This window comes from Bacterioplanes sanyensis, from assembly GCF_014652515.1.
Classification (GTDB): Bacteria; Pseudomonadota; Gammaproteobacteria; order Pseudomonadales; family Oceanobacteraceae; genus Bacterioplanes; species Bacterioplanes sanyensis.
Genome location: NZ_BMYY01000003.1, coordinates 287,747 through 345,417 on the forward strand (window position 1 = coordinate 287,747; position 57,671 = coordinate 345,417).

The following is a 57,671-nucleotide window of genomic DNA, read 5'->3' on the forward strand; positions in this document are numbered from 1 at the left end:
CTGACTGCAGAAGTCATCTTCCTCGTCACCATGAAATTGAAGCAAATCGATTCTAACGCTATTCAGAACCGTCTGCACCTCTTCTCGCGAAGGGTTAACAAACAAAGCCGTGACCGTGACAAACGCCGGCACTGCCAGCGCAATTTCACGTGCCTGCTCAACACTGACAGCGCGCGGACTGGGCGCATAAAACACCAGCCCAATCGCATCGGCTCCCGCCTCAACCGCAGCCACAGCATCTTCGGGGCGGGTAATACCGCAGATTTTTACTCGGGTCCTGACCATACACACCTCTAGGAAATCAGAGGCGCCAGAATAGCAGGTCCGGCCGGCTGACAGGGAATAGAGAACTCCTGCGGATAATCCACACCGACAAAATACAAGCCTTCGGCTGGCGCCGTCACACCACCTTTTCTGCGATCACAGCTGGCCAACACCTCCGCCATCCAATTTACCGGCGCACGGGACTGCCCAATCGGCAGCAGCACCCCAACAATGTTGCGCACCATATGATACAAAAATGCACTGCCGTGCAGCTCCAACACAATCAACTGTCCGAAGCGCCTGACTTGTGCCCGATACATGGTCTTCACCGGCGAATGCGCCTGACAATCACGGGCACGAAACGCGCTGAAGTCATGCTCTCCGATCAAGGCCTGCACCGCCTCATGCATCAGCTCAGCATCCAGCGGATAGCGCCACCAAGTGAGCTGGTCATGCATCAATGCCGGCTTTACTGGAGCATTATTAATGATGTAGCGATAGTGGCGGCCCGATGCTCGAAAGCGCGCGTGGAACTCAGCATCCACCGGCCCCAACCATTGCACAGCAACGCCCGCCGGGAGATTGGTATTAATCCCCATCAGCCAGCCATAGTCACTGCGTTTGGCGGACGTATCGAAATGAATAACTTGCTGACAGGCATGCACACCGGCATCGGTACGTCCGGCACAGACGACCTCCACTGGGTGATTGGCAACAAATGAAATGGCCGCTTCAAGAGCGGCCTGTACGGTAGGTTCGTTGTGATGTTTTTGACGCTGCCAGCCGTGGAAATAACTACCGTTATACTCCACCACGGCGGCATAGCGTTGTGTATCTGACATTTAACTCATGCTGTCCATCATACTGCGGGCTTCTTGTTTTTGCTGGTCACTGCCTTCTTGCAGCACCTCTTGCAACAATTCTTTGGCACCATCGGCATCTTCCATGTCGATGTAGGCGCGAGCAAGATCCAGCTTAGTGGCACACTCATCGGTACCGGCCAAGAAGTCAAACTCATCGTCTGCGGCTGCCAGCTCATCAAGATCGATGTCATCCGTCGCGCGACCACCAGTTTGCGGCGCCTCACTGGCCATAGGAGCAGGCTCTTCAGCGACAGGAGCAGGAGCAGGAGCTTCCGGCTCTTCCTCCGGTGCGGCAAAGTCTTCCAACTCAGAGTCCAGATCGGCCATATCCGCAGACAGATCGAAGTCACCCGGGTCATCATCTTGTTGGTCGGCAGAAGCTTCAGACAAGCTCTCCAACTCCGACATAAAGTCATCGGCATTGGTTACTTCTTCTTTACCATCGGCTGTTGTGCGCGGCTCAACTTCATCCGGCACAAAGGATGATTGCTCCAGCTCGGCTTCCAGCTCCTGCAACGCACTGCTTTCTTCTTCACTGATTTCAGCGACGGAATCATCATCGCCCAAGTCAAAATCGAGCACGTTATCAGCGTCGGCAGCTGCGACTTCTGGCTCTTCTGCTTTCGGCTCCTCGGGCTCTTGCAGCGAACTGAGATCAAACTCAAGGGCATTATCACCATTGTCGCTGTCTAAAACATCCTCCAAGGCATCCGCTGCGCTAACTTCATCTGCACCCGCGTCATCGCCAGTGGAGAAGTCAGACAAGTCAAAGTCAAGACCGTTGCTGTCAGACTCTGGCTGCTCCTCAGCAGGCAATTCCAAGCCATCGTCCATGCTAGATTCAGCGGCACTATCGCCCAAATCAAAGTCCAACGACTCATCCAAATCTGCATCGAGATCTAACGTTGGCACATCTTCTAGGCCGCCGTCGTCGCCTACTGAGTCATCACCCAGTTCAAGTGCAGATTCGAAGTCAAGAGAAGAGCTGTCGCTAGCATCCGCTGAAGCTGCGAAGATATCTTCAACGTTATCACCACCTTTGTCATCCGACAGGTCTAATGCATCGGAGAAGTCGAGACCACTGTCGAACTCTTCAGACAAGGACTCGTCCAGCTCGGGAATGTCGCTATCCAAACTCATACCTAGCTGCTCATCGCCACCGACAGTGGCAGGAGCCTGAGGCGCAGACAAACGCGAACGCATTTGCTGAGCTTGTTCATTGGCCTGATGATCGCCCAGCATATTGAGAGCACCTTCAGCCTCCGCAAATGCTTGGCCATCGTCCATTTCCACCAAGACTTCTAGCAGTTTAAGGCGCAAATCAGTACGACTTGGCTCATCTTCGATGGCGCCTGTTAGCAAATCCACGGCCTGGTCAAATTTACCGTAAGCGATGTAAATATCAGACTCACTGATAACATCTTCTGTTTGCGCCACTGGCGTGAAGTCGTCGTTCACCTCTTCTGCGGCGGCGACATTAGACTCTGGCGCATCCAAGTCGGCGCCCAGATCTAAGGTTTCCTTCTCTAAGTCTGCCTCGGCATCAAAGTCAAAATCATCCAGTTTACCGGCATCAGTGGGGGCATCGAACTCCGCAGCAGGCACTTCAACAGCCTCTTCGGCTTGCTCTTGCGATTCTTTGCGTTTTCTAACAACGCGATATCCCACCAGACCCAACAACGCCAATACCAAGGCGCTGCCGCCCAGTAGAATTGGCTGCATCAGGGTATCCATCATGGACGGTTGCGCTTGCTGTGATTCGCGCGCGATGCGCTCAGCCAGCTGGCGGCGACGCTCTTCGGCAGCAGCTAATTCCTCTGCCGATGGTGTTGGCTCAGTTTCTACAGCCGGCTCAGCTGGAGCCTCATAGGGCTCTTGGTTCGAGCCACTGTCTTCTGGCTGGCTGTAGTTAAAATCCACATTATCAGAGTCCTCTGGCATGGCCTCTGGCGAGTCATTCATATCTGACTCAGCGTATGGATCTTCTGGCTGCGACAAAGGCTCCTCGGACTCTTCATCGCTCAGCTGCATATTGGCAAGCTGATCATCTTTCAGCGTAATCAAACGCTCCAGATTGCCGATTTGTTCTTCTAGAGCTTGCAGGCGCTCACGTAACTCTTCGTTTTCACGGCGGCTGCGATCCAGCTCTTCCAACGTCATTGCCAGATCATTTTCTAGCTGCTGCTGACTGCCACTGGCCATGTCACTGTCAACCTGACCGCTGCTGCCAGCCACATCTTCTTGCTGCTCTGAAGGCGATAGCAAGCGCACTTCACCATCACCTTGCTGGGCTGTTTCAGGCTCAGCTGCAGTAGAGCGACCAGTGGCACTTAATTGAGCGCCTGATGCGTTGATGTCTTTATTTTGGCGTGAAACTTCTGCCAATGCTTGCTGTTCAGATACGCCACTGAGCTCATCAGCACCCGGAATTCTCAAAACCTTGTGCGTTTTTAAGCGATTGATATTGCCACCAATAAAAGCATCTGGGTTCGCTTGTTGAATAGCGACCATCATACGCTGCGGCGACACATTGGAATCAGGGCGGGTATTGAGCGCGATATTCCACAAGGTGTCGTTGGGTTTGACCTTGTAGGTGCCTGGCTCAGTTGGCTCTTGCGTCCAATCCTGACGATCAGCGCTGCTGCCCGTGGTCACGATTTGCGTTTCTACCTGATCCGCCGTACCCGGTTGCTCTACATATACGGTTTCAACCGTTGCTGGCGTGGTCACTGATAAGGGCGCTACTGCGCCATCATCTGCAAACACCGGCGGATCCAGCAGCACTGTATACTCTCTCAGCACACGACCGGCCGGCCAGTTCAGTTCCACTAAAAAGTTCAAAAAGGGTTCAGTGACGGGCTCACGGGTCGACAAAATAATTTTGTCGCCCTCGACTTTGAAATCGATCTTGGTCAGGAAAAACACTCGGTCAACACCAGCGTTTTCAAAATCCCGTGGAGAAGCCAGCTTGGGTTTTATTTCCCACTGCGACAAGTCTTCCACTTCAACCAAGGCGATCTCGGCTTTAAGAGGCTGATTAAGGGCGGAATCCAGCTCCAGTTCCCCTAGCCCTAGCGCCAGAGAATGACCTGAAAGTGTCAAGCCACCGGCCAGCATTAAAGTGTTCGCAAGTAGGCGCTTCATTCATTGCTTCCTTGTTTTTTCTCACGGCAATGCAATCACTGTAGATGATTGCGGCATGCATTCGATATCTATGTTTCGACAATCCTAACCCAGCTTACCCTTTGGATTCCGTGATCTGGTACGGCTTGTCGCATATTGCCCAGCAATTTATCAACATGACCCTACCGTAGAAACAACACGGATTCCTTATATATTCCCTTAATAAGCGAGGCCAAGTATCAAATATAAAACAGCATAGCGCAATGTTTTGGCTTTGCCCGATGACATAAAAGCGAGAAAGAAGAAGAACTTAGGCAAGAAATGAGAAGAAGTTCATGAAAAGCGGGGCAAGCCCCGCTCCAATTATGCGGCCTGTAACAGAATGCGAAGGGTACGACGCAGCGGCTCAGCGGCACCCCACAGCAGCTGATCACCGACGGTAAACGCTGAAATATATTCAGGCCCCATGGCCAGTTTGCGGATGCGCCCAACAGGTATCGACAAAGTGCCTGTAACTTTGGCAGGCGTTAGCTCCGTCATGCTGACATCACGATCATTGGCAATGACTTTGACCCACTCGTTGTGCTGATCCAGCAAACGCTCGATTTCAGCCACGGGCAGGTCTTTTTTCAGTTTCATGGTCATCGCCTGACTGTGACAGCGCATGGCACCGACGCGCACACAAATGCCATCTATGGGCACGGGCGCCTCTGTCAGCCCAAGGATTTTGTTGGCTTCAACTTGCGCTTTCCATTCTTCACGCGACTGACCACTGTCGAGCTGCGAGTCGATGTAGGGAATTAAACTGCCCGCCAGCGGCACACCAAATTGATCGGCTGGGTAGTCATCGCTGCGAATATGTTCAGCGACTTGGCGATCAATATCGAGAATGGCAGCCGCAGGATCGTCCAGTTTGTCCTTCACATTGGCGTGAATTGAACCCATTTGACTGATCAGCTCGCGCATGTGCTTAGCACCAGAGCCGGAAGCCGCTTGATAGGTCATGGGCGCTACCCACTCGACCAAGTCAGCCTCAAACAAACCGCCCAGTGCCAACAACATCAGTGACACAGTGCAGTTACCGCCCACAAAGGTATTGCCACCGTCACTGATTGCTTGACGAATTTGCTGGCCGTTTACTGGGTCCAGTACGATCACTGCCTGATCATCCATGCGCAGCGCAGAGGCCGCATCAATCCAGTAACCCTGCCAACCTGAATCGCGCAGCTTGCTGTAAACCGCCTTGGTATAGTCTCCGCCCTGGCAGGTGATAATGACCTCTTGTGCCGACAGCGCGTCTATATCAAAAGCGTCCTGCAAACTACCGCAATCGCGACCGGCATAATCGGGAGCCGGTTGACCGGCTTGCGAGGTGGTAAAAAAGGTAGGCTCGATCAGCTCAAAATCTTGCTCTTGCTGCATACGGTCCATCAACACCGAACCGACCATGCCGCGCCAGCCTACTAACCCTACTTTCTTTAAAGCCATAATCGTATTTACACCGTTTGCAAAGCAGCAACCACTGCTTCACCCATTTGCTGAGTGCCGACTTTTTGCGTGCCCTCAGAATAAATGTCTGCCGTGCGCAGGCCCTGATCCAGAACCTTGCTGACGGCTCGCTCAATTGCATCGGCGGCGTCGCCGTGACCCAGAGAATAACGCAGCATCATGGCCGCTGACAAAATCGTCGCTAATGGGTTGGCAATTCCCTGGCCAGCAATATCCGGCGCCGAACCATGACAAGGTTCGTACATACCCTTGTTGTTTTTATCCAGTGATGCCGATGGCAGCATGCCAATGGAGCCTGTCAACATGGCTGCGGCATCGGACAAAATATCGCCAAACATATTGCCCGTCACCATTACATCAAACTGTTTAGGTGCGCGCACCAGCTGCATCGCCGCGTTATCGACGTACATATGCGACAGCTCGACGTCCGGATACTCGGGTGCCATTTCTTCCAGCACTTCACGCCACAGCACCGTTACTTCAAGTACGTTGGCCTTGTCGACCGAGCACAGCTTTTTATTACGCTTTTGCGCCGACTCAAACGCGACGCGAGCGATGCGACGAATTTCAGATTCACTGTAAACGTAGGTGTTGTACCCTTCTCGCTCGCCATTTTCTAACGTGCGAATGCCTCTTGGCTGACCAAAATAAATGCCGCCGGTTAACTCACGCACGATTAAAATATCAAGACCTGACGCCACTTCAGGTTTTAGCGATGACGCCTCCGCCAGCTGCGGGTATAAAATCGCTGGGCGCAAGTTGCCGAACAACTCCAGCCCTGAACGCAAACCCAGCAAGCCTTTTTCTGGGCGCAGCTCACGATCTTCTAATTTATCCCATTTAGGGCCACCCACGGCACCGAGCAAAATGGCGTCCGCCGCCTTGGCTTTATCCAGGGTATCTTGCGGTAGCGGCGTGCCCGCTTCATCGTATGCAGCCCCGCCCACCAGCGCCTGTTCAAACGCCAGGCCCAATGCGTATTTTGCGTTGACCGCATCGAGCACTTTCTGCGCTTCGGCAACAATTTCCGGGCCAATGCCGTCACCCGGCAACATCAATATTGTTTGTGACATGTTCAATCCTTACTCGGTCAACTTAACGAAATAACCAGGGTGCTTGTTGGCGACGCTGCTGCTCATAGTGGCGAATGGCGTCGGCATCCTGCAGCGTCAGACCAATGTCATCCAAGCCATTTAGCAGACAATGACGACGAAACTCATCGACCTCAAAACCTAACACCTCACCCTCTGGCGTGGTCACGGTTTGCTGATGCAGATCAATGGTTAGCTGATAGCCTTCATTGGCCTCACATTGCTGAAATAAGCGATCCACAGCGGCTTCATTTAATACAATGGGCAGCAAGCCATTTTTAAAGCAATTGTTGTAAAAAATATCGGCAAAGCTGGGGGCAATCACTGCACGAAAGCCAAAATCGTCCAGCGCCCAGGGCGCATGTTCACGACTCGAGCCGCAGCCAAAGTTCTCGCGCGCCAATAATACCGAGGCACCCTGATAGCGTGGCTGGTTTAACACAAAATCCGGATTTAACGGCCGCTGGCTGTTGTCGGCATCGGGCTGGCCTTCATCCAAGTAACGCAATTCATCAAATAAATTCGGGCCAAAGCCGCTGCGTTTAATGGACTTTAAAAACTGCTTGGGAATGATCATGTCGGTATCGACATTGGCACGATCCATCGGCGCAACCAGGCCGGAATGCACAGTAAACTCTTTCATCACATCACTCCTTAAAATTCGCGCACATCAACAAAATGACCGGCAATCGCTGCTGCTGCCGCCATCGCTGGGCTGACCAAATGGGTGCGCCCGCCATACCCCTGACGCCCTTCAAAATTACGATTCGACGTCGACGCACAATGCTCACCGGCGCCGAGTTTGTCAGCATTCATAGCCAAGCACATAGAGCAACCCGGCTCACGCCATTCAAAACCCGCCGCGATAAAGACTTTGTCCAAGCCCTCGGCTTCTGCCTGTTGCTTCACTAAACCCGAGCCTGGCACCACCAACGCCTGCTTGACCGTGGCAGCCACTTGGCGACCTTCAGCAATGGCAGCCGCGGCGCGCAAGTCTTCGATACGACTGTTGGTGCAAGAGCCGATAAATACTCGATCGAGATGAATGTCGGTAATTTTTTGTCCGCCTTTTAGCCCCATGTATTCATGGGCTCGGCGAATGGCCAAGCGGGCGCTTTCATCACTGGCGTCGTCTTCACTCGGCACCACACCATCGACGGTAGTGACCATTTCTGGTGAAGTTCCCCAGGTGACTTGCGGCTTGATGTCGGCAGCATTGACCTCGACAACTTTGTCGAACTGCGCGTCGTCATCGGAGCGCAAATCCTGCCAAACCGCCACCGCTTGCTCCCACATTTCACCTTGAGGCGCGTACGGACGACCTTTAATGTAAGCCGCGGTAATGTCATCGAATGCCACCATGCCAACGCGCGCGCCCGCTTCGATGGCCATGTTGCACATGGTCATGCGCCCTTCCATGCTCATGGCACGCACTGCGCTGCCGCCAAACTCCATGGCGTAACCGTTACCTCCAGCCGTACCTATGACACCGATCACATGCAGCACCACATCTTTGCCGGTGATACCCGCACCCAGTTCACCATCGATGCGAACCAACAGGTTTTTCATCTTGCGCTGAATCAGGCACTGGGTCGCCAGCACGTGCTCGACTTCCGATGTACCAATGCCATGCGCCAACGCTGCAAAAGCGCCATGGGTGGCGGTGTGAGAGTCACCACACACCACTGTCATACCCGGCAAGGTCGCACCCTGCTCTGGACCAACCACATGCACAATGCCCTGGCGCACGTCGCCCATGGCAAATTCTTCGATACCAAAGCTATCGCAGTTGTCATTCAGGGTTTTCACCTGGATGCGCGACACCGGATCTTGAATGCCATCAATGCCACTCAAGCGCTCCTCCGCCGTGGTGGGCACATTGTGATCGGGCGTGGCCAGATTGGCATCCAAGCGCCAAGGCTGGCGTCCGGCCAGACGCAACCCCTCGAAGGCTTGAGGTGACGTCACCTCGTGCAATAAGTGTCGGTCGATGTACAGCAAGGCGGTGCCATCATCGCGCTGCTTAACCACATGTTGCTGCCATAATTTGTCGTACAGAGTCTGTCCAGCCATGGTTGCTCCCAATGTCTCTCGTCATCACAGTGAAGGGACTATACGCCAGCTAAAAAACAACATAAATTCATATTTCTCCTTCATTGGATTCCCAAGAGGAATAATATGGACACTCAAGCCCTGCGCGCCTTTGTTGCCGTCGCCGAGCAGCACTCGTTTTCGTTGGCAGCGGAAGCGTTGCACCTGACGCAATCCGCCGTCAGCAAACGCGTGCAGCAACTGGAGCAACAGCTCGACTGCACACTGTTCGACCGACATAACCGCACCATCAGCCTGACTGAGAGCGGACACACCCTGCTGCCCAAAGCACAGAACATATTGGCGCTGATGGAGGACACGCGCATTGCCGTCGCTAACTTGTCGACAGGGGTCAGCGGCCGCTTGGCTCTGGCCACCAGCCATCACATCGGCTTGCATCGATTGCCACCTTTTTTGCGAGAACTCAGCCACCAGTACCCGCAAGTCGATACACAGCTCGCGTTCATGGGCTCCGAGCACGCCTACCAAGCCGTACAACAACGTCAAGTAGAGCTGGCATTAACCACGTTGGCGCAAACACCGCCCACCGGCATCAGCCAACAACCGATATGGCAGGACCCGCTGCTGTGCGTCTGCAGCCCGCAGCATCCGCTGGCCAAGCAAAGCATTACTGGCCTTAAGCAGCTAAGCCAGCACCCAGCCATTTTGCCTGAACCCAACACCACCACCTTCGAGTTAGTGGCTCAGGTGTTTCGTCAGCAGGGCTTAACCGTGCAAGCCCCGATGCCCACTAACTACTTGGAAACCATCAAAATGATGGTATCTGTTGGCTTGGGGTGGAGTTTGTTGCCAGCGACCATGGTCGACGAGCAACTGCACGTACTGCCCTGGCCGGCACAGCCGTTGGAGCGTCAGCTGGGGCTGGTGTATTTGCAGCAACGCACATTGAGCAATGCCGCCCGAGCTTTTGTGACTTTACTGACAAATGCAAATTGACACACAACAATGTCACCATGGGCCAGTCACGCTAGGCTGAGCATTAACACACAGTGACGTCGATCACGCTCTCTTATTGACGCAGCAGCCGCTAAGACGGCACCTAGGAGATACCATGCTGGATATCAATCATATTTTGGTGGTCATGGATAATGAGCACTTACAGCAACACGCCCTCGATCGGGCTCTTTGGTTGGCAAAGGCACTGCAAGCCGATCTCACTCTACTGACCGCCACTTACGAATCTTATTGTGAAGATGAGTCGTCAATTGATATTGAAACTCGCCAACGCATTCGCGAAGCCTTAATCAATAAATCCACTGCCTGGATCGAGAGCTTTATTGACGAGGACATCGAAGTGCAGGTTCGCACCGAAGTGCACTGGCAAAAACACCTGCACGATGCAGTGATTGACTCCATGCGCCACCAAGAATACGACTTGGTCATCAAGGGCACTCAGCCACACTCCATTGTCGACCGTTTGTTTACTCATACCGACTGGAACCTACTGCGTCATTGCCCCGCACCTGTATTGCTGGTGAAAAATAGCCAGCCTTGGAAGCACAACCGCGTGCTCGCCTCCATTGACGCCACTTCCACCGACGACGGTCACGTCATTATTAATGACAATATTTTGTCCTACGCCGAGCATTTGGCCGATCATTTTGAAACCGACCTCCACCTTGCCAACGCTTACCCACTGGTGTCTGTCGCCTTTGCCATGGTGCCTGAAGTCACCGCACCGGATGACATTCAGCGCTACATTCTGGAGCAGCACCAAGAGGCGTGTGGTGATTGGGCGCGCAAATTCAACATCAATGACGACCATGTGCACATTGACGAAGGCGATGCCGACGATGTGATTGCGCGTTTCGCCCATGAACTAGAAGCCGACTTGGTCGTGGTGGGCACCGTTGGCCGCGAAGGGTTGGCCGGTGTGTTACTGGGCAACACCGCCGAGCAATTGGTCGACAAGGTCAATTGCGATGTATTGGTGATTAAGCCAGACGATGGCGTCAAGCCAGACGCCGACTGATGCGTAACCTAACCTTACTGGCTCACACGCCGTCGCCTAACCTGCAACGTCTGGCGACGGCAATACTCGATGCCGCCGGCGAGGCAGACATCCATGTCAGCCAGCTGGCCCCCTTGCAAGCCGGCCCAGAAGCCGCCTTAAACGCCGATGCAATCATAGTGTTAACGCCAGAAAACCTCGGCTACATGAGCGGCGCTCTAAAAGACTGGTTTGATCGCTGTTACTACGCCTGCTTAGATCACACCCAAGGCACACCCATCGCCGCCGTAGTGCGTGCAGGCCATGACGGTACTGGCACTTGCCGTGCTCTGGAAACCATGGCGACCGGATTACGATGGCGCTGGGTGCAAGCACCACTGGTGTTAAAAGGTAATTGGCAGGAAGGGTTCGTCACCCAAGCAAGTGAGCTGGGCCAAGCCATGGGCTTGGCCCTAGAGCAAGGCATTATTTAAGCGGCCGCAGCACCTCTTCGATCTCTTGCAGGCAAGTCGGATCATCAATGGTGGAAGGCGGCTGATATTCCTCACCGTTGGCAATGTTGCGCAATACCTTGCGCAAAATCTTGCCGGAACGCGTTTTCGGCAAACGCGACACCACCACGGCCTGTTTAAAGCTGGCCACCGCACCAATGCTTTGCCGCACACGATCGACCAGCTGCTGGCGCAGCTCATCTTCTTCAATGTGAACGCCGTCTTTGAGCAGGATTAACCCTAACGGCTCTTCGCCTTTTAACTCACTGTGACGGCCAATCACGGCACATTCAGCCACAGCATCATGGCCGGCCACCACCTCTTCCATTTCACCGGTCGACAAGCGATGACCGGCCACATTGATGATGTCGTCGGTGCGCCCAAGCACGAACAAATAGTTGTCTTCATCCAACATACCGCCGTCACCGCTGACGTAGTAACCCGGATACGTGTTGAGATAGCCATTTATAAAGCGCTCATGATTGCCCCAAATGGTGGGCAAGCAACCCGGAGGCAAGGGAAGGCGAAGAGCAATGCTGCCTTGCTCGCCCCGCGCTACTGGCAAACCCTGGGCATCCAATATTTGCACGTCAAAGCCGGGCGACGGCCGAGTGACGGAACCCGCTTTAGGCTGCGCCGGCTCCAAACCCATATGATTGCCAGCAATGGCCCAGCCGGTCTCGGTTTGCCACCAATGATCGACAATCGGCTTTTGCAAATGCTGTTTGACCCAATCGTAAGTCGGCGGGTCAAGGCGCTCACCGGCCATAAAAACAGTCGCCAACGCAGATAAATCGTACTGTTTGGCCAGCAGGCAATCAGGGTCCTCTTTGCGAATCGCGCGAAAGGCCGTGGGAGCGGCAAAAATGCCCTTCACACCGTAATCCGCACATACGCGCCAGAAGGCGCCGGCATCCGGAGTCTTAACCGGCTTGCCTTCATACACCAAGGTGGTGCACCCGCGAATAAGCGGGGCATACACAATGTAGGAGTGGCCCACCACCCAGCCCACATCCGACGCCGCCCAAAACACATCGCCCGGATGCATGTCGTACACCGTCGCCATGCTGTAGTTCATTGCCACGGCATGACCGCCGTTATCACGCACCACGCCTTTGGGCTTGCCGGTAGTGCCCGAGGTGTAAAGCACATACAAAGGATCGGTTGCCATCACAGGAGTACAATCGGCGGGCTGTGATTGCTTGACCAAACGCTGCCAGTCTAAATCACGCTGAGGCAACAGCTCACACTCACATTCAGGTCTTTGCAGGATCAAGCAGCGATTGGGCTTGTGCCGTGCCAGCTGTATGGCGTCATCTAAAATCGGCTTGTATGCGATGACTCGATCCACCTCAATACCGCAAGACGCCGACAGCACCACTTTCGGCTCGGCATCATCAATGCGAATTGCTAACTCGTGCGCGGCAAAACCACCAAATACCACCGAATGCACCGCCCCTAAACGCGCACAGGCCAGCATCGCCATCACCGCCTCGGGAATCATCGGCATATAAATGACCACCCGATCGCCCTTGTCCACTCCCATATCGCGTAAGGCCCCAGCCAACACCGCAACCCGCTCGGTCAGCTCGCTGTAGCTAAAGCGCGCCGTTTGCTGCGTTACCGGCGAATCGTAAATCAGCGCCGTTTGCTCACCACGACCATTGAGCACGTGATGATCAAGGGCCAAATAGGCGGTATTAAGCTCGCCATCGACGAACCAGCGATCAATGCCATGTTCGTCTTTGGCGAGGATCTTGGTAGGCGGCTTAAACCAATGAATGGCATCGGCCTGCTGCTGCCAAAACAGCTCAGGGGTATCGATCGATGCCTGGTACTCACTCTGGTATGTCATCATTATTCTCCCAGCGAAATCAGCTACCGCTCAGCGGCCGGCGTAAGTACGCCAATAGCTCCACCATAGAGCAGCCGCTTTCGGCAGTTCTATTCGACCAAGGGTGATGCCACTATGGTCGCAAGGCAGCGATTATGGCTAGGGCGACTCATCGGCAAAAAAACCGCATAAACTGACCAATCAGAGGCAAAGATGACGTTTTGTTAACTGTTCGACGGCTACTGACTACTTTCTTTCCTAGACTGCAACTAATCCCCTTACATGGACATCAATATGGCTACTCACAGCGCTCACACCACCGTTGCCGAAGCACTCTACGACCCAGAGCTTACTGCCATCATTGAGCATGCGGTTGAGCGTCAATGGCTGTTTCCGGCAGCTTTACACATTGAGGGGCTTAGCAGCCAGAAGTCTGGCCAGCAGCGTTTTTATCGGGTGCAAACACAAGCCGGGGCGTTTTTTATCAAACGCCACCGTGCCAGCAACCTAGCGGTGTACCAAGCCGAAGCCCAAGCCCTAGAAACCATTCGCCGCAGCCAAACACTGGCCACCTGCGCCCCACTGGCCTGCGCCACATTGGGCGATCACAGCTATCTCATTCTGGAGTTCTTACCCATGGTCATGGGCGGCGATTGGCTGAGTGCGGGCCAGCAGCTGGCGCAAATGCATCGTCACACCGATGAGCAAGGCTACGGCTTTGACGTTACCACCTACTGTGGCTCTACCCCGCAAGACAATCGCTGGCAAAGCAGCTGGGCCGATTTTTTTATTGAGCAGCGCTTGCAGCCCTTACTGGCCACCCTAGCTCGTCAAGGCATTCATTTTGCCGAGCAAGACCTTGCACTTAGCCGCGCAGCGGAGCTGTTAAAAAACCATCAGCCTAAGCCAAGCCTACTGCATGGCGATTTGTGGTCTGGCAACATAGGGTTCAACCCAGACAAAGACATGGCTTATGCCGTGGTATTCGACCCCTCCAGCTACTACGGCGATTTGGAAACCGACCTCGCCATGACCGAACTGTTTGGCCGCTTCCCGCAGCGCTTTTATGACGGCTACGCCTCGATGGCGGAGGTGGATGCCGGCTACGAGCAGCGCCGACCGCTGTACCAGCTGTATCACACTTTGAATCACAGCGTGCTGTTTGGCGGTGCCTACATAGAACACAGCCGTGAACTTATGACCTTGCTGTAACCTAAACCGCAGGCACTCGCTTTCTTATGCGAGAAAACCAACTCCGCAATAGATAACGGTATAAAACCTTGGTGCAAAGAAAGCGGCGCTCGGCCGCTTTGGGGAACCTCTACAAACTCGAAGGCGAGCTTCTTGCAGGCAAAGGCTCACCTTGCTTCTTTGCTATGGGTTTAAACGCTGCTTAACCCACTGCTCGCCGTTTTGAACGTACTCCAACCGATCATGTAAGCGATGCGCACCGCCTTGCCAGAACTCCATGCGCTGTGGACGCACGCGATAACCGCCCCAGTAATCCGGCAGCGGCACTTGTTGGCCTTCAAAGCGCTCCCGCACCGCCTCAAACGATTGCTCCAGTGCTGCGCGGTCGGCAATCGGTCGGCTTTGCTGCGACGCCCAAGCACCCAGTTGGCTGTCGCGTGGGCGCGAGTGAAAATACTGCTCCGAGTCACTGCGCGGCAGTTTTTCAACCCGCCCTTGTATTTGCACCTGACGCTCTTTTTCCAGCCAGAAAAAATGCAAGCACGCCAAACCATCATCGCCCAGGTGCTGACCTTTATGGCTGTCGTAGTTAGTAAAAAAGACGAAGCCTTGTGGGTCATAGGCTTTTAACAACAACACTCGCTGCCAGGGCTGCCCCTGAGCATCTACGGTCGCCACCGTCATAATGTTCGGCTCCAGCGGATCACTGGCGCGATAATCTTCGAACCAAGCATGAAATTGCGTCAGCGGGTCCGCCGCCGCCGTAGCTTCGTCCAAACGGCCTTGGGTGTACTCACGGCGCACATCCCATAAATCGACCATAACCTTCTCCTCTCAATGATATTGGCAATAGAGTAACAACCTGCATTGCGCGCCCGCTGATGCAAATCAGGAAGCGTGACGCACAACCAGCTCAACCGCCGCCGCAACAGCAAACGCCAACGTCAGTGCCGCCGTCTGCGCCAACTGCGTATTTAGACTGACACCGCGGCGCACAGCAATCAGGTAACTGAGCCTCACCGCCTGAGCCACCACCCACACCCACAGCCCAGTCGATAACAGCCTCTGCGCCAGGGTTAAATCGCCATCCGGCAGTGTCCACTCCACCACCAGCCACTGCAGCGCCACTGGCACCAGCAGCAACCAGCGATACAAGCCCTCAGCCCGCAGTTCACCCAGCCGAACCGCCAGCGTATGCTTTCCAGCGGCCGCGTCTGAAGTTAAATCGCGAACATTATTGACCAGCATAATGGCAGCCGTCAGCAGTCCCATTTGCGTTGCCGCTACCCAGACAACGGCGGGCAGCTGCCCTTGCTGCAGATGATAACCACCGGCCACCGCCACCAAGCCAAAAAAGACAAACACTGTTGCCTCACCCAAAGCGTGAGATGCCAGCGGCCAAGGCCCTGCACTGTAAGCCAGCAGTGCCAACAAACTGGCCACACCCAAACCCAAATACAGCCAGCCGCCGTACCACACCAAATAGCTGCCGCACACCAGCGCCAGCGCCAGCACCACCACCAACCCCAGCTTGAGCTGCCAGGGCTTGAGCCAGCCCTGCGCCACCACACGCTTGGGGCCTAGGCGGCCAGCGCCATCGACCCCCGCCTGATAATCGAACACATCGTTAGCGAAGTTCACCGCCACTTGCAGCAGCACGGCACACAGCAGAATCATCCCCGCCAATGGCCAGTCAAACCAGCCTTGCCCAGCATGAGCATGCGCCCAGGCCAACGTCTGACCCAACAACACCGGCGCCAACGCCGCCGGCAGGGTTTTGGGTCGCATGGCGCGCCACCAGACCTTCCACCCCTGTGGCGGTCTTGATGTTTCTGTGCCATTTGCCTGGCTCACTCTGGCTGTCTCCTTTGCTAAGATAGCGCCCTCCGATTTTTGCTAAAGGCGCATTCATGTCTGTACGAAATTACCCCACTGCCACACTGAGTCGGCGCTTGGCCGCCATGCTGTATGACAGTCTGGTATTGATTTCACTGTATATTATGGCGGGCTTTATCGTCGTCGCATTGTTAAAACTGATTAACGATGGCGAGTTCCCCGGCGCTCTGCCTTGGTCAATTTCAGTGTCGATCTTTTTCTGCGTTGCTTTTCTTTACTACACCCATTCCTGGCTGCGCGGCGGCCAAACCATCGGCATGAAAGCGTGGCGCATCGCCTTGGTAAACAACAATGAAAAACACGGCCAAGTGCTGCCACTGCAATTAAGCCAATGCATGCTGCGCTGCGGTTGTGGTTTTTTCTCATTGCTGGCCGGCGGGCTTGGCTTTTGGTGGATGCTGTTCGATCGCCAACAGCGCACTTGGCACGACATGGCGTCCGTTACTCGGATCATTCATCGCCCCGTCGGCATGGACTAATAAACCTTTCACGCCAGCGCTGCGCGCAAGGAGGCAGGCCTTCTTGCGCAAGGTCACGCACAGTGCGCCTGAAACCACCAGCCCTAAGACGCCCGTCGCAATAACAACACGGCCGCCAGCGAACATAAGATAATGGGCACCACACTGGCCCACAGCGGTGCAAAACCGAACACAATACTGGCGGGCGCCAGCAGCTCTTCGGCGTACTTGTACACCAGCCCGACCAAGATGCCGGTAAAAATGCGATACCCCGGCGTAACCGAACGCAATGGCCCAAAAATAAAAGAAACGCCCAGCAACACCAGCGCCAGCGTACTCAGAGGCTGCGTTACTTTGCGCCAGAACGACAACAAATAATTATCGGCATTCAGCCCCTGTTGCTCGACGTAGCGGGTGTAGCGATAGAGGTTGGAAATCGACATGTCGCGCGGCTCGACCATCACCACACTCAAACTCTGCGGCGTCAGGCCAGTTTCCCAACGCAAACTGTCGTGCTGGCGGCGTTCTACTTGTGACTCACTCAGCAGCACATCCGTCACCTGCTCCATTTGCCAATACTGACGCTGGTAAATCGCCCGCGAGGCCGTGCGCACCTGCTGCAAATGCCCTTGCTCATCGAATCGGTACAGCGTCAGACCATGCAACACGCCATTGGGCTCGACGGCGGTAAAGCGCATAAAGGTGTCGCCCTCGCGATGCCAAAAGCCCTTGCCACTGTTCGACAGCGTGTCACCTTTGCCTTGCGCCACGGCTTTTTGCGATTGCGCCATGCGCTCTAAGGTGGGAATGGCATACTCTGCCGTTGCCATGCTGATCAACATCAGCACCAACACGGGCTTCATGACCGCCACACTGATGCGACGAATCGACATACCGGCGGCGCGCATCACCGTTAGTTCACTGCTGGCGGCCATGCTGCCAAGGCCAGCCAGACAACCAATCAAACACGCCAACGGCATGTACTCATAAGCACGACGCGGCAGGCGCATAAAAATAAACTGCAACGCTTCGAGCAGCTGGTAATCACCTTTGAGCCGCTTGAGTTCATCCACTAACGCAAATACGGCGTCCAGGCCAATAATCACCAGCACCACCACCAAGGTGGCGTTTAGTACATGGCGGGCAACGTAGCGATCCAGATGCGACATCATAACTGGCGCACCTTATGCCGACGCTGCAGCTCCGGCCACCACCAAAGCGCCGCCGCAATCAAGCCGTACACCGCGTGCAGCGACCACAAGCCAACGCTGGGGTCGAGACGCCCTTTTTCGATCATGCCGGTCATGGCAATCATCAACGAGATATACACCATGAATAAAATAATGGCGGGAAACAGGCGCGCAAAGCGGCCCTGACGTGGATTCACCCGTGCCAATGGCAACGCAATCAAGGTCACAATGGGCACCATAATGATCAGCGACAAACGCCACTGCAGTTGTGCCTGCGATTTTAAATTAGGGTCGCCAAACAAAGCCGGGGTGGGAATCGCCTCTTGGCGCAGCTTACGCCGCTCATCCGGCTCATCCGCAATTTTGACGCCATAGCGCTCGAATTCGAGAGTTTGCAGACTCAGCGCTTCGCCGCTTAAATCGTAGCGCCGCCCTTGATGCAGCTCTAAATAGCGTGAACCAGTGTCATCGCTGACATACTGAGTACCGCGTCCCGCCACCAATAAGGTGTCGCCATCGGCAATAAACACCTGACGCATTTCGGTTTTATCCTCTGACAGCGACTCTGCGTAAGTGACGCGCGAGCCGCTCTTCATGCTTTGAAAGCGGCCGGGAATTAACAGCTCAAATTCCGTTAGCTGCGCCTGTTTTTGATACAGACTTTCCATTTTTTGTGCGCCCCAAGGGCTTAAAAACAGCGACAGCGACGCCACCACCGCCATCATGGTGCCCGCCGGCACCAGGGTATAAGCCAATAATCGTCGATGCGAAACACCGGTGGCCGTCAGCACCGTCATTTCACTGTCGGCGTACAAACGCCCATAGGCCAGCAAAATGGCAATAAACAACGCCAGCGGCAGCACCATTTCGAGAAATGACGGCAACCGCAACAGCAAGGTAAAAAACACGATTTCCAGCGACACCTGACCCGCCGCTGCCTCCGCCAGTTGGCGAATCAAACGCCCACTCATCAGAATCAGTAGCAGAACTAGAGTCACCGCAAAAATGGAGCCGGTCAGCTCCCGGACGAGATAACGAAAAAGAATCAAACAACCAGACCTTGTATTTCGATCATGTGACAGCATATATGCAAATGGAATAAGTCATTCACAACTGACTCAGGAGTTCTCATGGAATACCAGACGTCCCAAAGCAGCGCTGCCGAGGTAGAAGCGAGCTGTATTGTGGTCACTATTGACACCGCAGGCAAGCTGTCTGACGCCGCTCAGCAATTGGATGCTGCCAGCCAGCATTTTCTGCAACAACGCTTTGAAAGCAAAGACATTAAAGGCAAATTGGCCGAAACACTGTTGTTACCCGCTGTGAACGGTGTTGCTGCGCAACGCGTTTTGCTGGTCGGCCGTGGCGACAGCGACAAGCCATTGAAGCGCGGACAAGCCATTAAGCTGCTGCAAGCCATCGCCTCTGCGACTAGCAAGTTCAGCGGCAGCATTGCCCTGGCGATTGAAGAGCTGGCCAATGACGAGATCGATGCCCACTGGTTTGCCGAGCAAAGTGCCATTGCCTTTGGCCGCGAAGCCTATCAATACACCACCACCAAGCCGCAGCCAGAAGGCGAGCAGCCAACTCAGCCAGACACTTTGGTTTGGGTAGGTAGCGACACCACCGCCAGCCTGAAAAAAGGCGATGCCGTGGCACAAGGCCTGAACTACGCGCGCGAGCTGGGCAACCTGCCAGGCAATATCTGTACGCCAACCTACCTGGCCGAGCAAGCCTTGGCCCTGGCCAGTGATGAAAAACTGACCACCGACATTCTCGACGAAGAACAACTGGCCGAGATGGGCGCGGGTGCGTTTGTGTCCGTATCCAAAGCCTCAACTGAGCCTGGCAAAATCATCGTCATGCACTACAAAGGCGCCAGCGATGACGCCCCTGTGCACATGATTTTGGGCAAAGGCATTACTTTTGACACCGGCGGCATCAGCCTCAAGCCAGGTGCAAAAATGGATGAGATGAAGTACGACATGTGTGGTGCAGCGTCGGTTTTAGGCACCATGAAGTCACTGCTGGAGCTGCGCCCTAACGTCAATGTGATCGGCATGATCACCGCGGCTGAAAACATGCCAGGCGGCAATGCCAGCAAGCCAGGCGATGTGGTCACCAGCTTGTCGGGCAAAACCATCGAAATCCTCAATACCGATGCCGAAGGCCGCTTGGTATTGTGTGATGCCCTGACTTACGGCATCGACAAGTTCAAGCCAGCATCGGTAGTTGATATCGCCACGCTGACAGGGGCCTGCATGGCCGCTCTGGGTGAAGTCAACAGCGGTATTTTCACCACCGATGAGAGCATGGCGGAGCAACTGCAAACCGCAGCCACCTACTCTCACGACAAAGTGTGGCGCTTGCCGCTAGAAGACGACTACCAAGAGCTGTTGGATTCCAACTTTGCTGATATGGCCAACATTGGTGGCCCATTAGCCGGTGCAACCACCGCTGCTTGCTTCTTGTCACGCTTCACCGAAGGCACCCCTTGGGCGCACATTGACATCGCCGGTACAGGCTGGACAGGCGGCGCGAAAAAAGGTGCTTCCGGTCGTCCGGTACCCCTGCTGGTGAACTACCTACTCAACAAAGCCTGATCTCAGCATCAGCAACAGAGGCCGCGCAATGCGGCCTCTTTTTTGTCACCTTTGAACATCTCATCTATCGGTATCGACTGCTAGCATCGTCCGCCTAACTAACAGCATTCATCGCCAGCAGGAGACCCCATGTCACTCAGCGAACTACTGCAACAACGCTATTCCGTGCGCGCATTTAAACCGGAGCCCGTTGCCCCTCAAGTGCTAGAGGAAGTTTTTTCACTGGCCCAGCACGCCCCGTCAAACTGCAATGTACAGCCCTGGCAAACCTATGTCGTCTCCGGCGAGACTAAAAATCAGCTGAAAAATACCCTCATCGCTCATGTCATGAAGCAACAAACACCTGAGCCAGAATTTAATTGGAAGGTGGCCTACCAAGGCATTCACCGTGAGCGCCAATTCGGTTCAGCCAACGCACTGTATGGCGCCATGGGCATTGAGCGTGAAGATAAAATGAAACGCAACATGGCCATGCTGCGTAACTGGAACTTTTTTGATGCGCCGCACGCCGTCTTTTTTGCCATGGAAAAATACCTCGACATTATGGGCGCCGTTGACGTGGGTATTTACGCGCAAAGTGTCGCGCTCTTGCTGCAAGAACGCGGCATCGCCTGTTGCATGCAAGGTGCCTTAGGGCAGTTCCCTGGGCCGATTAAAGAGCAGCTTGGCATTCCTGAGGAGCAAGGCATTTTATTTGGCATGTCGATTGGTTACGAAGATCCGCAAGCCGACGCCAATAAAGCACGCACCGATCGCGCCGAGCTGGAACAGGCCGTCACATTTTTTGATTAACGCGAGCAGGCCAAAGCCTGCTCACTTGCAAACTCTTTTCTTATCAGTAAGGTATAGCCGCCGGCCACACAGGCCCGAATTTTAGGAGCAAATGCTATCGATCGAGTCAGTTAATCAAGGAGATTTTTCATGCAGGATTTTTATCCGACACGAACATCCTCCCCCCAGCCCATGATCAAACGCCGCGAGCCGATCATTCACGGCGGCGCTGGCTTTCTTAGCCAGCAACAATTACAGCGCTATGAGCGCGATGGTTTTCTGGTAATTGAAGACTTTTTACCACCCTCTGAAACACAGCAATTTTTGCGCGACCTTGATGCGTACCAGCAAGACAGCACGTTTATTCAACGTCCAGAAGTCATAGCTGAGCCCAATGAGCAATCCATTCGCTCAATTTTCGCCATTCATACACTCTCTGAACGCTTTAAAACATTGGTGCGTGATCAGCGGCTATTAAGCTTGGCACGGCAAATTACGGGCGATGATGTTTACGTGCACCAGTCACGCTTAAACGACAAGCCGGCGTTTGTAGGCAAAGGGTTTAATTGGCACTCGGATTTTGAAACCTGGCACGCCGAAGATGGCATGCCCGCCATGCGCGCGTTCAGTGTGTCCATCATGCTCACCGATAATCAGCCTCATAACGGCCCACTCATGCTGATCCCGGGCTCGCACCGCTGGTTCGTTCCAACGATGGGTAAAACACCTGCCAACAACTGGCAAACATCGCTTAAAAACCAACAAATCGGTGTACCGGATGCCGAGAGCTTGCGCGAGCTGACTGCCGGCGTCGACAGCGAGCAAGCCGTGCCGGGCGTGCACGTTCCCAGCAGTAAGGCAGGTTCCTTGCTGATTTTTGATTGCAATGTGCTGCACGCATCGAGCGATAATTTATCGCCCTGGCCTAGGCGTAATTTATTTTTTGTTTACAACAGCATTCACAACCGACTGCAAGCGCCCTTCGCTGCTGACCGTCCACGGCCAGAATACTTGGCAACTCGCGAACCAGTAGCCTTGCGAGCGGCAGACGCGCGGTCAGTAACAAAAGCTTGAGCACATAAAAAACGCCGACACTGGAAACCAGTGCCGGCGTTGCTAACGACCTGAAACCTGAACGTTTAAGCTTGCCCCCTTACCTGCAATTTCAAACGCTACAGTCACCCATTCCAGGCCGATTCATCCGCTATCAACTGCAGGCGTGGGCTATGCCTTACAGTATCAAGCGGCGAATATCGCTGATCAATGCGACCAGAGTGGTAAAGAAGCGGCCACAGTCGGCGCCGTTAATGGCACGATGATCGTAAGACACCGCCAGCGGCAGCATATTACGTGGCTCAAACTCTTTACCATTCCAAACCGGTTTTATCTGCGCTTTTGAGACGCCCATAATGGCGACTTCCGGCGCATTCACGATCGGCGTAAAGCCAGTACCGCCCATGGCACCCAAGCTAGAAATGGTAAAGCATGCGCCTTTCATTTCATTCGGCTTGAGCTTGCCGGCCCGTGCTTTTTCAACCAACTCGTTACTTTCTCGCGCCAGCTCCCAAATGCCTTTTTTATCTGCATCACGAATCACTGGCACCATCAATCCGGCCGGCGTATCAACGGCAATGCCAATGTGGACATAGTGCTTATGCACTAAGTGCTCACCATCGGCGTGCAGTGACACATTAAAACTCGGCTCCAACTTCAGCGCTTGCGCAGCGGCCTTAATCAAGAAAGGCAACGGAGTAATTTTAACACCCTGCTTTTCTGCTTCCGGCTTCATTTGCTGGCGGAAAGCATCCAAGTCTGTGATGTCCGCTTCATCAAACTGGGTAACATGCGGCACATTTAACCAATTACGCTGCATGTTGGCCGCCGTGAGCTTTTTAATTTTGCTCATCGGCTGCAGTTCGATGTCACCAAACTGGCTGAAGTCAACTTCTGGAATCGGTGGAATGCCGGCCCCAGACGCGGCGCTAATACTACCCGACTCTGCCTGTTTGAGCATCTTTTTCACGTAGGTACGAATGTCATCTTTCGTAATGCGACCACGTACGCCACTGCCGTTGACCTTAGTCAAGTCAACCCCCAGTTGACGTGCCAGCCGCCGTGATGACGGCCCAGCATAGACATCGGACGAGCGATTCGCCGGTTCAGGCTTGGCTTCAGGCGCCGACTCAGGTGCCGCCGGCTGAGGTGCCGCCGACTCAGCTGGAGGCTGCTTGGCAGCAGGCGCTGCCGGTTGCTCTGCAGCAGCGCTCTCAACTGGCTGCGCCGCCGCTGTGGTTTTCAGCACCGCGTACACGTCGCCTTCGTTAACCTTATCGCCGACCTGAATGCGAAACTCGACCAAGGTACCGGCTTTGGGTGCTGGCACGTCCATACTGGCTTTATCCGTTTCCAGTACCAACAGCGATTCTTCTTCAGCCACTTCAGCACCCGGCTCGACGCTGAGCTCGATCACATCGACATCGGTGGCACCACCCAAGTCAGGAATGGTCAGCTCAATCGTTTGCTCAGTAGCTGGCACCTCTTGAGTAGGCGCTTCCGTCTTGGTTTCTGGGCTGGCTGCAGGCTCGGCTTCTGCGCTCTCCTGCTCAGCTTCCGCAGCTGGTTCGGTGGCCGCCTCAGCTGCGACTTCAACGACCATGATGTCGTCGCCTTCAGATACTTTGTCACCGGCAGCCACTAGTATTTCCACCACCGTACCAACGACCGGACTGGGGATTTCCATACTGGCCTTATCGGTTTCCAGCACAATTAAATCTTGCTCCAGCTCTACCGCGTCACCCACGGCCACTGAAATTTCAATCACATCGACGTTATCAGCACCGCCAAGATCGGGCACAGAAACAGTTGTTTTACTCATCAGTGTCCTCCTTAGCTGTGTGCTGGGTCGATTTTGTCGGCTTCAATACCCAGCTCAGCACGCGCTTTTAACAGCGCCTCGTCACTGAACTGACCTTCGCGGTTTAACTGCACCAGCGCGGTGTAAGCAACAAACTCGCGGCTGACTTCAAAGAAGTGGCGGAGTTTTTTGCGGGTATCACTGCGACCAAAGCCGTCGGTGCCCAACACCGCAAAGCGACCCGGCACAAAGGCACGTAACTGCTCGCCATACGCTTTGATGTAGTCGGTCGCCAAAATAAATGGCCCTTCTTGACTCTGCAGCTGCTGCGTCAGATACGACTGCTGCGGCTCTTGCTCAGGGTGCATGCGGTTCCGACGTTCAACTGCCAAACCATCACGGGTCAGCTCGTTTACCGAAGTCACACTCCAGATATCCGACTGCACGCCGTATTTTTCTTGCAGAATATCCGCCGCGGCTTCCACTTCACGCAAAATCGAACCGGCGCCCATCAACTGCACCTTGGGTCCTTTTTTGCCGACCGACTTCAATCGATAAATGCCTTTGATGATGCCCTCTTCGGCACCGACGGGCATTTCTGGGTGTGGATAGTTTTCGTTCATGGTGGTGATGTAGTAGAAGCAGTTTTCCTGCTCGTCGTACATGCGACGCAAACCATCCTGGATAATGACCGCCAGCTCATGACCGTAAGTCGGATCGTAGGAGCGGCAATTAGGAATCGTTTGTGCCATTAAATGACTGTGACCATCCTGGTGCTGCAAGCCTTCGCCGTTCAATGTGGTGCGACCTGAGGTGGCACCAATTAAAAAGCCGCGCGCCTGAATGTCGCCCGCCGCCCAAGCAAGGTCGCCAATGCGTTGGAAACCAAACATGGAATAGAACACGTAAAACGGGATCATCGGACAGTTGCTGTTACTGTAGGCCGTGGCCGCAGCAATCCACGCAGACATCGCCCCTGCTTCGTTGATGCCTTCTTCGAGGATCTGGCCTTTTTTGTCCTCTTTGTAGTACATAATCTGACCAGAGTCATGGGGCGTGTACTTCTGGCCGGCCGAGGAATAGATCCCCAATTGGCGGAACATGCCTTCCATACCAAAGGTACGCGCTTCATCCGGCACGATGGGCACAACCCGCTTGCCGATGGTTTTGTCTTTTACCAGTTGCGACAAAATGCGCACGAACGCCATGGTCGATGACATTTCACGCTCACCGCTGCCGCCGAGCTGAGTTTTAAAAGTATCCAGAGCTGGCGCAGGCAGTTTCTCACTGTCGGTGTTGCGAGCCGGCAGGAAACCATTCAACGCTTCGCGACGCTCGCGCATGTATTTCATTTCCGGGCTATCAGGCGCCGGACGGTAGTAAGGCACACTCTCTAGCTCTGAATCGCTCAGCGGAATAGCAAAGCGGTCACGGAAGTGTTTTAGCGCGTCCAGATCCAGTTTTTTCACTGAGTGGGTATCGTTCGCAGCTTCGCCAGCATCGCCCAGACCATAACCTTTTACAGTTTGCGCCAGAATCACCGTTGGCTGACCTTTATGCGCCACCGCCTCAGCGTAGGCGGCATACACCTTAAATGGGTCATGGCCACCGCGATTTAACTTGAAGATGTCTTCATCGGTGAGTTCCTCCGCCAGCTTGGCCAGCTCAGGGTAAGCCCCAAAGAAATGCTCGCGAGTGTATGCAGCGCCATTAGCTTTGTAGTTTTGCAAATCACCGTCACAGACTTCGTCCATGCGTTTTTGCAACATGCCACTGGTGTCTTTCTCCAGCAGCACGTCCCAGTGGCGACCCCAAACAACTTTGATGACGTTCCAACCAGCACCGCGGAACACGCCTTCCAGCTCTTGCATGATTTTACCATTACCGCGCACCGGGCCATCGAGGCGTTGCAGATTGCAGTTAACGACAAAAATCAGGTTTTCGAGACGTTCACGCCCCGCCAGCGAGATGGCGCCTAAGCTTTCTGGTTCATCACACTCACCATCGCCTAAGAAGGCCCACACTTTGCGATCACCACGAGGGGCTAGATCACGCGCCGACAAATAACGCATAACGTGTGCTTGATAAATCGCCTGAATTGGGCCTAAGCCCATGGACACGGTGGGGAACTGCCAGTAATCCGGCATCAGCCAAGGGTGCGGATACGAAGACAAGCCATTGCCATCGACTTCGCGACGGAAGTTATCCAGCTGCTCTTCATCGAACCGCCCTTCCAAGTAGGACCGCGCATAAATGCCAGGCGCCGAGTGCCCTTGAAAATACACCAAATCCCCTGGATGCTCGCCGTCATTGCCGCGGAAGAAGTAGTTAAAACCCACGTCATACAAGGTAGCCGCCGAGGAAAACGACGCGATATGGCCGCCCAAACCTTCATTGTTGCTGTTGGCGCGCATCACCATGGCCAGAGCATTCCAACGAATCAGCGAGCGAATTCGGCGCTCCATAAACAAGTCGCCTGGCATGCGCTTTTCTTTTTCTGGGGCAATGGTGTTGCGATATGGGGTGGTGATGGCCTGAGGCAAAGCCACGCCTTTGTCCATGGCGTTGGTGAACAGTTTTTTCAGAATAAACGCTGCCCGTTCAGGCCCGGCGTGACGAATCGTGGCGTGTAAAGAATCTAGCCATTCCTGGGTTTCGTAAACGTCGGTATCTTCGGTCATTGATAACTCCGGTTATGCAGGCGGTACACCGCCATCGATAAGTGGGCAGCCTGACTGCAGAAATGGTCTTACCTATTGCCCTTTGAAAATCCCACACCACACAAAGGGCGATAAATAATGCCACTTCCCGAGCACCAGCTGGCACCATTGGAAATCTGACTACACATTAATTTTTTCAGTAAAACAGGGGCTTGCCCTGATTTTCGGCATCAGTCTGACGCCTTTATCGGAGGCTGACAATCCCTTCTTGTAGTTTTTTTACAAGCAAACCAATAGGCCTCGACCAAAGTCGTAAGCGCTGACCGCAAAAGCACCGACAGCGCTACGTACTTCGACCAATCAACCCTAAATCCAGGCACAACAGTTATGCAATCAATGCCCCAATTGCACCAAGATGCTGAGCTTATCAGCGCACATGCGCCCTTGACTGCTGGCCACATCCAGATTGCACAATTGACCCGCCGCCACATTTAAACCATTGAGCAAATGCTCGTCTTCGTGCATTGCTTTGCGCGGGCCTCGCCCAGCCAGCGCGCGCACGAAGGGCAACGTGGCATTGTTGAGCGCTTGGGCAGCAGTGCGGGCCACAGCGCCTGGCATATTGGCAACGCAGTAATGCACCACACCTTGCTCAACGTAAGTGGGGTCGTCATGGGTGGTTGGCCGCGAGGTCTCAACACAACCGCCTTGATCAATGGCAACATCAACAATCACCGCACCGCTTTGCATGCTTTGCAGCTGCTCGCGTGTGATTAGCTTTGGCGCCGCCGCCCCGGGAATTAACACTGCGCCGATCACCAAATCGGTATGCGGTAAGCATTCATCCAAAGCGGTACGAGTGGATAAGCGAGTATGAATGCGATTGCCGTATTGCTGATCCAAGGCTCGCAGGGTGTGCAGCGAGGTGTCCAGCACCGTCACCTGCGCCCCCATCCCCACTGCGATGCGAATGGCGTTAGAACCGACCACACCACCACCGATCACCAGCACCTCACCCGCAGGCACCCCAGGAGCGCCCGACAGCAACACGCCGCGGCCACCGGCTTCCATTTCAAGGCTGCGAGCCCCAGCCTGCACAGCAATGCGCCCCGCAATTTCCGACATCGGCGCCAATAATGGCAAGCGCCCTTGAGCATCGGTAACGGTTTCATAGGCGATACAGGTCGCGCCGGATTTAATCAGCGCATCGGTCAATGCAACATCAGGGGCGAGGTGCAAATAGGTAAATAACGTATGGCGAGGCTCTAATAAAGCCACCTCACTGGCTTGTGGCTCTTTGACTTTAACAATGAGCTCAGCCTCGGCAAAAACGCTAGCCGCATCATCCAACATGGTGGCACCACAGTCGGTGTAATCAGCGTCATGGAAGCCGATGGCGGTACCCGCCTGGGTTTCTATAAATACTTCGTGTCCATCCGCCACCAGCTCGCGCACGCTCAGTGGCGTCAACCCGACCCGATATTCGTGATTTTTAATTTCCTTTGGCACACCAATACGCATAACACCTCCTGATTGACTCATCGCCAGGTGCGAGCAATCCAACACGCCCTAGCATTGCTGGCTCCAGTCTAGCAGCCAAAACACGCGCCTCTCACCACGGACTGCGCCAACCCGAACGTCTAGGCCCATCGCCGCTCACCAACATGCCCAGCACTGCAATAGTGTGCACAAAGCAGCAGACCTTCCTAAGCTTAAGATTGAACCTTTTCACCCCATCGACGATAGGTTTACGCATGTGGCTACGGCTGAGAAGGACAGAGAAAATGACGGTTTCCGTATTGACGGCCGCCTACGCTGTTGCCGCTCTGCTTGCTGTCAACGCCGTCGCCGATTTAGCCCAAGAAAAGGCACTGCAAGAGCGGCGCAGCCAGCTACAAACCGAGGTATCACTGGTGCGCTCGCGCTTGGAAGCAGCCATTTTTATGGACACTTACTTGGCCGATAGCTTAGCCACGGTGGTCACCATTGACCCAAACTTTGCCATCGAAAACTGGGATGCCATTGCCAAAAAGCTGCTCGACAAATCGCGCTATGTGCGCAACGTTGGCCTAGCGCCCAACAACATCATCAGCCACACCTATCCGTTGGCGGGCAACGAGACGTCCATTGGCTTCGACTTTCGCACCCGCCCAGAACAGCTAGCGACGGTCGAAAAAGCCAGAGAGATGCAACAGGTCTTTATCGCCGGACCGCTGGAGCTGGTACAAGGCGGACAAGCCATCATTGCCCGTTACCCAATTTTTTCTGACCCTCCCAACAATCAACAGTACTGGGGTGGCGTCAGCGTCGTAATACGCTATCAGCTACTGCTCGACAGCACGGGTGTGACTGGGTTTGAGTCAGGCGTATTGGCACTGAGAAAGAAAACCCTCGACGGCCGCCGGTGGAGTGTCTTTTATGGGCCAAGCGAGGTATTCGACCAGCCTGACACCCAGTTTCTGATCCAGCTGCCCAGCGGAGAATGGGAAATTGCAGCCCAGCTGGCGCAGCAGGCTGTGATCAAGAGCCAACACACCCGCCAAACCATTTTGCTGGCGGGCAGTGGGGTGAGCGCTGTGATTTATTTATTGGTGCTCTTGCTGTACTCAAACTACCAATATGCGCATCGCGAATCGTTACAAGATGAGTTAACGCTGCTGCCAAACCGGCGTTTCATTTTAAAACTGTTACAACAGCGGCAAAGGCGCACGAATTCAGCCCCTTGCTTTGCCATTGTTAACCTGGATGTTGACGACTTTAAACAAGTCAACGACCGCCTGGGCCACGAAGCCGGCGATGCCTTATTGAAACACATCGCCAACCAGCTGCTCGACGCCGTCAGGCACAGCGATTATGTGTGCCGCTTTGGTGGCGATGAATTTTTACTGCTGCTGCCGGACATCAGCAACGAAGCCGAAGCCAGCAACGTCATTGACAAACTACAGCACGCCATTCAAGCGCACCCATTGCGCTGGAAGCAGCATGTCATTACGCCTTCGGTCAGCGTCGGCTACGCCATTGCCGGCCAACAAAGCGTTAACGAGCTATTGGCAGCGGCCGATCATGCCATGTATCGACATAAACGCCGCGCCGACAAAGGCACCCTGATTCTGCAAGCACAAGACGCTGAACTGCAATCGAGTTAAGCGCCGCTTGGCTCAGCGCTTTACTTTGTTGCCGCGAGCTGTGCCGCGCCCAGCGGCTCTACGCCCACCCATTGGTGCCTTAAACCCTGGCCGTTTCGTTCGTGGCCTTGGCGCATCTTCCGCCGGAATCAAGGCGTTTGGCCCCTGCCCAATCAAATCATGGCGTCCCATGTTTTTTAGCTCTTGGCGCAGCAGCGGCCAGTGTTTTTCGTCGTGATAGCGCAAAAACGCTTTGTGTAGGCGTCGCTCTTTAATATCCCGCGCAATGGGCATTTTTTTGCTTTTATAGCTCATGCGCTGCAATGGATTACGGCCCGAATGGTACATGGCTGTGGCCAGTGCCATGGGCGACGGATAAAACGTTTGCACCTGATCCACTCGAAACTTGTTGCGCTTCAGCCACAGCGCCAAGTTCATCATATCTTCGTTTTCGGTGCCTGGGTGCGCAGCAATAAAGTAAGGAATTAAATACTGCTCTTTGCCCGCCTCGCGCGAGAACTTATCAAACATTTTTTTGAAAGCGTCATAGGTGCCCATGCCCGGCTTCATCATTTTACTCAGCACATTTTGCTCGGTGTGCTCAGGGGCAATTTTTAAATAGCCGCCCACGTGGTGGGTCACCAGTTCGCGTACATACTCCGGATCTTTCACCGCCAAGTCGTAGCGCAAGCCCGAGGCGATGGCAATGCGTTTAATCCCTGGCAAAGCGCGCGCAGCACGATACAACTCGGTGGTGGCTTTGTGGCTGGTCTCTAGGTTTTTACAGATGCCCGGGTACACACACGATAAGCGCCGACAATTTTTTAAAATCTCATCGCTTTTACACTTAAGGTGATACATGTTGGCCGTCGGCCCACCCAAATCGGAAATGGTGCCAGTAAAGCCGGGAACCTTATCGCGTATTTCTTCGATTTCGTTCAGCACCGATTCCTGCGAGCGACTCTGAATGATGCGCCCTTCGTGCTCGGTAATGGAGCAAAAGGTACAACCGCCAAAACAGCCACGCATGATGTTCACGGAAAAGCGAATCATTTCATAAGCAGGAATGCGAGCGTCGCCATAGCTCGGGTGCGGCACCCGCTGATACGGCAGCCCAAACACGCTGTCCATCTCGTCGGTTTCCAATGGAATCGGCGGTGGATTCACCCACACTTCTTGCTGATCGTGACGCTGCACCAAAGGCCTGGCGTTGTACGGGTTGGCCTCCTGGTGCAAGACCCGTGAAGCATGCGCATACAGCGCGCTGTCATTGCGCACTTTTTCAAACGAAGGCAAGCGCACGACGGTTTTTTCCGGATCGTGATCAACTTTGCGCTGCAACGGCATCGGCACGATTTTAACCGGCATGACATCGTCGTCTGTGTCGTCATCAGCGTCGGCATTCTTTTTCTGCTCGCAGCTGGTGCCGTCGGTTTCTTTCATTTCATACGGGTTAGGAATGGCATCAATTTGCCCCGGCCAGTCGATGCGCGTTGAATCAATTTCTGTCCAACCCGCTGGCGTCGCCTTGCACACCACGGTGGTGCCCCGTAGGTGACGCAAATCTTCAACGCTCCGCCCTTGCGCCAGACCGTGACTGAGCTCGACGATCGCGCGCTCGGCATTGCCGTACAGCAAAATATCGGCACCCGAGTCGATCAGCACGGAACGACGCACCTGATCGCTCCAGTAATCGTATTGGGCGATGCGGCGCAGGCTGGCTTCGATGCCGCCGATAACAATGGGCACATCTTTATAAACCTGACGACACTTCTGTGAATACACAATCACGGCACGATCCGGGCGCTTGCCAGGCTCGCCATGCGGCGTATAGGCATCGTCATTGCGCACTTTTAAATCGGCGGTGTACTTGTTAATCAAAGAATCCATGTTGCCGGCGGTGACGCCGAAATACAGATTGGGCTTGCCCAACGCCTTGAAGGCTTCGACGTCATTCCAATCTGGTTGAGCAATGATGCCAACGCGAAAACCTTGCGCTTCCAATACGCGCCCCATCACCGCCATACCAAAGCTGGGGTGATCGACGTAGGCGTCGCCCGTCACCAGGATGATGTCACAGCTGTCCCATCCGAGTTCGTCCATTTCAGCGCGCGACATGGGTAAAAATGGCGCTGTGCCGTAACACTCAGCCCAATATGGGTAATAGGAATTCAGGTGCGGTGCGGTTTTCATGAGCAAAACTAATCATCAGGTTGAAAGCCGCTCATTGTCCCAGAATTGCTGGGCAGTGCCTACCACGGCGCGCCTGCCCTCTTGTATTTGCCGCCTGACTGACGAAACATGGGGCACCTGGATCCAATAATAATGAGAACACGCTATGTCCAGCCCAACCGAACTGCTGCTCGCCACCTTTGCTGCCGGGCTCACTTTGCCACTGCTGCTCATTCTGTGGCGCGATTATCGTGCCGCTGCATCCGCTCGGGCACTCAGCTTGCTGCTATTAATCGCCATCGTACACCTGTTTCATAACCAGCTACCGAGCGCCTGGCATGAATGGGCCTTCGTTGCCCAAAGCGCGGCTCCGGCCTGTTTTTGGGCCGCCTGTTATTACGCCTTCAGCGACAATCAGGGCGAGCGCCGACTGCAGTGGCTGCTAGCACTTCACAGCTGGATGGGCCCGCTGCTGTTTTTGCTACTCGATCAGCCAGACGCTTTGTTGGTGGTGCTAAAACGCATTCCGCAAGGACTGGAGTATGTGCTCATTCTGCTGGGGGTATGGGAAGTGATACGCCATTGGCACAGTGATTTGCTGGAGGCAAGGCGCCGCCTGCGGCTGGCCGTCCTGCTGGCCACCGGCATCGCGGTCGGATGGTCGATTTTGTCTTTCAACCTTGATTTAGCCAGTACGGAATCTCGTCAACTGGCCATCATCACCGCATTTATCGTCATTACTGCTTGTCTGCTGCAAGGACGACAACATCTATGGCGCAACGGCGGCAAAACACCAGCGACGGCACTGCCCGACACTCCGGAAACGCAGCCGACAGCCACCATCAACAACGACGACGATTTGAGCAAGTTGCAACTCGCCATGGCAGACGGCATTTATCGCCAAGAAGGGCTTACCCTGCGTAGCTTGGCACAGCATGTGTGCTTGCCAGAATATCGGCTCCGCAGCGCCATCAATCAGCAACTCGGCTTTAGCAACTTTAATGAGTACATCAATGCCCTGCGCATCCAAGAAGCCGCGCAGCGATTACAACATGAACCTGACACGCCGATTTCAAACATCGCACTGGATGTCGGCTATCGCAGCATGAGCTCATTCAACCGCGCGTTTCGCCGCTGCCACGACACCACACCGACGGAATATCGCCAGAATCGACTGACTCAATCGTGCAATTCAACATTTGCACAATCCTCCTCAGCGACCAGCCAAAGCCCGCCAGCACTGGCTTCTGCAGGATTTGCACAACATCCACCAGATATTAATCACTGATTTATTTTTACCGCCTAACTTTGATGACGTTTGATAACCGTCACAACAATAACGACAGGCAGGTAATCTATGAAACACCCTCTGGTGAATCGCCGTGCAGCACAGCGTGCTTTCTCTCCGTGTCAATTAGCCACCGCGCTGGCTGTCAGCTCTATGCTGTTGGCTGGTTGCGGCAGCGATGACGATAATGACAGCGATAATAATGAAGCGAGCCTAACCAAGGCATTTAATTGCACGCCTGACAGCACCGCAGGCCAGCGTGTGGTGTGCATTGGTAGCGCCGACAATTTAACCGACAGCTATGTTCAAGACGGCCTGATTACCGCCTTAGCCACGGCACAAAGCGGTGACACCCTGGTGTTGCCACAAGGCCGCTATCAGTTCGACACCACCATTGAGTTCAACGGTTTGGTCGACAATACGCCGGTCAGCCATCTGACTTTTCGTGGCGCCGGCATGGATAAAACCATCATTGATGTCAGCGGCGCCAGCGCCGATGGTTTTTTAATCAACAATACTGACCATCTGATTTTTGAAGATTTCGGCGTGTATGAGTCCAACAACAACGCCGTTAAGGTCACTAAATCCAACGGTGTAATCATGCGGCGCATGGCCGCCGTATGGGAAACGGATTATCAGTCTACCAACGGCGCTTATGGGCTTTATCCGGTCGAAACCAGCAATGTGCTGATTGAAGACAGTTACGTCAAAGGCTCCGCCGACGCCGGCATTTATGTCGGCCAGTCCGACAAAATTGTGGTGCGCAACAATGTGGCGGAGAAAAACGTCGCCGGCATTGAAATAGAAAACTCCACCACCGCCGATGTGTATGGCAACCGTGCGGTTGGTAATACGGGCGGCATTTTGGTGTTCGACCTGCCGATCGGCAACGGCAAATACGGCTCCGGCGTGCGGGTATTTGATAATCACGTTGAGGCCAATAACGCGCCCAACTTTGCCAATGTCGGCGATTTTGCCGGTGGCGTGCACATCGTACCACCCGGCACTGGTGTGATTATTTTATCGACTTCAGATGTTGAGATTTATAACAACGTCATCAAAGACCACCAAACCACCTCCATCGCCATCTCCTCCTATTTACTGCCGGATGATCAAGTCGCCAGCGCGCCCAACACCGATGTCGCCGGCCTGGATGGCGACGACGCCACCCCAGCCGTGAACAGCTATGGCGATATTCACCCCTATGCCAACGCTTTACTGGATGGCTGGAGCCCCTTGGTGCGCAACCTGCACATTCGCGACAACACCATCAGCGTGGCCGCTGGTATCGATAACCCAGAGGGCAACTTAATTGCCGATATTATCCAGGGCTATCAATTGTTCCATGGCTTTTATCCCGGTGTTGCCGATGGCCAAACGACCGTGCCTCATATCTTGTACGACGGCATTGGCGAGTTGTTAAGCAATACCCCGAACCCAGGCGGTAACGGTGAGACTGTTTTCCAAGCGGTCACTGGTGGCATTAACCAAGTGGCCGCTGCGCTGGATGCCAATGGCCTGGAAACGGCCGGTCGACAAATCGACTTGACCGCTTTTGCACCGTACAACGGCGATGGCGTGTGCCAGCAAAATAATGGCATCGATGGGCAAACCCTGTTTGCCGCCTCCGTGTTTGAAACCACGCCGGGCGCCAACACCTTCGACGCCAACGGCAGCCCGCAAGCCAAAATTCAGCAATACGGTATCGACCCTGCCATGGCCGGTCGCATTATGAACGACCCTCAAGGCGTGCTCGCCTGCCCAGATATGCCCTTCAAAGGCGTTGCCGCCACCGTGACCTTTGGCGAGCAAACCTTCGGCTGCAGCAGCGACGACACAGATAACCCGTCCTGCGCCCTGTAACCCTAGGCCGCCGCTGGCCTCCTTTGTTTTGGAGGCCAGCTTTGATTTCTCAACGGAGCATCAGCATGACGACACATTCTACTGCTCTGATCGCTTTGATCAGTGGCGCATTGCTCAGTGCCTGTGGCGGCGGTGGCAGTTCCAGCAGCGCATCGACCGATACGCCAGTTACACCCACCACCCCCAGCCAGCCTGATGAACAGTGCCAGCAACAAAATACCAGCGTGCAGTGGCAGGCCTTACTGGCCGGCAACGCCGAAAAGCTATCAGACTATCAATTGTTTCAAAATCCGTGCGACCCAACGCAAAACCCAAGTGCTGGCGGCCTGATCTACGATTTGTCAGTGCCCCTGTTCACTGACTACGCCTCCAAATACCGCTTTGTTTTTATTCCAGAGGGGCAAAAGGTTCAGTATCACCCGACTGAGACCTTTGAGTTTCCAGTCGGCAGCGTCATCACCAAGACCTTTACCATGCCGGGCAACACCTCTGAGCGCGGTATAGAGAATGAGCGCTTATTAGAAACGCGGTTATTAATTAAGCGCGAAGGCGGCTGGATCGCCCGCCCTTATGTGTGGAACGCAGAAGGCACCGAAGCCACCTGGGACGTGACCGGCGAAAATTTGGTGATAAATGATTTACAGCACCTACAAAATAGCTTGAGCTTTACCTACAAAGTACCCAACCAAAACGCCTGCACCACTTGCCATCAGGTCAACCCCAATGGCGACGATGACGCCGTTGATGGCGTGGACCCAACACCGGCACGTTTCAGCCCCATTGGCCCTAAGGCGCGCTACTTGAACTCCGACCTTGATTACGGCCAAGGGCCTGAAAACCAACTGCAAAAGTGGTTGGCTGAGGGCATATTGGAAGGCCTGCCGGCCATGAGTGAAGTGGACAGCACCCCTGCGTTTAGTGATGCATTGCCATTGAGTCAGATCACTGCATCGGCCGACTTATTGCTCGATACCAGCAAAGCCTGGCTCGACATCAATTGTGGTCATTGCCATCGCAAAGAAGGCCAAGCCAGCAACACCGCCTTTCGTGCCGACTGGAACATCGCCTGGACGGGCAACGAGCAATACCACGGCGCATGTGCGGTGGCGGTTTCAGGTGCGGGTGAGTCCGCCATTGTGATCGTGCCCGGCGATGCCGATAACTCGCTGCTGTATCAGCGCATGCACACCAACGAGCCCGGCGACGCCATGCCACCTTTGGGCCGCGCCATCGTGCACGAAGAAGGCAATGCGCTGATCAAAGCTTGGATTAACGCCATGAACCCGAGCCTGTGCCAGCCTTAAACAGGTGCTGGCGCCAATGTTAAGCCGAGTCGTGATCGCCGCTGCAAACTATGCGATCACGCCCTTCGGATTTGGCGCGGTACATAAGCGCATCGGCCTGCTCGAGCAAATCGTCACCGCGATTACCAGGCAGACACTGCACCAAGCCGCCGGAGAAGGTGTACGCCAATTGCGACTCGGGTGGTGATTGGCGAATCTCTTCGGCCACTCGCTGCATCGCCGTATTGGCAATGGCGGTGCGCGTTTCGGGCATTAGCACCAGAAATTCCTCGCCGCCTAGGCGACCAACAATGTCGCCATCGCGCAAACCGTTTACCAAACTGATGGCAAAGTGCTTAATTACGCGGTCCCCGCTGGAGTGGCCAAACCGATCGTTGATTTGCTTAAAGCGATCCAAGTCGAGAACGGCGATGCACAAGCGGCTGCCGTAGCGCTGGCAGCGAGCCACTTCTTCATTTAAACGTCGCAACACCTCGCGACGATTGAGCACAGAGGTCAATGGATCACAGGTCACCAAATTGCGCACTGCTCGCCCTCGGCGCACACGCGATTCCACCGCAAACAACAAATCCGCCGGCCGCACCGGCTTAGATAGGAACACATCGCCGCCGGTGCACATGGCTTTCATCTGCACCTCTGGGCTCATTTCGTTGGATAAAAATACGATCGGCACGCTGATCAAATTCTCCTGTTGGCGTATCACCCCAGCCAACTCTTGGCCATTGATCGCCGGCATGTACAAATCGAGCAAGATGAGATCTGGCGTGTGGTTGTGTAAATAGGGCATTAGCTCGATCAGCGGCTGAGAAATCACCGTGGCCTGAAAACCGGCATCTTCTAACGTGGCGGCATAAAAACCTGCCACCGACGTCTGATCTTCAATGATGAGAATTTGATAAGGGTCGCGCTGATAGCGCTCCGTCAAGGCTTTTATATCAGCGACCACTTGGGCATCGTTCACCGGCGTGGTATTGAAAGCCACGGCGCCCATGCGAATGGCCACCAGCCGCTCTTGCAACGAGGTATCGGAGCTGATGGCAATCACCGGCAACTGACCCTCTTCCGCCGCTAACTGCTGCATGCGATGGCGCTGCTTATCATTCATGTGATCTAAATGCACCAGCAGCGCACAACCATTGTTGTCTTTGTGCACCAGCAAATGCGATATGGATTCAATCACTTTGACGTCAAAGCCTTCAGCTTTTAACCGCCGTTGCAGCGCTGGCGTGAGTGACTGCGGCCCAAAGGCGAGCACGGTCAAAGGCAGGTGTGGTTTGTAGTCGGCAATGCTGCGATTGATCAGCGCCACTTCTCCCAATAAGCGCCGAATACCCGGATTGCTGCGTTCGCTGTTGGCCATGCTGTTACTCACGAACTGAGGTCCCTGCTCGCCAGCATAGAAGCCGGAAGGGGTCAGTACTTTTGCAGCACCAACATACGATTGTTGGCAGGCATGGCGATGTCTTTGAGTAGCCGCAGCTTTTCTTTGCGGGCGGCTAGTATGACCTGCTCAAAATCTTTGATGCCCGCTTCCGGGTTTTGCTCGCGCAGCCACTGATCCAGCCGCTGGTTGCCTTCGCTGGTGTATTGGCCAGCGTAATTGTAGGGGCCATACAACAGTGCCAATCCGCCTTGCTTCAGCACTCGAGCAATGCCCGTCATCATGCTGCGCAGTTGCGGCCAACCGATAAAATGCACCACATTGGCGCTGAACACCGCGTCCACTTGCTTCACCGGCCACAAATCCTGACTGACATCTAAAATCAGCGGCGGCAGAAAACCGACCTGGCCGCTGCGTTGACGCCAACCGTTAATGCCCTCCAGACGGCCCGCTAGTTCAGAGGGCTGCCATTTAATGCCGGGCAAATGACGTGTCATGTAAGCGGCGTGCTGACCAGTGCCGCTGCCAATTTCCAGCACAAAGGCATCGGCTTCCAGCTCCTGTGCCAGCACATCGGCGATCGGTGCCTGATTGCGCAAACACGCTTCAGACACAGGTAAATTTGGCTCCGATACAGGGTGTTGCACCCGCACCTCCCGTTCATTGGGCTGATGGTCAGCAAAAATCTTGGTGTCTATGTTATCGCCTCCTCACCCTCAGACACAACGGCCCAGCTTAGCCGCAGTAACATTGCCGCCCACGGCGCCAGGCGATACACTGCCCGTCATTTATTATCGACAGGAAACATAGGTTTCATGCGCGCTACCGAATTTCTCTTAGCCACTGAAAAAGAAACACCCGCTGACGCCGTTGTCATCAGCCATCAGCTGATGTTGCGTGCTGGCATGATCCGTAAACTGGCCGCCGGCTTGTACACTTGGATGCCATTGGGCCTGCGCACGCTGCGCAAAGTTGAAAGCATTGTCCGCGAAGAAATGAACCTCGCCGGCGCTCAAGAAGTGCTGATGCCCGCCGTACAGCCAGCAGAACTGTGGCATGAAAGTGGCCGTTGGTTTCAATACGGTGGCGAGTTGCTGCGCTTAAAAGATCGTCATTCGCGCGACTTTTGCGTTGGCCCAACCCATGAAGAAGTCATCACCGATCTGGCACGCAACCAGCTCAGCAGCTACAAGCAGCTGCCGGTGAACTTGTATCAGATTCAAACCAAGTTCCGTGATGAAACGCGCCCACGTTTTGGTGTCATGCGCGCGCGCGAGTTCATCATGAAGGACGCTTACTCATTCCATTTGACGGCCGACAGCCTGCAGCAAACCTATGACCGCATGCACCAGGCTTACACCCGCATATTCGAACGTTTGGGCCTAGATTTCCGCCCAGTGCTGGCTGACACTGGCGCCATCGGTGGCGCTCACTCCCATGAGTTCCACGTACTGGCTGAATCTGGCGAAGACGACATCGCCTTCTCCAATGCCAGCGATTATGCCGCCAACGTCGAACTGGCCGAAGCCTTGGCCCCTGAAGGTGAGCGCCCAGACGCCACACAAGCCCTGAGCGTGGTAGACACCCCCGCAGCCAGCTCCATCGACGAGGTTGCAAAGCAGCTCAACGTGACTACCAGCCAGGTATTAAAAGCCATTGTTGTGCGTGGTAGCAGCGAAGCCGAAGATGCAGAAGAAGGCGAAGCCGGTGAGCCCGTGGTGCTGTTCCTGCGCGGCGATCACACCCTGAACGAGTTAAAAGCAGAAAAACTGCCCGGCGTTCTAGCCCCGCTGCAATTTGCCAGCGATGAAGAAGTTCAAGGCATTGGTGGCGTGCCCGGCTTTACCGGCCCGCGCAACCTATCGGCACGTTGCTACGTTGACCGCAGCGCCGCCCATCTGGCGGACTTTGTCTGCGGCGCCAACGAAGCCGACAAGCACCTCACCGGCTGCAACTGGCAGCGCGATGTTGAACTGCCAGAGGTCGCAGATTTGCGCAATGTGCAAGCAGGCGACCCAAGTCCTTGCGGCCAAGGCACGCTAGAGATTAAACGCGGCATCGAAGTGGGCCATATTTTCCAGCTGGGTCGCAAATACTCCGAAGCCATGAACGCCACCGTGCTGGATGAAAACGGCAAAGCCCAAACCCTGATGATGGGGTGTTATGGCATCGGCGTTAGCCGCGTGGTAGCCGCGGCCATTGAGCAAAACCACGACGACAACGGCATCATCTGGCCCAATGCCATCGCTCCGTTCCAAGTTGGCATTGTGCCGATGAACCTGCATCGCAGCGACATAGTGCGCCAAGCCACAGAGCAACTCTATAACGAGCTGCAAGCCGCTGGCATCGATGTTTATCTGGATGATCGCGACAAAAAAACCAGCCCTGGCGTCAAGTTCGCCGACATGGAGCTGATGGGCATTCCTCATCGCCTAGTCATCAGCGATCGTGGCTTGGAAGCCGGTACGGTTGAGTACAAACAACGCCGTGGCGGTGACGCGCAGGACATCGCTCTGGACGATGTCATCACCACCCTGAAACAGGCCCTGCAATGCTAAGGCCCCTGCTGCTGGCCATCCTGGCGCTTATGCTAGGGTGGCCAGTAGCAGCCTCAGCCTCTGCCAAGGGTGACATTGACCCAGAACTGCGCCAAGCGTTGCGCCAAGCGGCCGAAAGCACCGACAGTTTCGCCGACCGTTTTGAAGCTGAGGTTTGGCTGGTCGACATCTCCAGTCGCCTGAAGCGCTATATGCCGGACGATAAAATGCGCCTTGAGTTTTTACGCATGGTGCACCAAGAAGCGACCCGTGCAGGCTTGTCGCCAGAGCTGGTGTTATCCGTCATACACGTCGAAAGCGCCTTTCAACGCTTTGCCATTTCCGTGGTCGGCGCTCAGGGCTATATGCAAATCATGCCGTTTTGGAAGAACGAAATTGGTCGCCCAGACGACAACCTGATGTTAACCCGCACCAACTTGCGCTATGGCTGCACCATTCTCAGGCACTACCTAGATAAAGAAAAAGGCGACCTGATTCGCGCCTTGGCACGCTACAACGGCAGCCTAGGGCGGACAAAATACCCAGAAAAGGTGCTGTTGTTCTGGGAAAAATACTGGTTTGTGAACCATTAGCCCGCCATTCGGCGGTGCTGCCGACCAAAGTAGTAAGCCCACAGCATTGGTCTTACCATTTAACCAAATGGCCTGATTTTATCGGGCCTGCCACGCCACACCCGACCTTACCCCTCCGTCATAATGCCTAGGCCAAACCCGCATTAATACGGCAGCAGATCAGGCAATAACACGGACAAGCCCGCATTCCTGCGAATAGGCTGCCTGTCTAGGCCATTGCACACTGCCAACACTTGAGGCGCCTCAGGAGCAAGTTCGGCTGTGCTCAACACCAGCCCCGACATATTCAGAGGCGCCCCAGCCCCCGGCCATACACTGGCGGGTGGTCTTCTACTAACCGAGAAGGATAACGATAATATGATGAGTCTGAGCAAACTGAAACGCTGGTTAGCGGTTGGCGCTTGTGCTGCTGCTGTTGCTCTGCCTGCCCAGGCAGAAAAAACCTATCGCTTAAAGATGGCGGAAACCTGGCCTACCAACTTCCCTGTGTTTGGCGATGCCTCGCGCAACATGGCTGCCATGGCCGAAAAAATGTCCAACGGCCGCTTGAAGATCACCATTGACTCCAAAAACAAACACAAAGCCCCGCTGGGCGTGTTTGACATGGTACGCGCTGGCCAGTACGACATGGGGCACTCAGCCTCGTATTATTGGAAAGGCAAAGTACCGGCCACCCTGTACTTCACCACCATGCCCTTCGGTATGACGGCGCCAGAGCAATACTCCTGGTTCTACCACGGTGGCGGCATGGAGCTGATGGAAAAGGTCTACAGCAAGTACAACGTGTTGAGCTTTCCAGGCGGCAACACCGGCAACCAAATGGGTGGCTGGTTCCAAAAAGAAATCAACTCGCTGGAAGATCTCAAAGGTCTGAAAATGCGCATTCCTGGCTTTGCCGGGGAAGTACTGGCCAAGTTAGGCGCCAGTCCGACCAACATTCCAGCAGGCGAGCTGTACACCGCGCTTGAGCGCCGCACCATCGACGCACTGGAGTGGGTTGGCCCGTCACTGGACCTGCGCATGGGCTTTCACAAAATCGCCCCCTACTACTACACCGGCTGGCATGAGCCAGCGACCGAACTGCAGTTCATGATCAACAAACGCTCTTGGGATCGCTTGCCGGAAGACTTGCAAGAAATTCTGCGCGTCTCGATACGTACCGCCGCCTATGACATGTACATTCAGTCCTACCATGAATCGGCGAAAAATCTGGAAATCATCGAAAATGAATTTCCAAACGTGAAAATCCGCTCCTTCCCAGAGGACGTGATGGCAGCGCTGCGCCAAGCCAACCAAGATCTGCTGACCGAAAAAGCCAAAGAAGATCCGCTGGCCAAAGAAATCCTGGAGTCTCAGGCAAATTATCTGAAAACCGTGCGCCGCTGGACCGACATCTCAGACAAGGCGTACTTGAACAGCATTGCTCAGTAATGCGTTAACCTGGATGCCCGCGCCAATCAGCGCGGGCATTCGCCAGAGGAGAGCCTTATGCTGATGCAAGCGGAGCGAGTGATAAATCGCTTTTCCGATATTCTGGGGAAAATATCCTCCATTTTATTCCTGCTGATGCTGGTCAACGTATTTTTCAACGTTGTTGCCCGCTATGCCTTTAATGCCGTGTGGATCGGCTCACAGGAAATGGAATGGCACCTATTCGCCACCATGTTCATGCTCGGCGTGCCGTACACCTTGCGTGCCGGCGGCCATGTGCGGGTGGATTTGATTTATGAGCGCTTGTCGGTGGGCAAGCAATCCATCATCGACATTTTAGGCGGCCTGGTATTGCTGCTGCCCTTTACTTTGCTGGTGGGCTATTACGGTATTGGCTTTGCCTATGAGGCGTTTGAGCTAGGCGAAACGTCTGGCGACCCAGGCGGCCTGCCCTATCGCTGGATCATTAAAGCGGTCATTCCGTTTGCCTTTTTTGCCACCGCCATTGCTGGCCTTGGGCTGATCATTACCAGCATTTTAAATATCAAACACCCCGAGCGGACTGAACCCCATAATAACCACGAGTCGTCCTTATGATCGGTATTGTGATGTTTTTTGTTGCCCTGTTGGCGCTGCTTGCCGGCTTCCCAGTGGCATTTACTTTCGGTGGTATTGCACTGATTTTCGGTTTGATTGCCGAAGGGCCCAGCATGTTTGCCTTCATGCCCTTTCGCATTCAAAGCATCATGGAAAACGTGGTGCTGATGGCCGTGCCCCTGTTTATTTTTATGGGCATCGTGCTGCAAAAAACCCGTTTGGCGGAACAGCTGTTGGAGTCAATGGGCAAGTTGTTCGGCGGCGTGCGCGGTGGCTTGGCCATATCAACGGTATTGGTCGGCGCTCTCTTGGCAGCGTCTACCGGCGTGGTCGGCGCGTCCGTAGTGGCGATGGGATTAATCTCGCTGCCGGTCATGCTCAAATACAACTACGACAAATCCCTCGCCTGCGGCACCATTTGCGCCTCGGGCACCTTGGGACAAATCATTCCGCCATCGATCGTGCTGATCATTTTGGGCGACGTGCTGGGCATTCCCGTCGGCGATTTGTTTCAGGCAGCGGTCGGCCCAGGCTTTGTGCTGATCGGCATTTATGTGGTGTACATCTTGGTCTACAGCTTCTTTAAGCCGGAAGCAGCGCCGGCGATTCCAGCGGATGAAGACATTGAGCATCGCCGTGAGCATTACATTCGTGCTTTAAAAGCCATCGTGCCACCTTTGGCGCTGATTCTAGTGGTGCTGGGCTCTATCTTTGCCGGCATTGCCACCCCTACCGAATCATCGGCTCTGGGCGGCGTCGGTGCGGTATTGCTATCCGTGGTGTATGGCCAGTTCAGCTGGAAAATGCTCTACGATGCCGCCGAGGAAACGGTCAAAATCACCGCCATGGTATTTGCCATTTTGCTCGGCGCCACGGCATTTTCCATGGCCTTCACCTACACAGGTGGCGATTACATCGTCGAAGAAGTGCTGTCCAACCTGCCTGGCGGTGCCATGGGCTTTTTAATCCTGTCGATGGTGGCGATTTTGATATTGGGCTTTTTCATCGACTTTGTCGAAATCAGCTTTATCATTGTACCGATGCTGGCACCTGCCGCCATTGCACTGGACATTGCGCCGGTATGGTTTGCCATCTTGATTGCCATGAACTTGCAAACATCCTTCTTGACGCCACCGTTTGGCTTCAGTTTGTTTTACCTCAAAGGGGTCGCCCCCGCAGGGGTACAAACCATGGACATTTATCGAGGGGTAATTCCCTTCATTCTGATGCAAGTCGGGGTGGTGATATCCATCCTGTTGTTCCCTGAGTTTTATGGCCTAGTTGATTGACCCTGAGCCACGGCAGCTGCCGTGGCTTTTGTCGTTTGGAATTCTATGAACCTGACGCTAAAGACCAAGATACTGCTGCTCACCATCTTACCTTTGGTGGCCATTACCCTAACGCTGACTTGGATTACCCAACGTCAGGCGCAGGACTTATCTGAGCGCCAAGTGGCCATCTTTGAAGAAACCGTCATGGACAATAAGCGCCGGGCATTGGAAGACTATGTCAACCTGGCGATGACCTCGATCCAGCCGATTTTGGCCGAGCTGGATGGCGGCAGCATGGCGCGTTCACGGGTGGAGTACGAGGTCAAAAGCATCATCGAAAGCATGACCTTTGGCCCCGACGGCTACTTTTTCGCCTACGACCAAAAAGGCACTAACCTGGTTCATCCAGCTTTGAATGACCTGATCGGCACTCGCATGCTCGATTACCGTGATCGCAATGGCCAGCCCGTCATTCAAGATTTACTGGCCATCGCCAACCACGGTGGCGGTTTTTATCGCTATTCTTGGCACAAGCCCTCGGCCAATGAAGTCAAAAACAAGTTGGGCTATGTGGTGCTGATTCCCGAGTTGAACTGGATGCTCGGCACCGGCTTGTACATCGACGACATTGAATCAGAAATTCTGGCTTTAGAGCAGCGCCTCGACAGCAACATCAGCCAAACCTTTTTGGTCGCCTCATTACTGCTGGCGATTACCTTGGCGCTGGTGATTGTGATCGTGGTGCTGATCAACGTACACGCCACGGCCCAGGCCGATGAGCGCCTGCGCGAGCTGGCCCACCGCTCGGTCGAGTTTCAAGTGGTGCAGCGACGCGTATTTGCCCGAGAGCTGCACGATGGCGTCAACCAGATACTGGTGTCGGCCAAGCTGCGACTGAACTTAGCGTTTAAGCAATGGCCATCGGATACCGCTCGCGATCATTTAGAAAGCGGCATCGATATGTTGAACCAGTCGATTCAAGAAGTTCGCCGGGTGTCGCATAATCTGCGCCCAGTCATGCTGGACGACTTAGGCCTCGAAGCGGCCATGCATGCCCTGCTTGATAACTTGGCCAGCAGCGGCGACATCGAAGTAAAACGTCACATTCGTTTGCCCGACACACGTTTGCCCGACGCCATTGAAATGACGGTCTACCGTTTAATTCAAGAAGGCATCACCAATGTGCAAAAGCATGCCGACGCCAGTCGCTTTCAACTAGACGTGCGCCCCTTTGCCAACCGCATTGAGGTCGAAATGCAAGACAACGGTCGCGGCTTTACCCCAAGCGACAGCTTGGACGGCATTGGCATGATGAACATGCGCGAACGCCTAGAGTTACTGGGCGGCAAACTCACGGTACGCAGCTGGGCCCATAAAGGCACCCAGATTATTGCGGTACTGTATTTAAACCCTGAGCCTGTGTTGCGCCAGCACCCGGCTCCCCCTGTGCCCGCTGAGGGCGAACCCGAAAAATGAAGGTCACCATGAGCAAACCGATAAAAATCATTCTCGCTGACGATCACCCAATGGTCCGCGAGGGCCTGAAAGTCAGCCTCGAGGCAGAAGGCGACATCAGTGTGGTTGCTGCCGTCAGTAACGGCCAAGAAGCCTTAGACGCCGCTGCCGAGCATCAACCTGACGTTGTTATGCTGGACATTTCCATGCCGGTGATGAACGGCATCGAAGCCTGCAAGGCGTTCAAACAACAACACCCAGACATGCGTATTTTGATCATCACCATGCACGATGATCGCGAATACATTCTTAAGCTGATTCAAGCCGGTGCAGCAGGCTACGTGCTTAAAGATGTGTCGGTGGAAGAGCTGCTGCTGGCGGTGCAAACCGTGAATCAAGGCGGCACCTACTTCAGCTCCAGCGTGGCCAAAACCTTGTTCAGCGACATTGGCAACATTCGCAGCAACCAAAACGACGACATTTTAAGCCCACGCGAAGAAGACGTATTGGCCCTGCTGGCCGAGGGCATGGGCAACAAAGAAATTGCCCGCGAGTTGGATATTTCTGTGCGCACGGTGGAAGCACACCGCATGAAGATTAAGCAGAAGCTCAATATCTCGACCTCTGCTGGCTTAGTGCGCTACGCCCTCGACCACGGCATCACTCGCAGCAGCTGATGCGCTGCTCGCGGTAGCGACTGGGGCTGACACCAAAGCACTGGTGAAAGCGGCGCGAAAAGTGGCTGGCGCTTTGAAAGCCCACTTCAAATGCCACTCGCGTCACCGCCATGCCCTGCTGCAGCAATGCCTTGGCGCGACTGAGGCGTTGCTGCTGCAAATATTCATTGGGCGAACAGCCCAGTGCCTGCCTGAATTGATGGTAAAACTTGCTGCGCGACATACAGGCGATACGGCATAAGCGGTCAATATCCAGAGGTTCTGCCAGACGCTGCTGCAGATCATGCAGCACAGCTGTCATGGCATTTTTGTGTGGGTCTTGCGCCGCGCAAGCGAGCAAAAACTCCCGTCCTTGCTGGCGCAGCAAGCGGCACAAGAGCTCATCAACGCCATAACTCAACACCAGATCGCTGTCCTCTTCGGCATCAATAAAACTCACTGCGATGCGCTCTAATAGTTTTTGTGTGGCACGGGAATGCTGTGCGTGCCAGGTGCGAGGTTGAACGTCGTTCCAGTACCCCATGTCTTGCGGCAGCGGCGCATGCTGATCCAAGTGGTCACACAACTGATGAATTTTATTGCCATCCACCGAGACCGTCAGGCAAGTTGTAGGCCGTTCTAATTCCGCCTCTGGAAAGTCGATGAATACTTGCTCGCCGGGTGCCAGCACATAGGATTCATGGGGTAAAAATGCCATCGGCGCGTGCGGGCCATGCATTTCTTTGCGCCCAGAAATCATCGCACAATACAGCACCTCATCGGCTTTCAGGCTAACGTTGGTGGCTTTGGCGAAGGTGTCATAAATCGACAGCTCAACGTCTTTGCTAAAAAACACGGTGCGATTTTCCACCAGCTGTTGCGGCTGGCGCGCTAAGCGCTGCAGTGATTCATTCAACATAATTTTCCCTCTAAACCGCCCCTCAACCGTGCCAACCAACGCTGGATTGTCAGTCCACTATCTTGGACTGACGGACAAGTGTCAGGCTATGGCAACACATACCTTGTTAACAATGCGACTAACTACCAATCGCAGTGTAATGACAATAACAAGAGGAAGTATCTGATGATTTATGCCAATCCTGGTCAGGCCGGCGCCATCGTGAATTTTGCCCAGCGCTACGACAACTTTATTGGTGGCGACTGGGTTGCTCCCGTCGCCGGCCGTTATATGGACAACATCAGCCCAGTTAATGGCGAGGTTTTTTGTCAGGTAGCGCGCTCTGACGCCGCTGACATTGAACTGGCGTTAGACGCTGCCCATCAAGCGGCGCCCGAGTGGGGCAAAACATCGGTCACTGAACGCTCGAATTTGTTATTGAAAATTGCCGACCGCATCGAGCAGAACCTAGAAATGCTGGCCGTGGCCGAAACCTGGGATAACGGCAAGGCCGTGCGTGAAACCCTGGCGGCCGACATTCCGCTGGCCGCCGATCACTTCCGCTACTTTGCTGGCTGCATTCGCGCGCAAGAAGGCTCCATGGCAGAGCTGGATGAGCACACCGTGGCCTACCATGTGCACGAGCCGTTAGGCGTGGTCGGACAGATCATTCCTTGGAACTTCCCGTTGTTAATGGCGGCTTGGAAGCTCGCACCGGCATTGGCTGCCGGTAACTGCACGGTATTAAAGCCCGCCGAGCAAACGCCAGCGTCCATCTTGCTGTTTATGGAGCTGATCGCAGATATCGTACCGCCGGGCGTCATCAATGTGGTCAACGGCATTGGCGAAGAAGCTGGCCAAGCACTGGCCAGCAGTGATCGCATCGCCAAAATCGCCTTTACCGGCTCCACTCCTGTCGGTCAGCATATTTTACGCAGCGCCGCCGACCGCTTGATTCCCTCCACCGTGGAGCTGGGTGGCAAGTCGCCGAATATTTATTTCAGCGATGTCATGCGTCATGAGGACGACTACCTCAGCAAGTGTGTCGAAGGTCTAGTGCTGGCGTTCTTCAACCAAGGCGAAGTCTGTACTTGTCCGTCACGAGCGCTGATTCAACACGATATTTACGACGACTTCATCAAGCTGGTCATTGACAGAGCCGCCACCATTACTCGCGGTAATCCACTGGACACAGATACCCAAGTCGGCGCACAAGCGTCGCAAGAACAGTTTGACCGCATCATGTCGTATCTGGATATCGGCCGCAAAGAAGGCGCAGAAGTCTTGATTGGCGGTGCTGCGGCAGAACTGGGTGGCGACTTTAGTCGTGGCTATTATGTGCAGCCAACCCTGCTCAAAGGCACCAACGATATGAAGGTGTTCCAAGAGGAGATTTTCGGCCCAGTGGTGGGTGTCACCACCTTCCGCGATGAGGAAGAGGCCATCGCCATTGCTAACGACACCGAGTTCGGCTTAGGCGCCGGCGTATGGACCCGCGATACCAACCGAGCTTATCGGGCGAGCCGCGCCATTCAAGCCGGACGCGTGTGGGTGAACTGCTACCACGCCTACCCTGCTCATTCCGCCTTTGGTGGCTACAAAAAATCGGGCATCGGCCGCGAGACTCACAAAAAAGCGCTGGACCATTACCAGCAAACCAAAAACATGCTGGTCAGCTACAGCACCAGCCCACTGGGCTTCTTCTAGAAGCCTCCCAGCCTTCTATTGGCGCCAACCGGCGTCGATAGAGGGCAGGCGCAAAATGGCCAAGCGTTACGCAAAGATTCTGTACAATGGCACACAGGCAGTGCCGGCCTGACACGGCTCTGTGGCATGATGCGCGTTTTTGTGTGCCATCTCGTATTATGAAAACCCCTCGCCTGTTACTGACCCAACTGCTGCAGCTCACTGCTTTAATACTGCTCGTAGCCATCAGTGGTTGCCAACGCTTACCCAGCCAGCCAAACACGGCTGCACAGCCTGACCCAGCCATACAGCAGCCCGCTGCCCAGCCGTCTACCAGCGATATGAAACAACGCTCAAAGGCCAAGCAGCACCCGAGTGTTGGCAGTCGCTATACCGCGCCGGAACTGCTGTTGGTACTGCACGACACCCACAGCAACGAGCGCACGCTGCAGCCCATATCAAGGCGCGCACGCATGCTGAGTCACACCCAGAGCGCGATACAAGTGGTTGGAGTATTGCCAGTGGGCACCGAATTGGAAGTCATTGAGGCCAAGCGCGATGCCCAGCACGTCTTAGTTCGCCATCAAGACCAGCTCATCCCATTGCAAGGCGTTCGCGTCAGCGACACAGAAGTGCAATGGTTGGTCACCAGCGATGAATGCACACAGCTGAGCCACTGCCAGCCCTGGCAACAGCAAATTCAGCGCTGCTTAGCCAAAAGTCACTGCCAGACTTTTGTGCAATTTATACCCACCGACGGCAACGGCAGCGCTCACCCTGGCCACCGCCCGCCGTTTAAACCCGAGTGGATAAAAGCCACCCTGGCGCCAGCGCGGCAATACGCCACTCGCAGTGCCCTGCAGCTGGACGTTGACCCCGTCATGCTGGAGGCCATTGCCACGGGCAGTGCCGTGGAAGTTGCCCAACTGTTTTTTCACCAGCGCCACTTTCACCTAAAAGGTGATGTGGTTTATGCCGCCGACTGACGTCGACGCGGCATTTTTTGGATCACCAGCCCGACAATAATTAATACCAAGCCAATGAAGGTGGCTGGGTGAATGGGCTCACCCAGCACTTGGCTGATAAAGATCAGCGACAAAAATGGCGATAAAAATATCAGTGAACTGATCGCCGCCGTGCGCTGGGTGGTGCTCATGGCGGTTTGCCACAGTAAAAACGTCACGCCCATTTCAAACAGGCCGACGTAAATCGCCGCCAAACCGCCCTGACTCATCAAGTTGGCCGCACGCCAGCCATCCCACACCAGAGCGACTAGCCAAATCAGCGGTGTCGCCAGCAGAAAACCACACCATAAACTGATGTGCGGCGCATGCTTGCCGCCCGTGTTCCAAATCCAATACAGCGCCCACAGCACCGTGCTCAACAACGCCAGCCCCACGCCCAAAGGACTATCGAACTGCAACGCCATCGGGTTACCACGTGTGGCAATCACCACCACGCCGGCGTAGGCCAACAATAAGGCGACGATATCGCGACCAAACAATGCCTGACCCAGCATGGGCACCGCCAGCAAACTCATGGTGAGTGCCCAAGTATAATTAATCGACTGCGCTTGCTGAGCGGGCAATAAATCGTAGGCCTGAAACAAAATCAGATAATACAGCAGTGGATTTATCAGTGCCTGGCGCAAGTAAAACAATGGCTGTTCACGCAGCGCCTGCCAGGCCTGCGACAATTGTTTTTGCCACAGCAAATAGGCCGTCAAAAACACCCAAGACGTCATCGCGGCAATGGCCAACAACCAACGCGGGGTCACATCCGCCAACGCCAATTTAAACGCCGTCGCCACCGTCGACCACAACAACACCGCCCCCAGTGCCAGCATTAACGCCCGCCGCTCCGCCTGCATGCTCTACCTCTATTGACTGTTTATCGAGAAAGCGGCCAGTCTATCAGTTTGCTCACACATGATCTGCGCCAGGCAACTGTTGTTGCAGCACAACCATTGAAAACGCCGACACTCTCCCCCAGTTAGCGGTTTATAAGGAGGCTTTTTTATGTCTGAGCAATCGCACGAATACATTGGTCGGGAAGACGGCAGTGGCACTGGCATCGTTCAAGCCAGCGAGATTCTTCCAGATCGCATCCATGTTTTACCGGTCAATGGCCGACCGTTTTTTCCTGCACAAGTACAGCCCGTGATGGTCGACGCCGAGCTGTGGTCAGAGACGTTGGAACGCGTCGCCAATACCGAGCATAAGCTACTCGGGCTGGTATTTGTTGAGCACAAAATGAACAACCAAGTACCCGCCACGGATTCGCTGCCATTAATCGGCTGCGTTGTGCGCGTGCATAAAATCCAAGCGGAAGATGGCCGCATCCAGTTTATTGCCCAAGGCATTCGCCGCTTTAGAGTATTGGAGTGGGTTGCCAACAAAGCACCCCTGCTGGCGCGGGTACACTACCCCAGCCATACGCCAGTGTATGACGATGAAAGCAAAGCCTACGCGCTGGCCATTATTAATGCCATTAAAGAACTCGTAGCGCTCAACCCGCTGTATTCTGAGGAGCTCAAGCATTATCTTAATCGCTTTAGCCCTAACGACCCTTCGCCGTTAACGGATTTTGCCGCCGCCATCACCACCGCTGAAGGTTCGGTGCTGCAGGACGTTCTAGAAACCATTCCGCTGCAAAAGCGCATGGAAAAAGTGCTGCTGTTGCTAAAAAAAGAAATCGATGTTGCCAAACTGCAGGCCGAAATCAGCGACAGCGTGAACCAAAGCATCAGCCAGCATCAACGTGAGTTTTTTCTACGTGAGCAGCTGAAAACCATTCAAAAAGAACTCGGCCTATCGAAAGACGATAAAACCGCCGACATTGAAGAGTTCCAGCAGCGGTTAACTGACAAAACCTTGCCAGCAGAAGTGCAAAAACGCCTGGACGAAGAGCTGCGGAAATTCTCCATGCTGGAGACGGGCTCGTCCGAGTTTGGTGTCACCCGCAACTACCTAGACTGGCTCACCAGCTTGCCCTGGGGGCAATACTCTGACGATCAGTTTGATCTAAACCACGCCCGCAACACCCTCAACGTTCACCACTCGGGGCTTGATGACGTTAAAGAGCGCATTCTTGAGTTTTTGGCGGTGGGCACGTTCAAGCAAGAAATTTCCGGCTCGATTATGTTATTGGTCGGCCCACCCGGGGTGGGCAAAACCTCCATTGGCCGCTCGGTGGCCGAAGCGTTGGGTCGCAAGTTTTATCGCTTTAGCGTGGGCGGCATGCGCGATGAGGCAGAAATCAAAGGCCATAGGCGCACCTATGTCGGGGCCATGCCCGGCAAGCTGGTACAGGCATTAAAAGACGTCGACGTTGCCAACCCAGTCATTATGCTGGATGAAATCGACAAAATGGGCACCTCTTATCAAGGCGACCCTGCCTCGGCACTGCTGGAGGTGTTAGACCCAGAGCAAAACAAAGAATTTCTCGATCATTATCTGGATTTGCGTCTGGATTTATCCAAAGTGCTGTTTATCTGCACCGCCAATCAGCTCGACAGCATTCCGGCGCCGTTGCTGGATCGCATGGATACCATTCGTCTCTCGGGCTACATCGGCGAAGAAAAGCTCGCCATTGCCCGCACGCACTTATGGCCACGCGTACTCGAACGCCATGGTTTGAAAAAATCTCAGGTCACGGTCAGCGACGCCACGTTACGCAAAGTCATCGATGGCTATGCCCGTGAATCAGGCGTGCGCAACCTTGAAAAACAACTGCAACAAATTGCCCGTAAAGCCGTGGTCAAACTGCTTGCAGGCGAGAAAAAAGTCGCGATCACTGGCAAAAACTTAGAAGACTTTTTAGGCAAACCCGTGTTTCGCCAAGAACGCATCATTCGCGGCACCGGCGTAGTAACAGGCCTGGCCTGGACCTCCATGGGCGGTGCAACACTGCCCGTTGAAGCCGTGACCATGCATACCAGCAGCCGCGGCCTGAAACTGACGGGCAAACTGGGCGATGTGATGAAAGAATCCGCAGACATTGCTTACAGCTTTGTCGGCCAACATGCTCACCGCTACGGCGGCGACGCAGGCTTTTTTGATCAGCGCACGATTCACTTGCATGTACCAGAAGGCGCCACCCCTAAAGATGGCCCCAGTGCAGGCGTCACCATGACCACCGCACTGATTTCACTGATGAGTAATCGGCGCATTCGCCGACCGCTGGCGATGACAGGCGAACTAACACTCACCGGGCAAGTATTACCGGTAGGCGGTATTCGTGAAAAAGTCATCGCCGCCAGACGCTCAAAAATCATGGAGGTGATATTGCCCGAAGCCAACCGGCGAGATTACGAAGAACTGCCAGAGCACGTGCGCGATGGCATGACGGTGCATTTTGCCAAGCACTATGATGATGTCTATCAGCATGTGTTTTGACACTTTTTGACAGCTACCGGGATTCGTGCTGCTATGTCGCTTTTGCAGCCGATCCCGGATTTACATCATGTTCAGATGGCTTGCCCTGCCACTTTTTCTGTACAGCCTGACCTCTTTATCCCAGCCGTTACCGAGCAAAGTTCGTTTTGCCGCAGCGGACTGGTGCCCCTACACCTGTGCCGATGGTTCCGGCATTATCAGCGACTATTTACGCGAAGTATTGGCCACCGCAAACATTGAACTGGAAGTGCTGGTCATTCCTTGGTCACGCGCACTGCACGAAGCCAGGTTTGGTCATATCGATGGCCTACTGACCTTGGTACCCGGAGAAGCCCAAAACATTTTAATGCCGACCACACCCACCATGACCTATCAAGATTGCTTTTATCAGCGCGCCGATAACACTTGGCGCTATCAAGGTGTGCCATCGCTGCAACAACAGGTACTCGGCGTGGTGCAAGACTACAGCTACAACCCAGCGTTGGATAACTACATTGCCACCGCCCGCGCCGGACAAGTCCATGCCATGAGCGGCAGCCAGCCGAGCCAACGTCTTATTACCATGCTGATGCGCGAACGGGTGGATGTGTATTTGGATGATTTTCGAGTCAGCGCCTACGCCATGCGACAAATGGGCGTCGATGTAAAATTTAACAGCGGCGGCTGCTTGCCCGCCAAACCTCTTTATCTTGGTGTTTCCGCCCAACCTGCGTGGGCCATGACCTTGGTGAGCTGGCTAAACCAAGCACTGGAGCGCAAAGACAACCAGCAGCGCTTGCATGCCATCATTGCGCGTTATCACCACAGTGTTAGCAGCGCTGAATAAGTTGAAAAAAATGTCTAAAAGCGGCTCATCATTTTGTCACTGTGTGACGACTAGGCCAATATACTCAACGGCAGTATTCTTTTACCGAGTAGCAATACCACGCTTTATTTAATCAACTGAATCAGCTGTTTAAATTCGTCCCCTACTGCCTGCTGCTGCAATTCAAATAACGCCATTTCTACCGAGGTGACATCCGCGCCCATGGTGAGCATTTTGTCGACGGCCAAGCGGCGGTTATCTGGGTGGCGTGAGCGAATGGCGTCGGTCACTAAGTGCACCTGATAGCGCTCTTCGAGTAAATCCATCACGGTTTGATAGACACACACATGCGCCTCGATGCCGGCCACCAGCCATTGGTTACGCTGAGCCGATTCAATCGCTTGTTCGATGGTCGGCGTTGCCATGCCGCTGAAGGTTGATTTGCTTAAGGGTGCGTCGGTTAACAGATGCAGTAGCTCGGGCCGCGTTGGCCCCAGTTTGTTGGGCAGTTGCTCCATGGCAATGATCGGCAAGCCCAGCAGCTGAGCACCTTTTATTAGTTGCGTGAGTGCTTGTATTAAACCGTCGAACTCCGGCATTTGCTCAGCGAGCTTGCCTTGCACATCCACCAGAATCAGGCCGGTGGTTTCCTTATGCAAACGGGTAAAACTGGTCATATGCATTCTCGACAAAGGGTGATTCATTTATTCTGCTGCGCCGCGGCCCATTGTGTAAAGCGCTCTAGGGTCAATGGTCGACTAAAGTGATAACCTTGTAAGCAAGAGCAGCCCATGGCGGTTAACAACTGCGCCTGCTCGCAACTTTCAATGCCTTCGGCCGTAACCGGTACTTCCAACACACGGCACAGTGCAATGATGGCTCGGCAAATTTCTAAATCACTGCTGCTATCTGGCAGCTCACTTACAAAGGAGCGATCGATTTTTACTCGTGTAATGGGTAGGTTTTTTAGCCGACTGAGGGAGGAATAACCGGTACCAAAATCGTCGATCGATAAGCCGACGCCCAACGCGCGTAAGCGCTCTAACACTGGCAGAGTCGTTACATCATCGATCACCACGGATTCCGTCAACTCCAGCTCCAGCCGATCGGCTGCCACTCCAAATTCTTCTAATACCGCTGCCACTAGGCCAGGAAAGCGCTGATCACTCAGCTGACGCGGTGATACATTGACGGCCAAATACAGCTGTGGCCAGCTTTGCTGCCAGTGTTGCAAAATGCTCAGTGCTCGACGCAATACCCAACTGCCCAAGGCGTGAATATCACCGGTTTTTTCGGCCACGGGAATAAATCGATCTGGCGGTACGATGCCCAACTCTGTGCTGTACCAGCGGCACAATACCTCGGCCCCCACCAGCTGCTGTTGATCATTCATTAATGGTTGCAGTTCAACGCTCAGCTCTTGCTCAGCTATGGCACCCGCGAGACGTTCTTCCAAGCGCTGCTGGTGCAGATTGTCCAGCGCCAGTCGGAAATCATATAAACAAATTTCACCTGTGCCATTGTGCTTAGCTTGCTGCAAAGCGAGTGCAGCGGCACGCCATAAAGAATCGCTCTGCAAAGGGGTGCGGTCACACTGTGCCACGCCGATGCACACCGACACATCTTGGCTGTGTTTGCTTAGTTCAAACGGTGGCTCTAGGGCTTTTAGCAACTCGACCGCCTTGCCGTGTGCAGCAGCGGCACCGTCCAAATCATGAACAATCAATAAATACTCGTCGCCACCAATGCGGCCGATGTGATCTTGATCGCCAATGCAGGTCTTCAAGCGTTGCGCGACATCGCGTAATAGCTGATCCCCTAATTGATAGCCAAGGCGATCATTAATACGCTTAAAGCCATCAATATCGAGATAAAAAATCGCCGTCTGACAGCCTGCGTCTGGGCACTGCTGCGCCAGCGAGGTCAACGCTTTTTCTATGCCCGTGCGGTTACACACGCCGGTTAATGGGTCACGGTAGGCCAACCGCGCCAGCTTGAGCTCGGTGTCTTTGAGTACGGAAATATCGGAAAAGCTCATCACATAGTGACGAATGTGATCCCCCTCAGCGATCACACATATATGCTGCCAAGCAGGAAACTCACTGCCATCCCCGCGCCGGCAACGCACTTCGCCACTATGGCGTCTCGTTTGCTGGTGCAGCTGCCGATAAAAGTCTTCTCCTTGCGGCTCGTGCAATAAAAAGTCATCGATCACTTGGCCCCGCACTTGCGCCAAGCGAAAGCCTGTGATGCTTTCAAAGGCTGGATTGGCAGACACCAGTCGGCGCCGCTCATCCAAAATCGCAATGGCCTCGCTGGCGTTGCGAAATACCACATCCGCCTGGCGGAGCTTTTCTTGCGCGCGATATTGCTCATCGATATTGCGATACACGCCCACTACCCGCGGTGACTGCTGAGGGCGTTGATACACGCTGGCATAAAGCTCGTGGTAGCACCAAGCACCGTTGTCTTGCATAGCGACAATGGCATGCAGTTTATCGCCCTGTGCCAGTTGTTGTTTTAATGGCTCACGGTCTTCAGGATGCACACGATTGAGTAACTGCTCAAAGTCGATGGGCAGAATTTGCGGCTCGTTTAACTCCGGGTGTGCCCGTGCCATCAGCTCACTGTGCTCATCGGGTTGCCATTCCCAAATGTTCATACGGGCGGCTTCCAGCGCCAAGCGCAAGCGTTCTTCTGAGTCACGTAAGCGCACATCGGCTTGACTGCGCGCCAAGGCGACGCGCACAGCGGCATCGATTTCATGGCGTTCAAATGGCTTCACTAAATAGCCATAAGGCAGGGTGTCACTGGCATCGTCTATGGTATCGGTATCGGAATAGGCGGTGAGAAACACCACCGGCGTTCCCCAACGTCGGCGAATGATGGCAGCCGCCTCGGTACCCAGCATCTCGCCATCAAGATGAATATCCATCATGACCAGATCAACACGCTGGCGGGCGAGAAAATCCAGCGCCGCCTCACCGGAGCTGTGGGTCGCGACGACGGTGTAATCTAAATCCTCCAAGGTTAGTTTTAGATCCAGCGCGGTCACTTGTTCATCTTCTACCACTAAGACCTTGCTCATGACGGCACTCCCAGCCCGTTAAATGTCAGCTTAAAGCAGCTGCCTTGAGCGGTGGGCTCAACCACCAGCTCGGCTTTCATCTGGGCACAGAGCCCAGGAAGCAGTTGCACTCCTAACGTACTGCCCGAGGTAAAGGAAAAGTCCGCTGGCAAACCAATACCATCGTCGATCACTTTCAGCACACACTCCGGCGGCTGCGATTGCAGCCTGAGCTCTACATTGCCTTCACGTGCGTGAGGAAAGCCATGTTTCAGGGCGTTCGT

46 protein-coding genes (2 of these 46 running past the window's edge) are annotated in these 57,671 nt (G+C 54.5%); 23 read left to right on the forward strand and 23 right to left on the reverse strand.

Annotation, left to right across the window (positions count from 1 at the left end):
* The 7 genes from IE090_RS07200 to leuC form a co-directional block, all read right to left on the reverse strand.
* Nucleotides 1–285 carry the beginning of a phosphoribosylanthranilate isomerase gene (locus IE090_RS07200; RefSeq protein WP_189387680.1) on the reverse strand. Its footprint begins 369 nt before the window's first position, so only the first 285 of its 654 coding nucleotides appear in the window; the start codon lies at nt 283–285; its stop codon lies off the left edge, out of view.
* 8 nt (nt 286–293) lie between these two features.
* Nucleotides 294–1,106, reverse strand: a complete 813-nt coding sequence (gene truA, locus IE090_RS07205; protein ID WP_189387681.1) for a tRNA pseudouridine(38-40) synthase TruA — start codon at nt 1,104–1,106, stop codon at nt 294–296.
* Entirely contained in the window at nt 1,107–4,271 is a 3,165-nt protein-coding gene (locus IE090_RS07210; RefSeq protein ID WP_189387682.1) for a FimV/HubP family polar landmark protein, read from the reverse strand.
* Between the two features lie 342 nt (nt 4,272–4,613).
* Nucleotides 4,614–5,738 (reverse strand): aspartate-semialdehyde dehydrogenase, encoded by a 1,125-nt coding sequence (asd, locus tag IE090_RS07215; RefSeq protein WP_189387683.1) that lies wholly within the window; start codon nt 5,736–5,738, stop codon nt 4,614–4,616.
* A gap of 8 nt (nt 5,739–5,746) precedes the next feature.
* On the reverse strand, nt 5,747–6,832 hold the full coding sequence (gene leuB / locus IE090_RS07220) for a 3-isopropylmalate dehydrogenase (RefSeq protein ID WP_189387684.1): 1,086 nt from the start codon (nt 6,830–6,832) through the stop codon (nt 5,747–5,749).
* 22 nt (nt 6,833–6,854) lie between these two features.
* The gene (gene leuD / locus IE090_RS07225) at nt 6,855–7,493 is read right to left on the reverse strand and encodes a 3-isopropylmalate dehydratase small subunit (protein ID WP_189387685.1); all 639 of its coding nucleotides are present in this window, start codon (nt 7,491–7,493) and stop codon (nt 6,855–6,857) included.
* An 11-nt stretch (nt 7,494–7,504) separates the two neighbouring features.
* Nucleotides 7,505–8,923, reverse strand: coding sequence for a 3-isopropylmalate dehydratase large subunit (gene leuC / locus IE090_RS07230; protein ID WP_189387686.1), 1,419 nt, complete (start codon nt 8,921–8,923; stop codon nt 7,505–7,507).
* A gap of 105 nt (nt 8,924–9,028) precedes the next feature.
* Between leuC and IE090_RS07235 the strand changes: the two genes are divergently transcribed.
* From IE090_RS07235 to IE090_RS07245, 3 genes are all read left to right on the forward strand, one after another.
* Nucleotides 9,029–9,898, forward strand: coding sequence for a LysR family transcriptional regulator (locus IE090_RS07235; protein ID WP_189387687.1), 870 nt, complete (start codon nt 9,029–9,031; stop codon nt 9,896–9,898).
* Between the two features lie 115 nt (nt 9,899–10,013).
* Complete coding sequence (gene uspE, locus IE090_RS07240; protein ID WP_189387688.1) at nt 10,014–10,934, forward strand: universal stress protein UspE; 921 nt, start codon at nt 10,014–10,016, stop codon at nt 10,932–10,934.
* Entirely contained in the window at nt 10,934–11,386 is a 453-nt protein-coding gene (locus IE090_RS07245; RefSeq protein ID WP_189387689.1) for a flavodoxin family protein, read from the forward strand. The genes uspE and IE090_RS07245 overlap by 1 nt, the downstream gene beginning before the upstream one ends.
* Here IE090_RS07245 and IE090_RS07250 read toward each other — a convergent pair.
* Complete coding sequence (locus IE090_RS07250) at nt 11,379–13,259, reverse strand: propionyl-CoA synthetase (RefSeq protein WP_189387690.1); 1,881 nt, start codon at nt 13,257–13,259, stop codon at nt 11,379–11,381. The two genes, IE090_RS07245 and IE090_RS07250, sit on opposite strands and share 8 nt — an antisense overlap.
* Nucleotides 13,260–13,532: 273 nt before the next feature.
* Here IE090_RS07250 and IE090_RS07255 point away from each other — a divergent pair, with 273 nt between their 5' ends.
* A complete protein-coding gene (locus tag IE090_RS07255) occupies nt 13,533–14,450 on the forward strand; it encodes a fructosamine kinase family protein (RefSeq protein WP_189387691.1) in 918 nt (305 codons plus the stop codon).
* Nucleotides 14,451–14,612: 162 nt separating this feature from the next.
* Here IE090_RS07255 and pdxH read toward each other — a convergent pair whose 3' ends face one another.
* The gene (gene pdxH / locus IE090_RS07260; protein WP_189387692.1) at nt 14,613–15,251 is read right to left on the reverse strand and encodes a pyridoxamine 5'-phosphate oxidase; all 639 of its coding nucleotides are present in this window, start codon (nt 15,249–15,251) and stop codon (nt 14,613–14,615) included.
* Nucleotides 15,252–15,317: 66 nt separating this feature from the next.
* On the reverse strand, nt 15,318–16,217 hold the full coding sequence (gene menA / locus IE090_RS07265) for a 1,4-dihydroxy-2-naphthoate octaprenyltransferase (RefSeq protein WP_189387693.1): 900 nt from the start codon (nt 16,215–16,217) through the stop codon (nt 15,318–15,320).
* A 122-nt stretch (nt 16,218–16,339) separates the two neighbouring features.
* On the opposite strand from menA, the gene IE090_RS07270 reads away from it, so the two are divergent.
* Nucleotides 16,340–16,804 carry an RDD family protein gene (locus IE090_RS07270; RefSeq protein ID WP_189387694.1) on the forward strand — a complete coding sequence of 155 codons (465 nt, stop codon included), beginning with the start codon at nt 16,340–16,342 and terminating at the stop codon, nt 16,802–16,804.
* Nucleotides 16,805–16,887: 83 nt separating this feature from the next.
* Here the strand turns inward: IE090_RS07270 and lptG are convergent, their stop codons facing one another.
* Nucleotides 16,888–17,955: an LPS export ABC transporter permease LptG gene (gene lptG / locus IE090_RS07275; protein ID WP_229815551.1), complete on the reverse strand. Its 1,068-nt coding sequence runs from the start codon at nt 17,953–17,955 to the stop codon at nt 16,888–16,890.
* The gene (gene lptF, locus IE090_RS07280; RefSeq protein WP_189387695.1) at nt 17,952–19,022 is read right to left on the reverse strand and encodes an LPS export ABC transporter permease LptF; all 1,071 of its coding nucleotides are present in this window, start codon (nt 19,020–19,022) and stop codon (nt 17,952–17,954) included. Before lptF ends, lptG begins: the two co-directional genes overlap by 4 nt.
* An 81-nt stretch (nt 19,023–19,103) precedes the next feature.
* Here lptF and IE090_RS07285 point away from each other — a divergent pair, with 81 nt between their 5' ends.
* From IE090_RS07285 to thpD, 3 genes are all read left to right on the forward strand, one after another.
* Entirely contained in the window at nt 19,104–20,576 is a 1,473-nt protein-coding gene (locus IE090_RS07285) for a leucyl aminopeptidase (protein ID WP_189387696.1), read from the forward strand.
* Nucleotides 20,577–20,705: 129 nt separating this feature from the next.
* Entirely contained in the window at nt 20,706–21,368 is a 663-nt protein-coding gene (locus IE090_RS07290) for a nitroreductase (RefSeq protein ID WP_189387697.1), read from the forward strand.
* Between the two features lie 129 nt (nt 21,369–21,497).
* Nucleotides 21,498–22,421, forward strand: a complete 924-nt coding sequence (thpD, locus tag IE090_RS07295; RefSeq protein ID WP_189387698.1) for an ectoine hydroxylase — start codon at nt 21,498–21,500, stop codon at nt 22,419–22,421.
* A gap of 157 nt (nt 22,422–22,578) precedes the next feature.
* Here the strand turns inward: thpD and aceF are convergent, their stop codons facing one another.
* The 3 genes from aceF to ald form a co-directional block, all read right to left on the reverse strand.
* A complete protein-coding gene (gene aceF / locus IE090_RS07300; RefSeq protein WP_189387699.1) occupies nt 22,579–24,222 on the reverse strand; it encodes a dihydrolipoyllysine-residue acetyltransferase in 1,644 nt (547 codons plus the stop codon).
* Nucleotides 24,223–24,233: 11 nt separating this feature from the next.
* Nucleotides 24,234–26,882, reverse strand: coding sequence for a pyruvate dehydrogenase (acetyl-transferring), homodimeric type (gene aceE / locus IE090_RS07305; protein WP_189387700.1), 2,649 nt, complete (start codon nt 26,880–26,882; stop codon nt 24,234–24,236).
* A 372-nt stretch (nt 26,883–27,254) separates the two neighbouring features.
* Complete coding sequence (gene ald / locus IE090_RS07310) at nt 27,255–28,382, reverse strand: alanine dehydrogenase (protein ID WP_189387701.1); 1,128 nt, start codon at nt 28,380–28,382, stop codon at nt 27,255–27,257.
* A gap of 263 nt (nt 28,383–28,645) precedes the next feature.
* Here ald and IE090_RS07315 point away from each other — a divergent pair, with 263 nt between their 5' ends.
* Nucleotides 28,646–30,007: a diguanylate cyclase gene (locus tag IE090_RS07315; protein ID WP_189387702.1), complete on the forward strand. Its 1,362-nt coding sequence runs from the start codon at nt 28,646–28,648 to the stop codon at nt 30,005–30,007.
* A gap of 12 nt (nt 30,008–30,019) precedes the next feature.
* On the opposite strand, the gene IE090_RS07320 is transcribed toward IE090_RS07315, so the two are convergent.
* Nucleotides 30,020–32,179: a YgiQ family radical SAM protein gene (locus tag IE090_RS07320; protein ID WP_189387703.1), complete on the reverse strand. Its 2,160-nt coding sequence runs from the start codon at nt 32,177–32,179 to the stop codon at nt 30,020–30,022.
* A 145-nt stretch (nt 32,180–32,324) separates the two neighbouring features.
* Between IE090_RS07320 and IE090_RS07325 the strand changes: the two genes are divergently transcribed.
* The 3 genes from IE090_RS07325 (at nt 32,325) to IE090_RS07335 (ending at nt 36,613) form a co-directional block, all read left to right on the forward strand.
* Nucleotides 32,325–33,446, forward strand: coding sequence for an AraC family transcriptional regulator (locus tag IE090_RS07325; RefSeq protein WP_189387704.1), 1,122 nt, complete (start codon nt 32,325–32,327; stop codon nt 33,444–33,446).
* Between the two features lie 69 nt (nt 33,447–33,515).
* Entirely contained in the window at nt 33,516–35,309 is a 1,794-nt protein-coding gene (locus IE090_RS07330; RefSeq protein ID WP_189387705.1) for a parallel beta-helix domain-containing protein, read from the forward strand.
* A 65-nt stretch (nt 35,310–35,374) separates the two neighbouring features.
* Nucleotides 35,375–36,613, forward strand: coding sequence for an SO2930 family diheme c-type cytochrome (locus IE090_RS07335; RefSeq protein ID WP_189387706.1), 1,239 nt, complete (start codon nt 35,375–35,377; stop codon nt 36,611–36,613).
* Nucleotides 36,614–36,632: 19 nt separating this feature from the next.
* Here IE090_RS07335 and IE090_RS07340 read toward each other — a convergent pair whose 3' ends face one another.
* Together IE090_RS07340 and IE090_RS07345 are read right to left on the reverse strand one after the other, a co-directional pair.
* Nucleotides 36,633–37,985 carry a sensor domain-containing diguanylate cyclase gene (locus IE090_RS07340; protein WP_189387707.1) on the reverse strand — a complete coding sequence of 451 codons (1,353 nt, stop codon included), beginning with the start codon at nt 37,983–37,985 and terminating at the stop codon, nt 36,633–36,635.
* Nucleotides 37,986–38,026: 41 nt separating this feature from the next.
* A complete protein-coding gene (locus IE090_RS07345) occupies nt 38,027–38,608 on the reverse strand; it encodes a DUF938 domain-containing protein (protein WP_189387708.1) in 582 nt (193 codons plus the stop codon).
* A 201-nt stretch (nt 38,609–38,809) separates the two neighbouring features.
* Here IE090_RS07345 and IE090_RS07350 point away from each other — a divergent pair, with 201 nt between their 5' ends.
* From IE090_RS07350 to IE090_RS07380, 7 genes are all read left to right on the forward strand, one after another.
* Nucleotides 38,810–40,552 (forward strand): proline--tRNA ligase, encoded by a 1,743-nt coding sequence (locus IE090_RS07350; protein WP_189387709.1) that lies wholly within the window; start codon nt 38,810–38,812, stop codon nt 40,550–40,552.
* Complete coding sequence (locus tag IE090_RS07355) at nt 40,546–41,124, forward strand: lytic transglycosylase domain-containing protein (RefSeq protein ID WP_189387710.1); 579 nt, start codon at nt 40,546–40,548, stop codon at nt 41,122–41,124. Before IE090_RS07350 ends, IE090_RS07355 begins: the two co-directional genes overlap by 7 nt.
* 357 nt (nt 41,125–41,481) lie before the next feature.
* Complete coding sequence (locus tag IE090_RS07360; RefSeq protein WP_229815553.1) at nt 41,482–42,555, forward strand: TRAP transporter substrate-binding protein; 1,074 nt, start codon at nt 41,482–41,484, stop codon at nt 42,553–42,555.
* A gap of 57 nt (nt 42,556–42,612) precedes the next feature.
* Nucleotides 42,613–43,152, forward strand: a complete 540-nt coding sequence (locus IE090_RS07365) for a TRAP transporter small permease subunit (RefSeq protein ID WP_189387711.1) — start codon at nt 42,613–42,615, stop codon at nt 43,150–43,152.
* Complete coding sequence (locus tag IE090_RS07370; RefSeq protein WP_189387712.1) at nt 43,149–44,441, forward strand: TRAP transporter large permease; 1,293 nt, start codon at nt 43,149–43,151, stop codon at nt 44,439–44,441. The genes IE090_RS07365 and IE090_RS07370 overlap by 4 nt, the downstream gene beginning before the upstream one ends.
* Before the next feature lie 45 nt (nt 44,442–44,486).
* Nucleotides 44,487–45,899, forward strand: coding sequence for a cache domain-containing protein (locus tag IE090_RS07375; protein ID WP_189387713.1), 1,413 nt, complete (start codon nt 44,487–44,489; stop codon nt 45,897–45,899).
* 8 nt (nt 45,900–45,907) lie between these two features.
* Complete coding sequence (locus IE090_RS07380) at nt 45,908–46,555, forward strand: response regulator transcription factor (RefSeq protein ID WP_189387714.1); 648 nt, start codon at nt 45,908–45,910, stop codon at nt 46,553–46,555.
* Here the strand turns inward: IE090_RS07380 and IE090_RS07385 are convergent.
* Nucleotides 46,539–47,453 carry a helix-turn-helix domain-containing protein gene (locus tag IE090_RS07385; RefSeq protein WP_189387715.1) on the reverse strand — a complete coding sequence of 305 codons (915 nt, stop codon included), beginning with the start codon at nt 47,451–47,453 and terminating at the stop codon, nt 46,539–46,541. The genes IE090_RS07380 and IE090_RS07385 overlap by 17 nt on opposite strands.
* Before the next feature lie 165 nt (nt 47,454–47,618).
* Between IE090_RS07385 and exaC the strand changes: the two genes are divergently transcribed.
* Both exaC and IE090_RS07395 read left to right on the forward strand, forming a co-directional pair.
* Entirely contained in the window at nt 47,619–49,139 is a 1,521-nt protein-coding gene (gene exaC, locus IE090_RS07390) for an acetaldehyde dehydrogenase ExaC (RefSeq protein ID WP_189387716.1), read from the forward strand.
* A 158-nt stretch (nt 49,140–49,297) separates the two neighbouring features.
* Nucleotides 49,298–50,104 (forward strand): hypothetical protein, encoded by an 807-nt coding sequence (locus IE090_RS07395; RefSeq protein WP_229815555.1) that lies wholly within the window; start codon nt 49,298–49,300, stop codon nt 50,102–50,104.
* On the opposite strand, the gene IE090_RS07400 is transcribed toward IE090_RS07395, so the two are convergent.
* A complete protein-coding gene (locus IE090_RS07400) occupies nt 50,089–50,988 on the reverse strand; it encodes a DMT family transporter (protein ID WP_189387718.1) in 900 nt (299 codons plus the stop codon). The two genes, IE090_RS07395 and IE090_RS07400, sit on opposite strands and share 16 nt — an antisense overlap.
* Before the next feature lie 148 nt (nt 50,989–51,136).
* On the opposite strand from IE090_RS07400, the gene lon reads away from it, so the two are divergent.
* Nucleotides 51,137–53,515 carry an endopeptidase La gene (gene lon, locus IE090_RS07405; RefSeq protein ID WP_189387719.1) on the forward strand — a complete coding sequence of 793 codons (2,379 nt, stop codon included), beginning with the start codon at nt 51,137–51,139 and terminating at the stop codon, nt 53,513–53,515.
* A gap of 67 nt (nt 53,516–53,582) precedes the next feature.
* Nucleotides 53,583–54,341: a substrate-binding periplasmic protein gene (locus IE090_RS07410; protein WP_189387720.1), complete on the forward strand. Its 759-nt coding sequence runs from the start codon at nt 53,583–53,585 to the stop codon at nt 54,339–54,341.
* 104 nt (nt 54,342–54,445) lie between these two features.
* Here IE090_RS07410 and IE090_RS07415 read toward each other — a convergent pair whose 3' ends face one another.
* The 3 genes in view from IE090_RS07415 to IE090_RS07425 are tightly spaced (at most 23 nt apart) and all read right to left on the reverse strand, a layout consistent with a single transcriptional unit that may run on beyond the window.
* The gene (locus tag IE090_RS07415; RefSeq protein WP_189387721.1) at nt 54,446–54,997 is read right to left on the reverse strand and encodes an isochorismatase family protein; all 552 of its coding nucleotides are present in this window, start codon (nt 54,995–54,997) and stop codon (nt 54,446–54,448) included.
* A gap of 23 nt (nt 54,998–55,020) precedes the next feature.
* The gene (locus tag IE090_RS07420) at nt 55,021–57,408 is read right to left on the reverse strand and encodes a two-component system response regulator (RefSeq protein ID WP_189387722.1); all 2,388 of its coding nucleotides are present in this window, start codon (nt 57,406–57,408) and stop codon (nt 55,021–55,023) included.
* Nucleotides 57,405–57,671, reverse strand: the 3' portion of a protein-coding gene (locus IE090_RS07425) for a PAS domain-containing HWE histidine kinase family protein (RefSeq protein ID WP_189387723.1). 1,503 nt of this gene lie beyond the right edge of the window; only the last 267 of its 1,770 coding nucleotides appear in the window; its start codon lies off the right edge, out of view — the gene reads right to left on this strand; it ends in the stop codon at nt 57,405–57,407. Before IE090_RS07425 ends, IE090_RS07420 begins: the two co-directional genes overlap by 4 nt.

What these genes read in the sequence shown, in the direction of transcription:
- truA (WP_189387681.1), bottom strand. Translation starts at nt 1,106, where the DNA reads ATGTCAGATACACAACGCTATGCCGCCGTGGTGGAGTATAACGGTAGT.
- IE090_RS07210 (WP_189387682.1), bottom strand. Translation starts at nt 4,271, where the DNA reads ATGAAGCGCCTACTTGCGAACACTTTAATGCTGGCCGGTGGCTTGACA.
- asd (WP_189387683.1), bottom strand. Translation starts at nt 5,738, where the DNA reads ATGGCTTTAAAGAAAGTAGGGTTAGTAGGCTGGCGCGGCATGGTCGGT.
- leuB (WP_189387684.1), bottom strand. Translation starts at nt 6,832, where the DNA reads ATGTCACAAACAATATTGATGTTGCCGGGTGACGGCATTGGCCCGGAA.
- leuD (WP_189387685.1), bottom strand. Translation starts at nt 7,493, where the DNA reads ATGAAAGAGTTTACTGTGCATTCCGGCCTGGTTGCGCCGATGGATCGT.
- leuC (WP_189387686.1), bottom strand. Translation starts at nt 8,923, where the DNA reads ATGGCTGGACAGACTCTGTACGACAAATTATGGCAGCAACATGTGGTT.
- IE090_RS07235 (WP_189387687.1), top strand. Translation starts at nt 9,029, where the DNA reads ATGGACACTCAAGCCCTGCGCGCCTTTGTTGCCGTCGCCGAGCAGCAC.
- uspE (WP_189387688.1), top strand. Translation starts at nt 10,014, where the DNA reads ATGCTGGATATCAATCATATTTTGGTGGTCATGGATAATGAGCACTTA.
- IE090_RS07245 (WP_189387689.1), top strand. Translation starts at nt 10,934, where the DNA reads ATGCGTAACCTAACCTTACTGGCTCACACGCCGTCGCCTAACCTGCAA.
- IE090_RS07250 (WP_189387690.1), bottom strand. Translation starts at nt 13,259, where the DNA reads ATGACATACCAGAGTGAGTACCAGGCATCGATCGATACCCCTGAGCTG.
- IE090_RS07255 (WP_189387691.1), top strand. Translation starts at nt 13,533, where the DNA reads ATGGCTACTCACAGCGCTCACACCACCGTTGCCGAAGCACTCTACGAC.
- pdxH (WP_189387692.1), bottom strand. Translation starts at nt 15,251, where the DNA reads ATGGTCGATTTATGGGATGTGCGCCGTGAGTACACCCAAGGCCGTTTG.
- menA (WP_189387693.1), bottom strand. Translation starts at nt 16,217, where the DNA reads ATGCGACCCAAAACCCTGCCGGCGGCGTTGGCGCCGGTGTTGTTGGGT.
- IE090_RS07270 (WP_189387694.1), top strand. Translation starts at nt 16,340, where the DNA reads ATGTCTGTACGAAATTACCCCACTGCCACACTGAGTCGGCGCTTGGCC.
- lptG (WP_229815551.1), bottom strand. Translation starts at nt 17,955, where the DNA reads ATGATGTCGCATCTGGATCGCTACGTTGCCCGCCATGTACTAAACGCC.
- IE090_RS07285 (WP_189387696.1), top strand. Translation starts at nt 19,104, where the DNA reads ATGGAATACCAGACGTCCCAAAGCAGCGCTGCCGAGGTAGAAGCGAGC.
- IE090_RS07290 (WP_189387697.1), top strand. Translation starts at nt 20,706, where the DNA reads ATGTCACTCAGCGAACTACTGCAACAACGCTATTCCGTGCGCGCATTT.
- thpD (WP_189387698.1), top strand. Translation starts at nt 21,498, where the DNA reads ATGCAGGATTTTTATCCGACACGAACATCCTCCCCCCAGCCCATGATC.
- aceF (WP_189387699.1), bottom strand. Translation starts at nt 24,222, where the DNA reads ATGAGTAAAACAACTGTTTCTGTGCCCGATCTTGGCGGTGCTGATAAC.
- aceE (WP_189387700.1), bottom strand. Translation starts at nt 26,882, where the DNA reads ATGACCGAAGATACCGACGTTTACGAAACCCAGGAATGGCTAGATTCT.
- ald (WP_189387701.1), bottom strand. Translation starts at nt 28,382, where the DNA reads ATGCGTATTGGTGTGCCAAAGGAAATTAAAAATCACGAATATCGGGTC.
- IE090_RS07315 (WP_189387702.1), top strand. Translation starts at nt 28,646, where the DNA reads ATGACGGTTTCCGTATTGACGGCCGCCTACGCTGTTGCCGCTCTGCTT.
- IE090_RS07320 (WP_189387703.1), bottom strand. Translation starts at nt 32,179, where the DNA reads ATGAAAACCGCACCGCACCTGAATTCCTATTACCCATATTGGGCTGAG.
- IE090_RS07325 (WP_189387704.1), top strand. Translation starts at nt 32,325, where the DNA reads ATGTCCAGCCCAACCGAACTGCTGCTCGCCACCTTTGCTGCCGGGCTC.
- IE090_RS07330 (WP_189387705.1), top strand. Translation starts at nt 33,516, where the DNA reads ATGAAACACCCTCTGGTGAATCGCCGTGCAGCACAGCGTGCTTTCTCT.
- IE090_RS07335 (WP_189387706.1), top strand. Translation starts at nt 35,375, where the DNA reads ATGACGACACATTCTACTGCTCTGATCGCTTTGATCAGTGGCGCATTG.
- IE090_RS07350 (WP_189387709.1), top strand. Translation starts at nt 38,810, where the DNA reads ATGCGCGCTACCGAATTTCTCTTAGCCACTGAAAAAGAAACACCCGCT.
- IE090_RS07355 (WP_189387710.1), top strand. Translation starts at nt 40,546, where the DNA reads ATGCTAAGGCCCCTGCTGCTGGCCATCCTGGCGCTTATGCTAGGGTGG.
- IE090_RS07360 (WP_229815553.1), top strand. Translation starts at nt 41,482, where the DNA reads ATGATGAGTCTGAGCAAACTGAAACGCTGGTTAGCGGTTGGCGCTTGT.
- IE090_RS07365 (WP_189387711.1), top strand. Translation starts at nt 42,613, where the DNA reads ATGCTGATGCAAGCGGAGCGAGTGATAAATCGCTTTTCCGATATTCTG.
- IE090_RS07370 (WP_189387712.1), top strand. Translation starts at nt 43,149, where the DNA reads ATGATCGGTATTGTGATGTTTTTTGTTGCCCTGTTGGCGCTGCTTGCC.
- IE090_RS07375 (WP_189387713.1), top strand. Translation starts at nt 44,487, where the DNA reads ATGAACCTGACGCTAAAGACCAAGATACTGCTGCTCACCATCTTACCT.
- IE090_RS07380 (WP_189387714.1), top strand. Translation starts at nt 45,908, where the DNA reads ATGAGCAAACCGATAAAAATCATTCTCGCTGACGATCACCCAATGGTC.
- IE090_RS07385 (WP_189387715.1), bottom strand. Translation starts at nt 47,453, where the DNA reads ATGTTGAATGAATCACTGCAGCGCTTAGCGCGCCAGCCGCAACAGCTG.
- exaC (WP_189387716.1), top strand. Translation starts at nt 47,619, where the DNA reads ATGATTTATGCCAATCCTGGTCAGGCCGGCGCCATCGTGAATTTTGCC.
- IE090_RS07395 (WP_229815555.1), top strand. Translation starts at nt 49,298, where the DNA reads ATGAAAACCCCTCGCCTGTTACTGACCCAACTGCTGCAGCTCACTGCT.
- IE090_RS07400 (WP_189387718.1), bottom strand. Translation starts at nt 50,988, where the DNA reads ATGCAGGCGGAGCGGCGGGCGTTAATGCTGGCACTGGGGGCGGTGTTG.
- lon (WP_189387719.1), top strand. Translation starts at nt 51,137, where the DNA reads ATGTCTGAGCAATCGCACGAATACATTGGTCGGGAAGACGGCAGTGGC.
- IE090_RS07410 (WP_189387720.1), top strand. Translation starts at nt 53,583, where the DNA reads ATGTTCAGATGGCTTGCCCTGCCACTTTTTCTGTACAGCCTGACCTCT.
- IE090_RS07415 (WP_189387721.1), bottom strand. Translation starts at nt 54,997, where the DNA reads ATGACCAGTTTTACCCGTTTGCATAAGGAAACCACCGGCCTGATTCTG.
- IE090_RS07420 (WP_189387722.1), bottom strand. Translation starts at nt 57,408, where the DNA reads ATGAGCAAGGTCTTAGTGGTAGAAGATGAACAAGTGACCGCGCTGGAT.